Origin of the sequence: Flavobacterium frigidarium DSM 17623, assembly GCF_000425505.1 — a bacterium.
GTDB classification, from domain to species: domain Bacteria; phylum Bacteroidota; class Bacteroidia; order Flavobacteriales; family Flavobacteriaceae; genus Flavobacterium; species Flavobacterium frigidarium.
This window is the reverse complement of the sequence record NZ_KE384392.1, coordinates 1-40,563: the sequence shown is the minus strand read 5'-3', so window position 1 is coordinate 40,563 and position 40,563 is coordinate 1. Positions and strand designations below refer to the sequence as shown.

Genomic DNA, 40,563 nt, shown 5'->3' with positions numbered 1-40,563 from the left:
AATAAAGAACTCGCTTTTCAAAACGATGAAAAAGAAAACCGCGCAGCAGAACTAGTAGCGACAAACGACGAATTAATTAAGGCAAACGCTGAATTGGATCGCTTTGTCTACAGCGTGTCGCACGATTTGAGATCACCACTAACTTCTGTTCTGGGATTACTTTCCATCATTGAGGATGAAACCGAAGAAGCAGATACTTTAGAGCATGCGCTGATGATTAAAACAAGTATTAATCGACTTGATGATTTTATCAAAAATATCCTTAATTATTCTCGAAATAATAGAACCGAAATTTTCATTGAAGAAATTAAGATCCTGCAAATTATCACTTCAGTTGTTCGCTCCACTGAAAATAATAAACAAGCAAAAGGAATTCATTTTGAAGTTAAAAATGATATAGCCACCAATTTCCATTCTGACGCATTGCGTTTTACTACCATTCTTGAAAATATAATTTCGAATGCCGTAAAATATCATAATCCAGCAGTGCGTAAAAGATTTATCAAAATAAGTGTTTCCTGTAATGATGCCGAATTAGTCCTGACAATAGAAGACAATGGTGTTGGAATCGCTCCAGAATTTCACGAAAAAGTATTTGAAATGTTTTTTCGATTACCGGGAGAGGCAGAAGGATCAGGAATTGGGCTATACATAGTGAAAGAAACAGTAGAAAAACTGCATGGAAATATCCAAATTACATCAAATCTAGGACAAGGAACAACTTTACTGATCCGATTAAAAAACTTTAAATATGATTGAGGATGTAAGTGCTAAATTCAAAAAAGTGATGACGATTGATGACAATGCAATTGACTTATACATCACTTCGCGCTTGATAAAAAAGAATAACTTTGCTGCTGCAATTTTGCCTTTTTCAAATGCAACTGAAGCATTAAATTATTTAACTGAAAATCAAAATAGTCCGGACTTATTACCCGAAATTATCTTTGTAGATATATATATGCCTTTGATGTCGGGCTTTGAATTTTTAATTGCTTATCATTCTTTTCCTGAACAATTAAAATCAAGCTGCCAAGTATTTGTTATATCATCTACCATAGATCAAGCTGATCTGGATAAAGCAAATAGCGATCCTAATGTAACATCCTTTCAAGTAAAGCCAATAACTATCGATTTTTTAAATTCTATTAGGAGTTTCATAAAAGAGTAAAGCAGCAATTATCTTTTTTATGTACACACACTAACCTCTGTTTTTGAATAGATTAAAAATAGCTAGTAAATTAAACTGTTAATTGCATTATTGGCAAAATCTTCGTTGAGAAACATAATCATAAATAATTAATATTTTTTTGGCACACATATCTTGGCTCGCGTGCAATGATTCCTTAATTTAGGTAAATAATCATGTAGAACAAAAAAATACTTTTATGAATAACTTAAATTACGGAATAGTAGGTAATTGTCGTAGCGCAGCATTAATATCAGATATTGGTGCAATCGAGTGGCTTTGTTTACCTGAATTTGACTCCTCATCTGTATTTGGAAAAATATTAGATTCAAAAATTGGAGGAAGTTTTGAAATACATACTACAGAAGATTATAAAATCTCACAGCAATACCTTGAAAATACAAGTATCTTAGTTACCACTTTTGACAACGGTATTGATGCTTTTGAAATAAATGATTTTATGCCAAGATACCGCAAGGAAAATGGCGGTTATATGATTCCACCTGAAATTATCAGGTATTTTAGAAAGCTCAGCGGTACTCCTAAATTTAAAATAGCTTACAATCCTAAATTAGAATATGCTACCGGAGAAACTGTAACTTATGTGAAGGACGATCACATTATTAGTTTAAGCAACTCAGAGAAATTTGACTCTTTATTTTTATACAGCTGTTTTGATCTTAATGATCTCAAGGACGCAAAGGAAATTACTTTAAATGGAGATGGCTATATACTTCTAGCATACAATGAAAAAATTTTAAATCCAACGCTTCCGAAAATCAATTTAGAATTCGAACGTACAAAAACGTATTGGTTGGGCTGGTCAGATAAGACTACTAAGTATAGTAAATTCAATAAAGAAATTATTCGAAGTGCAATTACATTAAAATTATTAAGTTACGAAAAAACTGGAGCTGTTCTAGCAGCAGCAACAACTTCATTACCGGAAACAATTGGGGAAGTTCGTAACTGGGATTATAGATTTTGCTGGATTCGTGATGCTTCAATGGTCGTAAAAGTTGTCTCTGAGCTTGGTCATAAAAAAATGGCTAAGAATTACCTACAGTTCATTGTAGATTTGATTCCGGATAAGGATGAGAAACTGCAAATAATGTATGGTATAAATAAAGAAAAAAAGCTGACAGAGCAAACTCTTGATCACTTGAGTGGTTATATGGGCAGTAAACCTGTACGTATAGGAAATGCAGCCTATTCACAACGCCAAAATGATATTTACGGTATCTTGATGGATGTAATTCACCAGCAGTTAATCACTTTTAACAACGATACTGAAAATGGTGAGGAGCTCTGGAACATCACTAAAGGTATAGTTTGGGTTGTTGAAAAACACTGGCAAGAACCAGATAAAGGAATTTGGGAATTTAGAACTGAGGAGCGTCATTTTACTTTTTCGAAAGTACTATGCTGGACCGCCATTGATCGCGCTATAAAAGTAGCAAATATTCTAGGCAAAAAATCTAATGCTTTAAAATGGGAACCACTTGCCGAAGAAATTAAAAATGATATTTTACAAAATGCTTGGAATGAAGATGTTCAAGCCTTTACCCAATCTTATGGTTCGCCGGACTTAGACACCTCAGTGTTATTAATGGAAAATTATGGTTTTATTGATGCAATGAACCCTAAATATGTGGCTACAGTACATGCTATAGAAAGAGATCTTAGCAATGATGGTTTACTATATCGTTACAAAAATAAAGATGATTTTGGTTTACCATCATCATCATTTACGATCTGTACTTTTTGGTTCATTAATAGTTTATACAAAATTGGAGAGGCTAAAAAAGCTAAAAAATTATTCAAACAATTACTTACTTACAGCAATCATTTAGGATTATTTAGTGAAGACATCGATTTTGAAACAAAACGATTGTTAGGAAACTTTCCGCAAGCGTATTCTCATTTAGCACTAATTGAAACAGCAATCAACTTATCTAATGTGAGTGACGAAGATGGTGTTCTTGACGCCATAGGAAGAGAATAATTTTTTATCATAGAATAGAAAGCCGCATTGAGAAATGCGGCTTTTTTTATTTTCTGTTTCTAAACTATTTAATTTTATTCGATTATAAAACATGCAAGAAAAATTCTATAATATCTAATGATAATAGTATAAAATAAACCTGAGTCAAAATACTAATTTTGAATATACTGAAAACAAAAAACTTTTGAATGCATCCTATTAAGAATGCATTCGTAAATATTCAAAACAAACAAAACAGATATATTATGGACTTGATTACAAAAAGAGGAATTACATTTAGCGCATTTGATTTATTACATGCAGGACACGTAAGAATGTTAGAAGAAGCAAAAATGCACTGTGACTATTTAATTGTAGGTTTACAAACTGATCCCACAATTGACCGACCTGAAAAAAACAAACCTACTCAATCAGTAGTGGAAAGATACATCCAACTAAAAGCTTGTAAATTTGTTGATGAAATCATTCCTTATACTACTGAGCAGGATTTAGAAGATATTTTAAGAGCGCTACAAATCGATGTTAGAATTATTGGAGAAGAATATAGAGACGTTAACTTTACAGGAAGAGAATACTGCGAAAAAAGTAATATCGTCACGATCTACAATAAACGTGACCACAGATTTTCTAGTAGTGGATTGCGCCGAGAAGTATATAAATGTGAAGGTTTAAGAACGGCTTAAAGTCGGGATTACCATAAAAGTAAAAAGCTCTAAAGTTAACTATTTAACTTTAGAGCTTTTTTTTAAACTATACTGTTACCATTAATTAGGCTAAAACTTCTGCAATTTTTTCACTTGATAATAATTTTATTAAGGCTTTCTCCTCAGCGTTCAATTTACTGCTGTTTGTAGTGCGTTTAGGTTGGTACTTCCAGATAGAACCACTTTCAAAAGAAGCAATAACAGTAGGATGTACATAATACTTTTTACATACAGTTCGTGTATTTCCTAGTTTTGCCGATACGTCATCAAGAACACTAATTATTTTTTTCTTGCAATCATTTGCCGAAAGCGGTTTTTCTTGTTCTAAAAAACAGCTCAGAGCATTCAAACTACCGGACCAACACCTAAAATCTTTAGCAGTAAAATCCATCCCTGTACATTCTTTTATATAACCATTAATATCCGCTGAACCTACAGTGTGGTGTGCTCCATTATCATCATAGTACTGAAACAACTCCTGCCCCGGAATGTCTCTACACCTTTTTACGAGACGCATTAGTCGTTTATCTTTTAGTGTGATTTTATGTTTAACTCCCTTTTTACCTTTAAATTCAAATGAGATTAATCCCTTTCCAATTTTTGCATGCTTGTCTTGTAGTGTAGTCAAACCAAAAGAACCATATAATTTTTTATATGCTTCATTCCCAATCCTGATATTGGTAACTTCGATTAATTTAATAACTAAGGCTATAACCTTTTCATAAGGCATACCCTTTTTATTTAAATCTTTCTCTAACTGTGTTCTAATTTTTGGTAAAACCTTAGCAAATTGACGAAGACGATAAAACTTGGATTGGTTGCGTAGCTTGTTCCAGTTTGCATGGTAACGGTATTGTTTTCGACCTTTGGCATCAATTCCAGTTGCTTGTAAATGCGAATTTTCGTAAGGAGAGATCCATACTTTTTCCCAAGCTGGCGGGAGCACCATTTTTTTAAATCGATCTAATAGTTCAATATCAGATACATTCTCTCCATATTCATCTTTATATATAAAATTCTTTCCGTTTTTAAATCTGAAATAACCTTTTGTAGCATTACTAAAGTATCTCAAGCCTGCTAATTTTGCCGTTTGTTGCGGATTATTATCAATTTTTGCCAATTTATTTTCTAGCCTAGTCATAATTATTTTTTTAAACACCTAGAGTAAATATACGGCTGCAAACCCTGGATTAAATTACAAGATTATAGTTGCTAATTATATGATTTTCACAAAAAAAACGCATTTAGAAACAGCAATAATTGCGTTTTCAAATGCGTTAAATAATCTTACATATAAATTGTTATTTTGAAGTAATGCTTTTTAATAAGTCAAGTACATCATTGTTACTTTTAATATAATACTGAGCTGCTGTTTTGACGTTACCTACTTTAACTGTGTGAGCTGAGTCAGGTAGCTCTTCAAACATAAATTCGTCAGTCCAGTCATCCCCTATTGCAAAAATGAAATCGTATTTATCATTCGAAATAATTCTTGAAGCTGCTCTCCCTTTATTTATATTACTATTCTTAACTTCAAGTACTTTGTTACCTTCTAATAAAGACAAAGTATTATTAAATAATAAACTCTTCAACACATGTTTCAGTTCCATGGTACGTAAAGCCGCCATTTCAGGATCTGCCTTACGGTAATGCCATGCAAGTGAGTATTCTTTTTCTTCGATAAGCGTTCCCGGAGTACTATCTGTGAAAGATTCAATCACGGGACGAATGTTTTCTTTCCAACTCGTTTTTAGTTGATCGAGAGTAGTCCACTCTCCGCCATTTTTGCGTAACCAAGCGCCATGATCTGTAACTAAAGTCAATTCTTTATGACCGAACCAACCCTCTAATGTCTTGCGGTCGCGACCACTAATTATCGCAATTTCTGTATTGGGATCCTCAGCAATTTTATCTAATAAATCATAAATTTCTTGTGTAGGAATCGCATCACTAGGATTGTTTTTGAACCCAACTAGAGTTCCGTCGTAATCAAGGAGCAGCAATCTTTTAGCAGACGCTTTGTATTTTTCTGCAATTTCAGCTCTTGTTGCTTCATCCATTTCTTTGGCTACCGGTACAGGAACAATTTTGCCTGCAGCTTCTAGAGATTTCAAAAATTCTTTTGCCCAGCGCTCCACAGTGTAACGTGAAATTCTTTTCTGCAATGCTTGAATTCTTGTTTTTTGTTCCTCTTGAGGCATTTCTAGAGCATTCTTGATACTGTCTGCCGTTTGATCAAAATTGTTTGGATTCACTATCAGTGCTTCGTGCATTTCCTTTGCCACACCTGCCATTTCACTAAGAATTAAAACACCATTCTCCTTTGTACGAGTAGCGACATACTCTTTCGCTACAAGATTCATTCCATCTCTAATTGGGGTCACCATAGCGACATCAGATGAAACATACAAATCAATCAAATCATCAAATGGTAGTGATCTGTAGAAATACCATATAGGTGTCCAACTTATTGTTGACAAATCACCATTAATACGTCCTACAAGTTCGTCAGTTTCTCTTTTTAATTTTTGATATTGGGGCACATTTTCTCTCGAAGGTACCGCTAGCATCACTAATCTTACCTTCCCCTTGTACTCAGGATATTTGTTTAGGAAATATTCGAAAGATTTAATCCTATTAGGAATTCCTTTGGTATAATCCATCCTATCGATGGAAAGTATTAATTTACTTTCTTCATTAGATTTATTGTGAAAATCTAAATTTTTCATTAATTCAGATTTGCTTTCTTCAGGATATTTATCATGATCTAATGCAGCGTTATGATATTTGTCGTAATCTATCCCCATTGGAAATGAATCTACTTTGATAATTCGATTACCAAAAGAAATTTCATTGAAGTTAATTTCGACATCTTTTATGCGACTAACAGAACTAATAAAATGCCTTGCGTAATCGTAGGTATGAAAACCAACTAAATCAGCTCCCAACATACCTTGTAATAATTCATTTCGCCAAGGACATGTTCTAAAAAGTTCGTAAGATGGGTAAGGAATATGTAAAAAGAAACCGATGGTAATATTTGGATTCTTCTTTCTTAATAATTCTGGTAATAATAATAATTGGTAATCGTGAACCCACACAGTATCGCCATCGTTTACATGCTCTAAAACTACATCTGCAAATTTTTGGTTAACTTCTACATAAGATTCCCATTGTGTTAACTCAAACTCTGTATAGGCTTGAAAATAATGAAATAAAGGCCATAAAGCCATATTACTGAAACCGTAGTAATAAAGTTCGATATCCTTTTCACTTAAAGGAACTTGAATACATTTTTCTGCAGCTAGTGCCTCTATAACTTGCTCCTCTTGTTGTGTAGAAAGGTTTTCTTTGGCTAAGCCTGACCAACCAATCCATATGCCGTTGCCCTCTGAGTGAACTGACTTCATACCTGTCGCCAGCCCTCCCGTACTAGATTTTACAATTAATTCCTCTTTTTCAAATTTTAAATCTACTGGTAATCTGTTAGAAACTATTACTGTTTTACTCATCACAAAATTTTGGTTATTATATTTAGCTGTGCATACGCCAGCTTCTAGTTAGTTATTGTTTGTATCCACTACAGTTAAGCTCTCGTCTTCAACAACATTTAGTTGCGTGTCACTAAATTTCCCTGTAAGCACGTTCCCTATTTCATCTTCCCATTGCGTAATCACATTCTCAATTAGATCTTCTTCAAACCCTATTATTTCCATAGTTTGAACTCCAAATTCCTGTCTTACTTTTTGTCCTACCTTAAACATAGTTGTTAATTTATATAAATCTAGTTATTAAAGACTTGCAAGAAGTTTTAAAACATTGATTTAATGTTTTGATGTCCATTTATTAATCAATGTAAATTTAATTAGCTATACCATAATTCATTTTATAGTATTGAAACTACTTATTACAGTATTTTAATAATTGTTAAAAGGACTATTATTACAGCATAATAATGTACTAGCAAGATCCTTTCATTTTATAATTGATTAAATTGGAAAGAACTGAGTAGGTTTATTTAATCAAATAAGAAGCTCACAAAAATGCTTCCTATTAAATAGTAGTCGTTTTGTAGTATATAAAGCTAAAATTATGCTTATTTTTGGTAAACCAATTTGGAAAACCAGAAAAGTTTTAATTAAAATGAATACGACAACCTATTTTCAAGCTATCAATCCCACTACAAATGAGTCTTTAGAGAAGCAATTTAAAAATACTTCTATCGAAGAATTAAACGATGCTGTTGCAAAAGCGACTTTAGCATTTGCAAGTTACCGAAAAAAAGATAAAGAAACTATTGCTAATTTTTTAGAGCAAATTGCTGAAGAAATTATCAATCTTGGCGACGAATTAATTACGGTATGTAATCAAGAAACAGGATTGCCAGTAGGAAGACTTCAAGGTGAACGAGGACGAACAGTCAATCAATTGAAATTATTTGCCTCGGTGGTGCGTGAAGGATCGTGGGTAGATGCCCGCATAGACACTGCCATTACTGATAGAGTTCCCTTACCTAAATCTGACATTAGACATATTTTAATTCCGCTTGGACCTGTGGCTGTTTTTGGTGCTAGTAATTTTCCTTTAGCGTTTTCAACGGCTGGTGGCGATACTGCTTCGGCACTAGCTTCTGGATGTCCAGTGATTGTAAAAGGTCATGAAGCACATCCACATACATCAGCCTTAATTGCAGATGCAATCTTAAAAGCAGTCGCTACATGCAATATGCCAGAAGGAGTATTTACTTTATTACAAGGAAATACAAGAAGTTTAGGAGAAGCATTAGTTAAACATAAAGATATTAAAGCAGTAGGATTCACAGGATCTTTTAATGGAGGAAAAGCATTGTTTGATTACGCTAATCAACGACCAGAACCAATTCCGGTTTTTGCCGAAATGGGAAGTACCAATCCTGTTTTCATTTTGCCAGGGGCATTAAAAGAAAAAGCAGCCATAATAGCCGAAGGATTGGTCACATCTATAGCTATGGGTGTAGGACAATTTTGTACGAGTCCTGGCATTTCTTTTATCGAAAACGGATCTGGAATAGAACAATTTTATCAAACTTTAAAACAAAAAGTAACAAATACTGATTCAGGTACTATGTTAACCCCAAGCATTAAAATTGCTTATGAGCGCGGGTTAACAAAATTACAAACGGTACAAGAGGTAGAAGAAATTGCTGTAGGAATTGAAGAAGTGGCTGTAAATAATTCAACTGTAAGGTTGTTTAAAACTACGGTTGAAAATTATCAGCGAGAAGCTTTTTTAGCAGAAGAAAATTTTGGACCCTCAAGTATCATCATAGAATCTAATTCGAAAGAACAAATATTAGAGGCTGCTCGAAATTTACAAGGACACTTAACAGCAACAATTTTTGGTACTGATGAAGATTTCGAAAATTACAGTGAGTTATTTGATATTTTAGAATTGAAAGTGGGTAGAGTATTAGTTAACGGATATCCTACTGGGGTAGAAGTTTGTCACTCTATGGTTCATGGCGGTCCTTTTCCAGCAACAACAGCATCCAACTCTACATCTGTAGGTACGGGAGCAATAAAACGCTTTGTTAGACCAGTATGTTTTCAAGATTTCCCACACAGTAAACTACCCAAAGCACTGCAAAATGACAACCCATTATCTTTGTTTAGAATAGTTAATGGAACAATTACAAATGATAAAATAGAATGATTACATACCAGCGGCTTGATCAAATTGTGTAATTTTAAAGACTACATCTAATCCTCAAGATATAGAATTTTGAACAGATAATCGTTTAAACCATGCTGTTGGTATTTTTAAAGCATAAAAAAAGCATCAATTAATTGATGCTTTTTTTATTATATATTCAATTCTCCTTGATCCATCAAGTCTGGTTCATCGCCAGTAATTGCTCCCATTCCCATTTTAAGTAAAGTGACAAGAGTGTTATTTTTAGGATCCCAGTAGAATGCCTGATCAGGACGTACAGAAATCGCAGTAATGTTGGGGTCATTTACACCATCAAACCAAGCATCATCTGTGCTCTTATATAGTTCTTTTATAATTTCGAAGTTGGTTGTAATACTTGCTTGACCAAATACATTTAAAAATTTCATTTTGCTTGCATCAGAATACACTAAATGCATTGCACTATTTAAATTGATGTTTTGGTTATGCTGGCTATTTCTATTACTTAAAAACCAAATCAAACCTTCATCGTCTACTTTTTTAGTACTCATTGGTACCATATGTATTGGGTATTCCTTTAATCCACTTGCAAACATTGCAAAATCAATTTCGGTTGCTAGATCTTTTATCTTCTGTTTAGCCTCATCGCTAAATAAATTTTTAGTGCTCATAATAGTTTATTTATAGGTTTCAATTCTATTTTTTATTAAAGGTAAAGTACAAGTCCTAATAAACTATCGATTCATTATAATCTTGAAAATGTTTCATAAAATCTTACAAAATAGAATTTTAGATTCGTTTATGTTTTGGAATTTAAGTTATATGACTTACTGTGGTTTCCTTTTAAGAAATGCGCGGCAATCTGTAGAACAATCGTGAATTCATAAAGTCTTGTTAAATTATTTTAACTGAAAATACTTACCTTTGATCTATAATGTTTTAAAGTATGATATTTTTATTGTATTTTAAGGAAATATTAGCATTTTAAAATTTTCGTCAATAAAATTAAATCACTTATATGATAAAGAAATACTCTCTTTTAACATTACTATTATTTCTTTTTGTCCATACTGCATACTCACAATTAAGTGATTTGCATTATTTGCCACCATTAAAGCAGATAAACAATAATCAAGCAATAAGACAACAAGCATTTTATTTGTCATCTCCAGAGGCAATCGCTTTTCCTGTGCAAATTTTTCAAGGTACAGGAACTGTACCTATTGCAACTGTAATTGTTTCTAACGGATCTCCAGGAAGATACGATTTGGCAGATGGCGACAATAACATCACATTGGTTACAAATGCAAATACCGGAACAGTATTAAGCAATAGTGGTTTGCGCTTCTTTGCACCTGGTGGTCAAAAATTTTATGTGAATTACAGAGGGCGTTCATCAGCTCAAGCAACGTCGCTAACTTCTAAGGGACGACAAGCACTAGGACTAAAATTCAAATGGGGAGGTATACCTAATAGAGCTAATAATGGTAATCTAACCACTACTTTAGGAATAATGGCAACAGAAGACAATACTTCTGTCACCATAAGTGGTTACGACCCAGATTGTGAATTTAGATTAGGCAATGCTGCTGGAGGGATTACTAGTAACACAATAGAAATCACTTTAAATGCAGGGCAATCGTATGTTGTTGAAGCTTTAAAAAACCAAACTAACGCCAACATTGACGGTTGGTTAGGCGCGACGATAACAGCTGATAAAAAGATTGCTATTAGTAATGGTGGATTGAACGTAGGAATACGAACCGGAAGCGGTTCAAGAGATGCAGCCATAGATCAGCCCGTACCTCAAAACATTGTAGGTCGTGATTATGTCTTTGTGCGCGGAAACGGAACTAACGAGACTGAATTTCCTATAATAATAGGAACTCAAAACGGAACTGATATTTTTGTAAACGGTTCGACTACACCTATAGCTACAATAAATGATGGTGAATATTTTGAAATTCCAGGGAGTAACTATTCTTCAGGGAATATTGGAGCCAACATGACTGTAATCACCTCAAAGGAAGCTTATGCATATCAATGTTTAGCTGGTTCTAGCGGAATTCAAACTATTGGACTTAATTTTATTGCCCCAGTTAACTGTTTACTACCTGATAATTTGAGTAATATCCCAGATATTAGAGATGTAGACAATCTAAATTTTACTGGTGGAATTACAATTCTTGCTTCTACGGCAACTCCAAATGAAAATATCATTGTAACAGATGGTTCAGGAATAGTTGCTTTACCAGCACCTATAAACGCTTCAGGACTCCCTTGGAAATCATTTTTTGTCTCCAACTTAACGGGTAATGTATCTGTACAATCAACTGGTCCTATTGCAGTGGGTTTTATTGGTGTAAATAGTAACGCAGGTATTGCTGGCTATTTTTCAGGTTTTGATACTGTACCAGTCGTAGACTTAGCAATTACAGGTGGTGGTTGTTTACCTTGATCCGATATAAAAGAGACGTCAGATTCTTTTGATGCATATCAGTGGTACAAAGACGGAGCAATAATTCCTGGTGCAACTTCTAGCTCATATACTCCAGTATCTCCTGGTGATTTTTACGTCAAAGTAACCAAAGGGGGATGTACATACGATTCATCAATATTATCCGCTTACAATTGCGACCCCGAAATCGTTCTTACGAAAACAGTCGATAAAAGCGATGTTATTGAAGGCGACACTATCATTTTTAAAGTAAGTGTAAAAAGTTTAGGTGTAAATCCAGTCACAAATCTTGTGATTAATGACTTGTTACCAGCCGAACTTTCATTTGTATCTGCTACAGCTGTACGAGGAACTTGGAATGCTCCTAACTGGAATGTGGGAACGATGACATCTGGTCAAGTTTTCAATATTTTTATTACTGCCAAAGTTAATGAAGTTAGTGCTAGTTCCACAGTGATAAACACAGTCTCAAATACTCAAGATATAGCCGAAGCAGCTGTACAACTCGATGATCATACTGAACCAATAAATATTACCAATAGTTCAATGGAAGTTACCAAAACTTCTTTGCCAGCAACAGATGGAAACTATGATACACTGGGTGAACTCATCAAATATTCGATTATTGTTAAAAATACTGGCGATACCGTATTAAACAACATAACCATTACAGACCCGAAAGCTGATGCAGGAAGTATTAGTCCTATCTCTGTAGCTACGTTAGCTGTAGGAGCATCTGCAACATTTACAGCAACCCATAAAATAACGCAAGCGAATATTGATGCTGGAAAGGTGACTAATCAGGCTACTGCTAAGGCAACACTGTCAAATGGTTTTGAAATATCTGATATTTCAGATGATCCAGATGATTTAAGTAGTAATAGTGATGATCCAACAATTACCCCTATAGTTCAAACTGGAAAACTACTTTTAGAAAAAATAGCTGATCCAGCTGATGACGGACTTTATGATAGTCTAGGCGAAATTATAAACTATGAGCTATATGTCAAAAATACAGGTAATGTTACCCTAAACAATATAGTAATAACGGATTCAAATGCTAATACTGGAAGCATTACCCCTGCAACGCTTGCTAGTCTAGCACAAGGAGCCTCTTACATATTTACCGCAAAACACACGATAGTCCAAGGTGATTTTAACGCTGGTAGAGTAAGTAACATAGCTACTGTTACTGGTACAATTCCTGCTAATGGCACAGTAGTTTCTGACCAATCTGATGACCCTGCCACACTCGCTCCAAATGATGCAACTGTTGTATCCGTACCTGAAGTAGGAAGACTTGTAGCCACTAAAGAAGATGTTACTCCTGCAGGTACTGTGCTGAACACCGTTGGTCAAGTTATTATTTATAAAATTTTTGTACAAAGTACAGGTACAATCACCTTAACAGACTTGAACATTGTTGATCCAAATGCCGATACGATAATATTAGATTCAACTACTGGAGAAGATACAAATCAGGCTGATAACCGTGTGGACAGCATTGATCCTTCTGAGACAGCCACATTTATCGCTACGCACATCATAACGCAAATTGATTTAGATAATGGAAAAGTCACAAATAGAGCCACAGCCTCAGCTCTAGACACCACACCAGCAAGTGTAACAGATATCACTGACGATCCAAACAATCCGAATAATGATATGGATGACCCAACAGTAACTCCGCTAGTAGCTACACCTTCTTTATCTATTACAAAAACAGTAAACGACGATTCAAATGTAGCTAACGCTCAAGTTTTAACGTATATCTACGAGGTAACCAATGACGGAAACATAACTATCGATGCTATATCGATAAGCGACATACACAACGGTACTGGCACGTTATCAACGCCTGCTCTTCAAAGTACAACTGGTACAGATGACGATATTACTGATAATGAAATTGAAACTTTAGCACCTGGAGAAACAGGTATTTGGACTGCAACTTACACAGTTACTACTGCCGACATCACAAATCAAACTGACATAACTAATACAGTAACAGCAACTGGAAAGCCTAAAATAAACCCACTTACTAATACTACTGCTAATGCTACGAAAAGCGTAACCATACATCCAACAGATGCTATCTGTAGTAATATAACTCTAAGCCACAATTTAATAACTGATGGTCCGTATACAGGAGCGACATTCAGTTGGTTAGCAGTTCCAAATGATGAAATTACTGGTTTAAGCACAAGTTCACAATCAACTACTGAAATTGACGATCAATTAATAAATACAAGTGGTGTGGATCAAACTGTGCAATACAACATCACAGTTTCAAATCCCACAGGTACAATCATAGACAGCTACAAATATGTAGTGACTGTTTATTCTCAAATAGAAGTCCCAGAAGATGATGAAATTATCGTGGAATGCGCTGCGGAAATAATTGAACCTGAAGCTCCAATAGTTTTGGATTATCAAGGTATCTCCATACTACCTGTAAAAACATCAACTGCAACGGGAGACCAAAGTTGTGAAGGAACTAAAACATATACTTTCGAATACACAGATTGTGGCGGGAATGTTGCTACATATAATTATACCTATATTATTGATCGTACAACCCCTCCTGCAACTGTGCCAGCAAATGGAACAAGTACTGTAGAGTGTAGTGATGATGCTACTCCTCCTACTCCTCCAGCTGGAATTAAAGATATTTGTGGAACAGATATAACTGCTGTCTTAGTTTCAACAGTAGATGATCCTTCTACATTAACTTGCGAAGGAACAAGAACATACAACTACACGTTTACAGATTGTTCCGGTTTGGTTTCAAATTGGAAATATGTTTACACCATTGACAAAACAACTGTTCCTGTGGTACCTGCTGATGCTGGTTCGACTATTGAATGTCTTGCTGGTGCAGTGCAACCTGCTACGCCAACAGTGACTGATCAATGTGGAAACGACATAATTCCTGTAATCACAGAGTCGACTGATCCTACTTGTGAAGGAACTAAAGTATATACATTTACCTACACTGATTGTGCTTCGAATGTTTCGGTTTATACCTATACGTATACAATCGACTTGACAACTAAACCAGTTGTTCCGGCTAATGCGGGTTCGACTGTAGAATGTCTTGCTGATACAGTACAACCTGCTGCTCCAATAGTTACTGATCAATGTGGAAATACACTTACTCCAGTAATCACAGAATCAACTGATCCTGCTTGTGAAGGAACTAAAGTATACACTTTTACTTATACTGACTGTGCTTCGAATGTTTCGGTTTATACTTATACCTACACAATCGACTTGACCATTAAACCAGTTGTTCCTGCTGATACTGGTTCGTCGGTAGAATGTATTGTTGATGCCGTGCAACCTGCTACGCCAGCAGTGACTGATCAATGTGGAAATACCCTTACTCCTGTAATCACTGCTTCGGCTGATCCAACTTGTGAAGGAACTAAAGTCTACACTTATACCTATACGGATTGTGCGTCGAATGTTTCGGTATATACTTATACCTACACAATCGACTTGACTACTAAACCAATTGTTCCTGCTGATGCTGGTTCGACTGTAGAATGTCTTGCTGATGCAGTACAACCTGCTACGCCAACAGTTACTGATCAATGTGGAAACGACATAATTCCTGTAATCACAGAGTCGACTGATCCTACTTGTGAAGGAACTAAAGTATATACATTTACGTATACTAATTGTGCTTCTAATGTATCTGTTTACACTTATACCTACACAATCGACTTGACAACTAAACCAGTTGTTCCGGCTAATGCGGGTTCGACGGTAAATGATATTTCTAAGGCCGTACAACCTACCGCTCCTACCGTTATCGATAATTGCGGTAAAACAATCGTTCCAGTTGTTACTGAAAGTGCGAGTCCGGTATGTGATGGAACTAAAATATATACATTCACCTACACTGACTGTGCCGGAAATAGTGACGTTTACGTTTATACTTACCAAATTGACGTAACTTCAACATTGGTTATTTCCAATAAAACCAGAACTGTCTGTAGTAATTTACCTGTAAACTATGATTTAAAAACGGTAACACCATTGGTCAACCCTACTTTTCAATGGTCTGTCATTGACAACCCTAATGTAACTGGTGAAAACAATAGCAGCGGAACATTATTGAATGACATTTTAATAAATAAAACAGGAGTTGTTCAAACTGTAAAATACACTGTAACTCCTTTCAACAATAAAGGATGTGAAGGTCCTACATTTGACATCACAGTTACTGTAAACCCCGAACCTTTTGTAGCAATAATGCCTACAGCAACTATCTGTAGCAACATTCCGTTGAACCATGATTTAAATGCTGATGTTAACGTTGCAGGAGCAAACTTTAAGTGGGCGGCTGTAAATAATCCTAATATAAGTGGTGCAACAACTACTGTTAGTAGTAACGCTACAATTACAGACACATTAATAAATACTACGGGAGTTGTTCAAACGGTTATTTATAAAATTACACCCGAGTCTATAAAAGGATGTACAGGTGCCGAATACACATACACTGTTACTGTAAGTCCTGAAGCTAAATTAATAGTGACTAAAACTACTCTAGCTGCAACAGATGGTGCTTACGATAGTCTTGGAGAGGTTATTAATTACCAAATTACAGTTGAAAATCCAAATGAAGTAGCATTGAACAATTTGTCAGTGACGGATGTAAACGCAGATGCTAACAGCATTAGTCCACTTACAGTACCTGCGGTTGCAGCCTTTAGCAGTGTTGTATTTACAGCTTCGCACACCATTACTCAAGCTGATTTAGACGCTGGTTTTGTAGACAACTCTGCTATAGGAACGGCTTTCGACCCTTGTGATACTATCGTAACAGATAGCTCTGATGATCCTACTACCGCAGCTGCAAATGATGCTACAAGAACGATTATAGTCCAAAAACCAGTAATTGCTTTAGAGAAAACATTCCAATTTAATGATGAAAATGGTGATGGTATCACTCAGCTCAATGAGACAGTTACTTACCGTTTCAAAGTTGCAAATACAGGAAATGTAAACTTGACAGGAATCCAAATAACAGATCCACTAATTACAGTAAATGGAGGTCCTATTAATTTAGCTCCAGCTGTAACAGATGCAACTACTTTCTTTGGAACTTACACTTTAACCCAAGGGGTTATTGATGCAGGTAGTTTGACTAACTCAGCAATTGTAACTGCGGTAGATCCAAAAGGAAATGAAATTAGTGATATCTCCGATGATCCGAAAGACAACACGAATGCAGATACCAATGGAAATGGAAATCCAGATGATAGCACTATTTTTACAATAGTCTCTAAACCTGAATTAACATTGAAAAAATCTGGTGTATTTATTGACGCTAATAGTGATGGACTAGCACAAGCTGGCGAGAAAATCGAATACACTTTTGATGTGACCAACACTGGAAATGTAACGACGAGCGGTATTACAATTAGCGATCTATTAACAGCTGTGATTGGTGGACCAATTAAGCTAATCCCAGGTCAAACCAACAGTAGCACTTTTACTGCCATCTATACCCTATCGCAAGCCGACGTAAATAATGGTCCCGTGGTAAATACAGCTACAGCTTCGGGAAAAGCTCCTGATGGTAGCACTATTACAGATGCATCTGATGATCCTTCAACAATAGCTGATAACGATGCTACTGTGACAAAACTGACTCAAGATGCACAGTTGACCTTACTAAAAACATCGGTATTTAAAGATGAAAATGGCAACGGCTTCCCTGAGGTAGGTGAAACAATTGATTATATATTCAATGTAAAAAACAATGGAAATGTAACCTTAAATGATATTAAAATCACAGATCCGTTAATTACTATTTCTGGAGGACCTATCACTTTACTTCCTAATAAATCAGATCTTGCTACTTTCAAAGGTTCGTACACACTAACCTTAAATGATATCAATCTGGGTACTGTTGTAAATAGTGCAACAGCTACAGCAAAAGATCCTAGCGGAGATGCGGTTACAGCTTTATCTGATGACCCTACTAATCCTAGTAATGTTGATACTAATGGTGATGGACACCCTGATGATAAAACGGTCACGAAGTTAAAAGCGAACCCAAAATTATCTGTTAGCAAAACAGGAATTTTCAATGATCGAAATGCAGATGGAATTGCACAAGTAGGCGAACAAATAACATATACGTTTGATGTAAAAAACATTGGAAACGTAACGGTTAGCAACATCACTATAACCGATGCATTAGTAATTGTAAGTGGTGGTCCAATTACATTGAACCCTACTCAAAATGATACAACTACTTTTACTGCATCATACACAATCAAACAAAGTGATATAGATGCCGGTAAGGTAACTAATACTGCAATCGCATCTGGTGTGAGTCCGAATGGGGCTATTGTTAAAGACACCTCTGATGATCCTAACAATGGCACCAATCAAGACATTAATGGTAATGGTGAGCCTGATGACGCTACGGTAACTCCTCTCCCTGGAAAAGGAATTATTAGCTTAATTAAAGTAGCTTTAGCACCAGCTGATGGAGCTTATGACACTGTAGGGGAAGCTATCAATTACAAATTGACAGTGACAAACACAGGAAACTTGACTCTTACAAACGTAATTGTTACTGATACTAATGCAGATAATGGAAGCATACTTCCTGCTGTAATTGCTACAATTGCACCTGGAGCTAGCGCAGTTGTAAATGCTAACCACACTTTGACACTTGCAGATATCAATTCTGGAGGAGTAACAAATAGTGCATCGGTAACGTCAAAAGATCCTTTTGGAAATACCATTACTGATATCTCTGATGATCCAAATAATACTAATGATGATGATGCAAATGCAGATGGTGATCCAGATGATGCAACTGTCACTCTTGTTACACAAAAACCATCGTTGTCATTAGAAAAAACAGCTACTTTTAACGATGAAAATAATGATGGATTACCACAATTAAATGAGACCATCACATACAATTTCAAAGTAAGTAATACTGGAAATGTGTCTCTTTCTAATGTGATAGTAACTGATCCATTAGTAACTGTTAGCGGTGGTCCTATCTCACTGTTACCCGGACAGAATAACAGCACAACTTTCTTTGCAAACTATACAATTACTCAAGCGAACATTGATGCGGGTAGTATTGTAAATGCTGCAACTGTGAATGCTAAAGATCCTAAAGGAAATACGGTATCAGATACTTCAGATGATCCTACTAACGCCACAAATAATGATATTAATGGAGATGGAGAACCAGATGATACGACCGTAACGCCATTAGCAACTAAACCACAATTGACCATTACTAAAACTGGTATTTTTATTGATGCCAATAGTGATGGACTTGCACAAGCAGGGGAAACAATTAGATACCAATTTGATGTGTCTAATAGCGGAAATGTAACAGTATCTGGTATAACGGTAACTGATGCACGTGTAACAGTGACTGGAGGACCTATTACTTTATTACCTCAGGCAAGAAATACAACCACTTTTAAAGCTGCTTATGTTTTAACGCAAGAGGATGTAGATTTAGGATATGTAATTAATACTGCCACTGCTTCTGGTAAAGATCCAATGGGCAATACCGTTTCTGACAAATCAGATGATCCAACAACGTCTGCTAAAAACGATGATACTACCACTACTCTAGCTAGAGAATCGCAGTTGTCATTGTTTAAAACAGCGACATTCAATGACGAGAATGGTAATGGACTACCGCAAGCAAACGAAACAATCAACTACAAGTTTGATATTCGTAATAACGGTAATGTAACTGTATTTAACGTGACGATTACTGACCCAATAGTTCCAGTTGTAGGAGGTCCTATTGACTTAAGTCCGGCACAAATTGATGACACTACTTTTACTGCTATTTATACTATCAAACAATCAGATATCGATTCAGGTTCAATTTCGAACTCAGCTATTGCAGCAGGTCAAGATCGTGATGGAACAGTTGTAACTGATGTGAGTGATTTCTCTGACGATCCCGACAATCCTAATGATATTGATTTAAATGGTGATGGTGATCCAGATGATCCTACTGTGAGTTCGCTAACAGGAAAAGCTTCTTTATCATTAACTAAAACAGCAACATTTAATGACTTAAATGCAAACGGTTTTGCTGATTTAAATGAAACCATTAGCTATGTATTTGAAGTGACCAACACTGGAAATCTTTCGATTAATAACATTTTAATCACTGATCCTCTAGTTACGGTAACTGGAAACGCAATTGATTTGGCTCCAAGCCAAAAAGATGCGACTACTTTTACTGCTCTTTACATCATTAAACAAGCAGATTTAGACGCTGGACAAATAACAAACTCAGCCAATGTTAGCGGTCAAGACCCTAACGGAAACACGGTAAGAGATACTTCTGACGATCCTGAAAATGCTGCAAACCTAGATAATAATAACGACGGAAATCCTGATGATGCAACAGTGACTACCTTCCCTGTGCAAGGCAAAATCAACATTACAAAAACAGCACTAGTAGCTGCAGATGGTCCTTATGACACAGTGGGTGAAAAAATCACTTATAATATGGTAGTTACTAACACAGGTAGTACCACATTAACAGCTGTAAGAGTAACTGATGCTAATGCAGATAGCGGTAGTATTGTGCCACAAATAACAACTGCACTTGCTCCAGGGCAATCTACAACTGTATTGGCTACACATACTATTACACAAACTGACTTAAATGCTGGATTAGTAAACAACTCAGCGACAGTAAGTAGTAGAGACAAGTTAGGTAACACGGTTTTAGATATTTCTGATGACCCAACTAATCCTACCAATATTGATGCAAATGCTGATGGCGATCCTGACGATGTAACTGTAACTGCAATGGTCCAAAAACCAAAATTAGCGCTTACAAAAACAGTAACCACAGCTCCTGACGGTTTATGGGATGAAGTAGGCGAAGTAATTCTGTACAACTTAACGCTAACAAATACAGGTAATGTTACGCTTACTAATGTAGCTGTTGTAGATCCAAATGCTGATAATGCAAGTGTACTACCGGCCAACTTTGCAAAATTAGAACCTGGACAAAAAGTATTCCTAACTGCCTTGCATACGATCACTCAAAATGATTTAGATGCTGCTAGTGTTACAAATTCTGCCACTGCAAATGCTACAGACCCTAAAGGAAATGCCGTAAGTGATTTATCTGATGATCCTAATAATCCAGCAAATGTAGATACCAATGGAAACGGAAATCCTGATGATGCAACTGTAACTGCTATTCCGCAAACAGCCACAATGGACCTTACTAAGGTAACGACTACGCCTCGATTTACTAATCTTGGAGATATTTTAACGTACACTATCACAGTAAAAAATACAGGAACAGTGACTTTGTTAAATGTGGTTATTCAAGATGCTAATGCAACCTTTACAAGCTCAGCGACAAAAAGCACTTTGAGTCCTGGTGCATCATTTGCAACAACAGCACAACATATTGTAACTGCAGAAGATTTAATAATGGGCTTTGTGGATAATAGTGCTATTGCCACCGCAATGATTCCGTCTTCAAATGTTGCGGTTTCAGAAGATTCTGATGATACTAATGACAGTACCAATATAGACATTGATGGTGATGGCGACTTTGAAGATCCTACTAGTAGTTATCTAGATACAGATGCTGATGGTGTGGCTGATATCATCGATATTGACGACGACAACGATGGTATATTAGATACTGTTGAAGGCATTAACGATAGTGATGGGGACGGGTTTGTCGATAGCCTTGACATTGATGCGGATAATGATGGAATTCCTGACAACGTCGAAGGACAATCAACAGAAGCTTACATCGCTCCTACTGGAATCGATGCTAATCTAAACGGTCTTGACGATGCCTACGAAAAAGGAACTACAATTGGAATCACACCAGAAAACACTGATGGAACCGATTTACCAGATTATCTTGATGATGACTCAGATAATGATGGTATTACAGACACCATAGAAGCATTTGATAAAAACCACGATGGTATACCTGATTTATTCCTTTCAGGAAATGATGCTGATCATGACGGACTTAATGATAGTTTTGAAGGAAGCAATACCACAGACGGTTTTGTAGTGAATAACGGACTTAGAAATGGTAGTTTAGATACTAACAATACTGATCTAACGGACCAACCTGATTACCGCGATACTGACGATGATAATGATGGCGTATTTACCATCTATGAATTAGATCCTAATAGAGACGGAAACGGACCAGACGATACTGATAATGATGGAATTCCTGATTATCTAGATACAGATGACGATGGTGATGGTATAACAACTCGAAGAGAAGGTGCAGATCCTAACGGTGATGGAAACCCGAGCGATGCTATCGATGCTAACGCAAATGGCATCCCTGATTATCTTGAAGTAGGGAATTTTAACCCTAACATCCCTGATGATGAGATTGAGGTATTTAATTTTGTTTCTTCAAATTCTGATGGTAAAAATGACGTACTTGTTTTAGGTAGGATTTTTGAATTCCCTGAAAACACAGTCGAAATCTACAACCGTTGGGGTGTCCTAGTTTACGAGACTAAAGGCTACGGAACAAGGAACAACTACTTTAGAGGATACTCTGAAGGTAGGGTGACTATTTCTAAAGATGATAAGCTCCCATCAGGAACTTATTTCTATGTGATCAAGTACAGATCGGGTATCAATCTTAAACGAAAAGCAGGTTATTTGTTTTTACAACAACAATAAAATAATCACTTAATTTAAGGCTATCCACAATTTTGGATAGCCTTTTTTTTCTTTAATTTGGAGCTATTCCTAGCCTCCACTACATTCTTTTCTTTAAAAATGTTTTATTCTAAGCCTTAAAAGGAGCTTCTTACAGTCGTTCTTTTAAGTCAAGATAAAATACATTTGTATAGAAAAGGAATTCCACTTCAGTTAGGGCTAAAAACCTGCATATATACACAATTAGTTATTTTAATAAAAATTGATTTTAAAGTATATAATGCCCAATATGAACTATAAGAATACTATTTTTGCAACCATAAATTATCGTTAAACATTTACTCTAGTACCTTAAAAATGAAGACATATTATATCAATAACGGAGGTGAAAATGCAGGCCCTTTCACAATTGAGCAATTACAATTTCAGCTTGTTTTGAAAGAAACTTTAGTTTGGTCTAATGGAATGGTCGCATGGAAACCAGCGGCAACTTTTCCGGAACTGCAGCAGCTGTTTTATAAAACAGCTGACGAAAGCACTGAAAAAAAATCAGCTTATACCGAAGATGTTGCTACGACAAAATCGGCTACAATTCTAGGTTTAAAAAAGAGCTATTTTTATCTTGGTGTATTATTGACTTTTGTATTTATTGGTATAGGAATTTTAAAATACATCCAACAATCAAAACAAGCGATTTTAGACGAACGAAATAAAGAAACACAGTTTGGTAACGCTCAAGTGGAAATCCAACAAAAAGAGGCAAACCAAGATCGTATTCAGCAAGAAATCGAAAAGAGAATTCAATCGCAGAATAATGCCAAATATAGAAAAGATACCATCACCGCTAGAATTGAAGAGGTAAAAAATTTGTTAGTACAAAACAAGCAAGATTTAGTATACTTAAAAGAAGAAAAGCAAAATGCAGAGAACTTTAAACTCCTCCGCAGTGAAGAAGGTAAACAAGAACAAATCGATGCTGCTCAAGTCGAGATCGAAAATAAAATAAGAACAGTAGATGCCCTAGACAATGAATTAAATCGTCTTTACTTAGAACTTGAAACAATTCATTAAATTGACTGTATTGATAAGCATCTTTTTTACAAGATGCTGTCACACTTTAACCAACCTGTAATACTCATTCTAGTCTTATTTGTTAATAAAACTTCGTGCAGTAGTTCGTCACTTTTAAAGAATACAGTCTTACCAGCATTAGGACTAATCTTTTGATCAACTCCATTTTGGTGGATTTGTAATTCTCCGCCATCACTTATTTGCCAATCTGGATTTAGATAACTGATAATCGAATATTTTCTAGAAGGATTAGACTTAAACTGATCTAAATGCTGCAGGTAGAAATCGCCTTCTTCATAAAGAGCATAATGAAATTCATAGTCTGTAATTCCAGTATAACAGCTTTCATTTAAGTATAAGATAAAAGCTTCCATTTGCTCAAAGAATTGGTTTTCGAAAGGATCATTGTGTTTTTTATCCAACCAATAAATTGAATCACTGCGTATCTCGCTATCGTAAGAAATCATATCAGCATTGCCTATTCCGGCTGCTTTTAACAAACTCTTGCTTTGTAAATTTAAAATGTTTTGTCTTAAGTTGTTTGAAAGTTCTGTAGTCAAGAAATTTTCAGATATACCTACTTTACCATCAATATAAGTGGTAATCAAAGCCTCAAAGCTGTTTTCCATTGGAGTGTAAGCGACCGCAAAGACGGCCAACCTTTGTAAGGTAGTATATATTGCCTCACTTATTACTTGTGCTAAAAAATATAAGTGCACTATAAAAAAAAGCACTTAGAATAAATCCTAAGTGCTTTTACTACTGTGGTTAGCAATTATAACTTGCTAATATAACTTCCGTAAATATCTTTAAACTGATATCCCTTGGTGATTCGGTCTTTACTCAACTTATTATTTTCGACCAAAGCCCATAAAATAAACTCTTTCATAAATAATTTATCTTCCTCAACTAACTCTGGTTGGTATTTTTTAATCAAAATCTCAAGGGGAACAATCGCACTTAATATTCTGCTATATTCCTCATCTGTTGCATCGTCTAGTAATTCAAATCCGCTTTCGGCAAAAAACCATTCGATCAAATCAGTGTAAGCAGTTTTAGCGTCTGGTTTTTCTAACTTTTCGATTTTAGGAAAATACGCTGGGAAAAAAGTATGAATTGCTGAACCTAGAAGATTTTGTGCAACTGCAGCTGCTCCCTCCTGCTCTCCTTCATAAACTAATTCTACTTTTCCGGTAATTGCTGGAATGATTCCCATAAAATCAGACAAACGCAAACTTGTTTTATCTGCTCCTGAAAGCAACGCTCTACGCTCTGCAGTACTTAATAAGTTTTCATAAGCCGTAATACTCATTCTAGCACTTACCCCACTTTTATTATCAATGTATTCGCTCTCACGAGCTTCAAAACTAATTTGTTCTAATAAATCTTTAGCTAATGAAGGCACATAAACCATTTCTGTTTGTGATTGATCTAACTTAGCTTCTTGCTCTGTAATTGTTCTTGCAATTTTTACACTTTCAGGATAATGCGTTAAAATTTGCGAACCTATTCTATCTTTTAAAGGAGTTACAATACTTCCACGGTTGGTATAATCTTCCGGGTTTGCAGTAAACACAAATTGCATGTCTAATGGCATTCTTAATTTAAATCCTCTAATTTGGATATCTCCTTCTTGCAAAATGTTGAATAATGCTACTTGAATACGAGCTTGTAAATCAGGTAATTCATTGATTACAAAAATACAACGATTGGCACGAGGAATCATACCAAAGTGAATTACGCGGTCATCTGCATAAGACAACTTTAAATTTGCTGCCTTGATAGGATCAATATCTCCAATTAAATCGGCTACGGTAACATCTGGCGTCGCTAGTTTTTCATAAAAACGCTCACTTCTATGCAACCATGAGATTGGTGTATTGTCTCCTTCTGCTGCAATTAAATCTTTAGAAAAACGAGAAATCGGGCTTAAGGGATCGTCATTAATTTCTGAGCCTGCTACAAACGGAATGTACTCATCAAGTAATTCGGTCATTTTACGTGCTAATCTTGTTTTGGCTTGACCACGAAGACCTAGTAAATTGATATTGTGACGCGATAAAATAGCACGCTCTAATTCTGGAATAACGGTATCTTCAAACCCGTGAACACCTTCAAATGCAGGTTGTCCTGATTTTATTTTCTCTCTTAAATTATTACGAAGCTCTTCTTTAATCGAAATACTTTTGTATCCCGCAGCTTTTAATTCTCCTAATGTATGTATGTTTTCTATTTTCATTTCTTTAATTTAGAAATTGAATCATTAAAATTCAACTTATTTATTTCTCTTTTTTTTCAAAGATTTAAACTGTACTATTCTACTATTATAAAATACTAATTGCTATTTAATTCTCTTTTTACGGTTGGTTTCATAATCTTCAAATATCATTTCGCCCAAACCTTTTAATCCAGTATAAAACGCTTTTCCCTGATTGGCTTCGGTAAACTTATTTACAAATTTCTGCAAGTAAGGATCGTTTGCAATCATAAAGGTGGTAATTGGTATGTGTAATTTTCTTGCTTGCTGTGCTTGATTGTAACATTTATCAACGATATATTCATCAAGACCATTACTATTCATGTAATACGATCCATCACGTTCTCTCACACAACTTGGTTTACCATCAGTAATCATGAAGATTTGCTTGTTGGTATTTCGTTTTCTACGCAACATGTCCATTGCTAACTGCAGACCTGCGACTGTATTGGTATGAAAAGGTCCTACTTTTAAATAGGGTAAATCTTTGATCGCAATAGGCCAAGCATCGTTACCAAAAACCAAAATATCTAATGTATCTTTTGGGTATCGTGTAGTAATTAATTCGGCAAGCGCCATCGCCACTTTCTTTGCTGGAGTAATACGATCTTCACCATATAAAATCATACTGTGACTTATATCGATCATTAATACCGTACTCATTTGAGATTTGTGCTGTGTGTCCTCGACAACTAAGTCGTTTTCAGTCAACATAAAATCGGAAACGCCATTGTTGATTTGGGCGTTTCTCAAACTCTCAGTCAATGAAATCCGTTCTAAGCCATCACCAAAATGGAATTCTCTAAACTCACCGGTGTGCTCATCACCATTTCCAGACTGTTTGGTTTTATGATTTCCACTGCTTGTGCGTTTTAAATTCCCGAAAATTTGATCTAAAGCTTGCTGACGAATAGCTCGTTCTGTCTTGGCAGTAATTCCTAAGCCTGAAGAACCATCATCTTTCACTTCGTCTCTAATGTATCCTTTCTTCTTTAAATCCTCTATAAAATCATCAATAGTATACTGTTCATCTGTGAGGCTATACTCGACATCTAATTCCCGCAACCACTCAATAGCTTCATCAAAATCTCCTGAAGTATGCGTGATTAATTCTTTGAAAATACCAAAGAGTTTATCAAACGGAGACTGACTTGGCGCTGCGTATTGCTTGAAATAAAATCCTTTTTTATTATCATTTTTCATAACTTTAAAATTACACCATTTAAAATAGTCTTCAAGCAAACGATTATTAATTTTTAGTTAAAAAGATTTTGTTTTTTTTGTGCGTATTTTAGCTAACTATTTAAACTATTTATGCCTAAATTTATATTTCCAAAATATTAAGAAATGCAAGATTTAGAACATTGGGGAATCGTACTTTCCAATCAGGTAGATAAAAAGACTTTTATCCAAACTATATTAACTGACAATACAACTCCTGAACTACAAAATTATAAAGGCAAAAAAGGCGTCTTGTTCTCTGATATTGCAATAGATGCCTATATAAATAAAGAGTATTATGAAGACGACTTAAAAAGTTCCCTTTTACAGCAAGACCGAAAATTAAGAACGTTCTCCTCTGGGGAGCGTAAAAAAGTATATCTAGAATATTGTATTAATCAATCCCCTGATTTTATAATTGTAGACAATCCTCTTGATCATTTAGATATAAAATCTAGAGAATTAATTGCAATTCAATTAGAGGAAATTTCGAAAAAAACAGCGCTAATTATTATTGTCAATAGACAAGTAGACCTTTTTTCATTTGTATCTAACAAGGCGGTTATAAAGGACAATTCATTTGCTTTTCATCCTTTTAAAATTGAAATAGAAAATCTAAAAGCACATGCCGCTCCCACTATTCCACCTCCCTTAGACTCTGTGGAACTAGCTACAGACACCTTGATAAAAATGACTGATTTAAATGTTAGTTATTTTGAAAAAGGAATTTTAAAGAATATTAATTGGACTATCAAAAAAGGCGATTTTTGGCATCTTCATGGACCAAATGGCTCTGGAAAAAGCACTTTATTATCTTTAATAACCGGAGAAAACACCAAAGGCTACGGCCAAGATTTACAATTGTTTGGAATCCAGAAAGGAAGCGGAGAAACAATATGGGATATTAAGAAAAATATTGGTTATTTTTCAACTGCCATGACCGATTTATTTCAAAAAAACGACAGCCTTGAAAATATGGTTTTATCTGGCTTTTTTGATTCAATTGGATTGTATGTGCAACCAACGCAATTACAAAAAAAACGTGTTGCCGAGTGGTTATCACTTGTAGCAATGACTGAATATAAAAATAAATTATTTCGCAATTTATCTGTGGGCCAACAGCGCATTGCACTTATAGTAAGAGCTGTTTTAAAGCATCCGCCATTACTGATACTTGATGAAGCATTAGAAGGTCTAGATGATCAAAATGTTGCATTAGTTAGCGAACTTATTTCTCTTTTATCTTCTCAAACAGATATTGCTATTTTATATGTTTCGCACCGAAAAGAATCTTCCATTCAACCTAAATATTTTATCGAATTAATTCCTAGCCCTGAAGGATCGACAGCAATGATAAATTAAAATTAGGGCGTGACCACAAGGGTCGTGCTTTACACTCTCAATCTCCCGATAAAAATCGGGAGGATTTCCGTTGCAATCACTCACGCAGTTCAAGTCTTCGTGAGATAATTTATTTAATAAAAGTCACCATCAACATAATACCACTTGCCATCTTCAAGCTTAAAGATGGAGTGCTCGTGATGAACTTGAGACTGACCTTCACTATTAATGTAAAAAGCTTTAAAAGTAACTGTGTTTACTGTAGTAGCAACAACTAACAGTTTTATCCACTGATTGCTTAAGGCCCAATCTTGAATATCTTCAATCTTATGATGTTTTCTAGTAGAGAAGTGTGTCGTATCTACTAAGTATTGTGCATAATTTGTAGCAAATGCAGTGTATCGAGAACGCATTAAAGTTTCTGCTGTAGCTGGCTTTGCAATGCCAGTCAAATAAGGTGAACAACATTTTTCAAATGGTGAAAGGGAACCACAATAGCAGTTTGTCATTTTTATATCAATTATGTTGCGCTCCTTAATACAATAATTTTTTGTTGCAATTGATTTAGCAAGACTTGGTATTTGCTAATCTCAATCAAATCGTCGTCATCATCTGAAAAATCTAGTAAATCATCTAATTGCTCACTTACTTCGATTAATTTATCATTTGCCTCTTCAATATCTTTAGCAACAATCAAATCTATAATTTCTTGAACATTCTGTTTTAAAAGGTCGTATTTACTTTCTTCCATGGTAATTCTTTTTAATTCTCCTCAGAAGCTTTAGTTTCATTAAACTTCTTCGTGATTTGTTTCAGTTTTTCAGCCCTAGTAATTTTAGCTAATTTAGCTTTATCTTGGGCTTTATGTAATTTATCATTATGTTTTTTAATATTTCTATCATTATTTCTACTCATATTATCTTGTATTAATTTGGCCCAAATAGCATTTTTAAAAGTCGATGCCATTTGATGGATTATTTTTTTTGCTACAAAGTTCGGGTTTTTTCTTTAACAATTGTAACAAAGTGCATTTAGTATATACAAATAAGCAATGTATATTGTTTTTGTAATTACACACAATATAATCAGTTACAATTATTAAATATTTTTCCGTTTCGTCTATTTCTTAAGATTTAACTGTAATTTATTTTAAATATTGATCAAAGTTTCAAAACATTTGACTATTTTTAAGTATGACAAGTTAATAGTCTAACCTTTAAATTTTAAGGAATGAAATTAAAAACAAATTGGCCAAAATTTATAAACTGGTACATCATCAATCCTAAACTCACAGGTTTGATTGTTTTTATTTTTCTAGGAATCATTTTCTCCTTATTAGCTTCAAAACAATATGTATCAAACATAGAATTTAAAAGATTAGAAAAAATAAATACGCTTGAAACGATCCACCAAAATATAGAACAATCTTTAAAAAATTCTTATATCACCGCGCTAACCCTTGCACTAACTATAAATGATGAAGGGACTCCAGAGAATTTTGAAGAAATAGGGCAAAAATTACTTAAATCTAATTCAGCAATAAGCGCTGTTCAGCTAGTTCCTCAAGGCATTATAAAATACACCTATCCACTTAAAGGTAATGAGGCCGCGATGAATTTAAACATTTTTAAAGCAAATCATACTAAAATTGATGCTTTAAAATCTATGAAATACGACAGAATGTATTTTTCAGGACCCTTGAATTTGAAGCAAGGTGGAAAAGCAATTATAGGAAGGTTGCCGGTTTATATTAAACAAAAATTTTGGGGATTTTCAGCGGTAATTATAAAATTTGATAAATTTCTTGACGCCTCTGGTGTTAATTCAATTGGCAAAAATAAATATGAGTTTCAGTTGGCAAAAAGAAATACTACTACTGGTAAAACAGAATTTTTTTTAAAACAAACAACGCAACTGACTAACTTGAATTTTGTTAAAAAAAGCGTTACAGACGGCAATTGGGACATATATATTATTGATAAAAATGCCAATAGTCTATTGATAAGTTATATCACTAATACGATGCTCGGTTTAATATTAGCCTTAGTGTTTGGTATTTTAACAGTTTTGCTATTAAAGAAATCTACCCAATTACAGGTTCTTGTAAACAAGCAAGCATTGAGTTTAAAAGACAACGAAATAAAATTTAAAACTATATTTGATCAAGCCTCTGTGGGTATTGCCAATGTTGAACTTAAGAGCGGGAAACTTATTGAGGTTAACAACTATTTTTGCAAAATGCTTGGCTACACTGAAAAAGAAATGAAATTAAAGACATTTCAGTCAATTACACATCCTGATGATTTAATTGAAGATGTCAGAAATGCAAAAAACCTTAACGAAGGAAAAATTGATGAGTATTCAATGGAGAAAAGATATTTTTCCAAGCAAGGAAGAATTGTTTGGGGAAATTTGAGTGTCACGCCACTGCTGAATCAAAATAAAAAACAAATTAGCGTAATAGGAATAGTTGAAAACATTACCATTAAAAAAGAAAATGAAGAACTGATCGTTAAAAATGAAAATCATTTTAAAAGCTTATTCTATGATTCACCAATACCTTTGAGAGAGGAAGATTTTTCGGAGGTAAAAAAAGCGCTAATCAAACTAAAGTTGATTAATAGAGACCCTGAGGAAGTCAAGCAGTTTTTACATTCGAACCCTAAAATAACCAACGAATTACATTTATTAATCAAATCAATTAATGTCAACAAAGCTTGTTTAGAATTATATAAAGTTAAAAATGAAGATGAATTAAGTAATGTTAAAAAACACCTATTCAATTCTAAATCTTTTGATGATTTTGTTGATCAAATTGTTGCGATATGTCAAGAGGAAACTTCCCTAATACTGGATACGGTAATCCAAGATTCAAATAATCACAATCGTAATATAAATTTGCGTTGGAATGTTATAAGAGGCTACGAAAAAACATTAGAACGCGTTATTGTTTATAATGAAGACATAACAGAACGAAAAGACGCTGATAAGATCATACGCAATTCACAAGAAAAAATTCAATCTTTAATTGATACCGTTGACGGTATAGTATGGGAATGTAATCCTGAAACATTTGCATTTACATTTGTGAGTAAAAAAGTGGAAGAAATCTTAGGCTATTCTGCTCAAGAGTGGCTATCTTCTCCCACATTCTGGAGTGACCATATCTATGCTGAAGACAAAGAATCTATTATCGATTTTTGTCAATTTAAAACTGCAAAAAGAGAGGATCATGACTTTGAGTATCGCATGATAGCCAAAGACAATACAGTTGTATGGTTGCGCGACATTGTTACGGTGGTATCAGAGAATGATAAAATCATTAAATTGAGAGGGATTATGATTGATATTACTAAAACTAAAGAAGTAGAAAAACACTTAAAAAGCTCATTTGACTTAGTAAGTGAACAAAACAAGCGCTTGCTTAACTTTTCATATATTGTATCACACAACCTGCGTTCACACACCAGCAATATTTCCTCACTAACTGATTTAATTCAATGTTCAGAAACAACAGAGGAAAAGGACGAACTAATTGACTTACTAAAATTAGTCAGTAACGCATTAAATGACACACTGTATAACTTGAACGAAGTAGTCAACATACAAACCAATTTAAATCTTGTAGTAGAAAAATTAAAGCTCAAACCTTACTTAGACAACACCTTAACCATTTTACGTAACGAGATACGAACAAATAACATAATAATTAATTCGAATATTACTGAAAAAACCGAAATTCATTATAATCCAGCTTACTTAGAAAGTATATTATACAATATGATTTCTAATGCTGTGCGCTACTGTGATAAAAACCGTCAATGTGAGGTAGACATACTCTACTCCTGTGAAGATGGAAAAAGATACCTGAGCATTAGTGATAATGGGATTGGGATTGATTTAAAACGTAATGGCGATAAAATCTTCGGTATGTACAAAACATTTACCGATAATGTTGATTCAAAAGGCATTGGATTATTTATAACCAAAAATCAAATCGAGGCTATGGGCGGTACGATTACAATCGAAAGTACATTAGGAAAAGGAACTACTTTCAAAATACAATTAACATGAGTCAAAAGAAAATTTGGGTCGTAGATGACGATCAAATATATAAGACAATCATAAAAAAGATAATCGATAAATCGGCTATTTTTGATGCTACTACAACTTTTTCAAATGGGAAAGAAGCTATTAATGCATTAAAAGTTGCCATATCAAATAAAGAAATTCTTCCAGATATTGTCTTGTTAGATATCGAAATGCCTGTGATGGATGGTTGGGGATTCATGGAAGAAATCGCTCTAATAAAAGACAGCATACCACAACGCCTCATTATATACATTTCCAGCTCATCAATAGCAATTGAAGACAAATTGAAGGCTAAAAACAACCCTAATATCGTAGGGTATATGTCTAAGCCAATCACAATTGATGATCTCAAGTTAATCGCTGATTTTGATTAAATATTAAAGGCTATTTTTAATATCCTCCAAACTTTTCTCAGTAAAGATTAGTTGTTCGATAATTGTTTTTCGAAGGACATCTATATCTTCGTAATCATAATACTTCGCCCAAGAGGTGAGTTCAAATAGATTACGAATTTGCTTAATTTTCTTAGTCGTTTCAAAACTAGTTCTCAATATAGCTTTATTGTCATATTGCGGACTATTCTTATGTTCGTAGTTAACCAGACCTTTTTCATAATCAGCGGCTATGTAATATAATTTTTCTGTAGCATTGTCAGGATAGAATGTTTCCCAAGTAGCAAATCCTAATTTAGTTTTGGAAGCTGATGGCACTAATGCTGCTACCAATCTCCATTTACTATTAGCTAGCCGGCCCCAATGATGTGACAAACGATACATCCCTTTATCAGTATAAAAATAGGTACTTCCAGCTTTGCTACTAAATTGTGCTTTTAGACCTTCAATTCTCGAAATAGACACTTCCTCAAAGACACAAAAAGTATTTTTAAAGGCATTAGGAGCTGGCTTAATATTTTTTTCCATGCGCAAATATAATCAGAAAGTACAAAATAGAAAACAACGAATAAATGATTAACTTTGCACTTTAAATCTAAAAATAGAAATCATGACTAAGACTTCAGACGAAAAAATGTTACAGAAAGGGGTTTATACCGGAGTAATTGAAAAAGATGAAAATAACAATTTCTTTTGCGGAGCTTATCTTTTAGATTACAAGATGGTTGTTGCAAAACATGCTTTAGGCGATTTAGTCACAATCAAATCAGTAATTGAAAACCCGAGTGATATTAGCCACAGTAAATATCCTAAAAAGTCTAAGAACTTCGATAAAGCAAACCATAAACCGCAACAGTAGTTATACATCATTAGCAAATAGTTCACTCTAAATATCGAATTTTTTATTTTTTTTTTAGGACGAAGTAAAAGATTAAAAAAAAGTGTACCTTTGCAAAAAATTGTTGTTTTTTAAAATCAATTGAATAAAATTCTAATTAAAAGACAAGTAGTTACCATATTTATGAAAAAAATAGTTGAATACCGCAAGTTACTTAATGTAGATAAAACTGCAGAATTAAAAGATTTAAAAACCATTTATCGTAATGCGATGAAGGAATCTCACCCTGATAAATTTCAAGGAGATGAAGCTGGTTTAAAAGCTGCAGAAGAAAATAGTAAAAAAATTATTGAGGCTTACCACTTTTTAGTAAGTATCAATCCTGAAACTATCAAAGTTAACTTACCAGAATATACTGAGACAATTACTACTACTACTATTACAGATTACAAATTTGTAGAAGGTAGATTAATTATCAATTTTTCTAACGGAAGTGTTTATGAGTACATCAGTGTTCCTAAAGCTACTTACGTGAAAATGGTAAATGCTGAATCACCAGGTAGATTCGCAAAAAGACATATCTTAAATTCATTTACATGGAGAAAAACAACTAATCAAGACTAATTGATTTGATTGTTCAACTCTACTGAGTTAAATATAAAAAGCCCAATTTTTTTAAAATTGGGCTTTTCTCATTTTGATAATTAATTATTCTATAATAATAAACTCTGACCTTCTATTTTTTTGAAGAGCTTCATCAGTACAGTATAATTCTTCACAAGCAATCACAGGTTCGCTTTCACCGTATCCTTTTGCTGTAAGTCTGTCTGCTGAAATTCCTTTAGACATCATGAATGCCATTGTTGACTGCGCTCTTTTCTCAGACAAGATCATATTAGATTGTGCAGTACCACGATTGTCTGTATGTGACCTAATGGCAATTTTTAATTTTGGATGCACAGTCATCGCTGCTACCACCTTTGCGATTTCAAAACCAGCATCTCCCCTAATATTCCATTTATTGGTATCAAATAAAATGGGGCTTAGTTTTAATATCTTACCCAAGTCATCTCCTAAACTGGCTTCATAAACTTCTTTTTCTAAATATATTATTTGCTCTTTTGCAAAAGCATTAACAATTTTCTCATTAGTAGCGTAACCTTCTTTTTTAACTTTTGCTAAATATTGTTGTAAAGGTATTTTATCAAAAGCTACACTACCTTTAGCATTAGTATTAGAGTTTTTAACCTCGATGTTTTCAAGATCTTTTAATGAAACGACTGCATTAGCAAGTACTTCTTTAGTATCTAAATCTTTTACGATAATAACGATATTAGTTGTATTTATACTGTTTAAAGGACTCAATTCTTCTAAGGTATAAATATCATCTCCTCCCTTGCCTCCTAGCCTATTCGAAGAAAAATAACCAAGTCTATTATTTATATTGATTATGTAATTAAAGTCGTCCATACTACTATTGATGGGTCTTCCAACATTTTCGACAAAAGAAAAAGTACTGTCATTTTCAATTTTTGCAGCAAATATATCTAAGCCACCAAGGCCAGGTAATCCATCAGAAGAAAAATACAATACACCATCCTCGCTTATATAAGGAAATGTTTCTCTACCTTCTGTATTGATTTCTCTACCTAAATTTTCAGGAGTACCTACAGTACCATCTAAGAATAAGTCAACTTCAAAAATATCAGATGCCCCTATAGTTCCTGGCATATCTGAAGCAAAATACATTTTATCACCGGTCCTATTTAATGAAGGATGTGCACACGAGTACGCATCAGAATTGAAAGGCATCTCGATGATGTCAACCCATTCGTTTGCATTATTTAATGTAGCTCGATAGATTTTGAGACGAGTCAAACCGTCATTATCCTTCTTCCTTTTTTTATCAATGTAATTATTTCTGGTAAAGTATAACGTTTTACCATCAGGACTCAATGCTGGTGTGGCCTCATGAAATTTACTATTTATTGTTTTCGAAAATTTTGTAGGATTAGAAAGCTGTCCATCTTTTTCGATAGAAGCCACATATAACTCTGTGAATGGTTCATTATCCCATTTGTGAATGTTTCTAGAAATAATACCCGTATCTCTAGCACTTGCGAATACTATCTTATCTTTGTAAAATGCAGCGCCATAATCTGACGTTACGGTGTTTTGCTTTAAAAGGGAGATATTGTATCGATTTGAATTTTTCTCTATCTTATTTAAGTAATTTTGATCAGATATAAGGATCAAGGAACGGTTATCAGTAGGTTTACTACGAACAAATTCATCCATTATCTTCCTAGCCTCTGCGATGTTACCTGCAGCCTTTAACGCGTGTGCATATCTAAAATAGTACTCTGGAGCCAAATTATTATTCGAATTATGTAATTTTTCATACCAAGTCGCTGATTTACCTATATCACCTTTAAAATAATAAGAATCTGCTATACGTTGATATAGTTCTGGAGACTGATATCCTTGTTCTGCTACTTTCTTGTAAATGTCAATTGCTGGAGAAAACGAATAATTTTCAAAATTTTCGTGTCCCTTCTCTACCTTGCTATCTTGCGCTAAAAGTACATTAGCACTGATAAATAACACCATGGTCGTTATTTTTTTTATTAATATCATAGCTGTAGTATTTTAAAAGTGTCGCGGTGTTAATAATTTATTGAATCTATTAAATAATTCAAATCGAGCAATAAATTCAAAAGAGCCATCATTGAATTTTGTATTACCTAGCTCACTGGATTCTCTATCATAAGCAAAACCTAACAATATAGAGTCGGTTGCGTTGAATCCTGCCATTGCACTCCATGCAGCGTCTAATCGATGTGCTACTCCTATCGTTAATTTATCATTGTAAATAAAATTTGCCGAAAGGTCTAGCTGTAAAGGGGCGCCAACAACCGCTTTTACTAATACGGTAGGCTTGAATTTAAAACTTGGATTTAAATCAAAGACATAACCACTTATGAAATACAAGTTAATTTTTTCTTTGGCTACGGAGAACGAAGAATCGTCAAAATATTTTGTCTCTAGAATATTAGGAACAGAAAGACCTGCGTAGAATTTGTCATCATGAAAATAAAGTCCTGCTCCTACATTAGGTGCAATATTGCTTCTCATATCATTATTAAGCATCGTAGGTTCGTTTTGATACCTGCTTAATCTGTCGTAATCAATATTTAATATATTAATCCCTCCTTTAACACCAAAAGAAAGTTTGCCTTGCAGGGAAGTTTCGATAGTATAAGAAAACATTCCATCGATAACATTTTCTGTTGTTGGACCTATTTTATCAGCCACTACTGATAACCCCAATCCAATTCTGTCTGATATTGGCGAATTAATATTAAAAGTTTCCGTCGATGGAGCTCCCTCTAGTCCAACCCATTGTGATCTGTGCAAAGCGGTGATACTAAGAACACCTCTCGAGCCTGCGTATGCAGGATTAACGCTCATCGTATTGTACATGTATTGGGTATATTGTGCGTCTTGTTGTGCATAGCTACTAAGACCAACAAATACTATGAATAGTAGATATATTTTTTTCATCTTCTAATTTTTATAATGGTGTATTAAGGCCAACTATTACGCTGGCCTGTTATGAGCTTTATTTTAATTGATGTAGATATATCCAGATGTATCGATGCTAACTGAATCTTTATTTACATAATTTATCACGTAGAAATAAGTTCCTGTCGGTAGCATCTCGTTGCCTCCTATCGTTAATCTACCAGTCGATTTTCCATAGAAATAATTATTTTTAGAATTATACCCTGTGGTATCCCAAACTAAAACTCCCCACCTATTGTAAATTCTAACTGAATTTTCAGGATACAAATCAAGATTTTCAATCACTAAAATATCATTGAACCCATCACCATTAGGGGTGATTAACTGATTTATATTAATCTCCTTTTCAGATTTATTATTTGGTTCTAAATAATCAGGAATTCCATCTCCGTCAGTATCTCTTGGGTTTGTAGGATCTAGTCCTATTTCTTCTCCGTTCGCTAAACCGTCACCATCACAATCTGCAGTCGAGAAATTAATGGATTGCGTGACAGTAACGTGCTCTTCAATTGGATCACAACCATCTAATGGGTTTGTATTATCATCTACTTCAGTACCATCTATAACACCATCGCCATCAGTATCTGGATTTAATGGATCTGTTCCTAAAGTCACCTCTTCACCATCTGTCAATCCGTCGTTATCTGTATCTGGTTTTAAAGGGTCAGTACCTAAAATATCTTCTTCTCTATTAGTAAGCCCATCACTGTCACAATCTGAAGTCAGAATAGTAACACACTCGATAATACTGACAGTAATAGAAGCACTACTACACAATCCCGTACTTGTACAAACTTGGTAAGTAAAGGTTTCTTGTCCAGTTGTAAAATTAGGATTCGGACTGTAATTTATAGAGCCATCGTTATTTACAGTAACAGTTCCATTAATTGGAGTTACCGGAATTGAAACTGTCAAAATACTGCCAAGAGCAAAGACATCATTTTGTAGGACGTCTAATACTGTAGTCTCAGCAATATTGATATAAATTAAATCATTATTTGCAATAGGTACAGTGTCATTAGGATTTGCTGCATTTACTGTAAACGTCACCGTTCCTATAGTTGTTGCTTGTCCATCTCCAACAGTATATACATAAGAATCTGTTCCAACATAATTTAGTGCCGATTGATAGGTGTAACTTCCGTCAGAAGTAATAATGATTGTACCTCCTTGCGCTGTCGCGAAAGTTCCCGCTGTCACAGTCAACGTATCTCCATCTGCATCGGTATCATTAGCAGTTAAGTTGTTTTCAGAAACATAGACTGTCCCTGAAACTACTGTTGCTGAATCATCAAAAGTTACTGGAGCTGAATTTACTGGAGCATTTACTGTAAACGTTACTGTTCCTGTACTCGTTGCTTGTCCGTCTCCAACAGTGTATACATAAGAATCTGTCCCTACAAAACCAGTTGCTGATTGATAGGTATAACTTCCATCTGCAGCAATTATAATCTCTCCGCCTTCTGCTGTGGTAAATGTTCCCGCTGTTACTGTTAAAGTATCTCCATCAGCATCAGTGTCATTCGATTGTAAAGTAGCAGTTGAATTGTAAAGAACTTCTGAAGTTGCTGTTGCTGAATCGTCAACTGAAACTGGAGCTGAATTTGCTGGAGCATTTACTGTAAACGTTACTGTTCCTGTACTCGTTGCCTGTCCGTCTCCAACAGTGTATACATAAGAATCTGTACCCACAAAACCAGTTACCGATTGATAGGTATAATTACCATCTGCAGTGATAATGATCTCCCCGCCTTGTGCCGTTGTAAATGTTCCCGCTGTCACAGTTAACGTATCACCATCTGCATCGGTGTCATTCGATTGTAATGCAGCTGTTGAATTGTAAAGCACTTCTGTGGTCGCTGTTGCTGAATCGTCAACTGCAACTGGAGCTGAATTTACTGGAGCATTTACTGTAATAGTTAAAGTCCCCGTAGCAGTTGCCTGTCCATCTCCAACAGTGTATACGTAAGAATCTGTTCCAATAAAACCAGTTGCTGATTGATAGGTATAATTACCATCTGCAGCGATAATGATCTCTCCACCTTCTGCTGTGGTAAATGTTCCCGCTGTAACAGTCAAACTATCTCCATCTGCATCAGTATCATTCGATTGTAAACTAGCTGTTGAACTGTACAACACTTCTGAAGTTGCTGTTGCAGAGTCATCCACTGCAACTGGAGCAGAATTATTAGGAGTTGGAACACTAACTGTAAACGTCACCGTTCCTGTAGCAGTTGCTTGTCCGTCGCTGACAGTATATACATAAGAATCTGTTCCAATAAAACCAGTTGCTGATTGATAAGTGTAATTACCATCTGCAGCAATTATGATTTCTCCGCCTTCTACTGTGGTAAATGTTCCCGCTGTAACAGTCAAAATATCGCCATCTGCATCGGTGTCATTTGATTGTAATGTAGCAGATGAATTGTAAAGAACTTCTGTGGTAACTGTTGCTGTGTCATCCACTGCAACTGGAGCTGAATTATTAGGAGTTGGAGCATTTACTGTAAACGTCACCGTTCCTGTAGCAGTTGCTTGTCCATCTCCGACCGTATACACATAAGAATCTGTCCCCACAAAACCAGTTGCCGATTGGTAAGTATAATTCCCATCTGCAGCAATAATGATCTCCCCGCCTTGTGCCGTTGTAAATGTTCCCGCTGTCACATTTAAAGTATCTCCATCTGCATCGGTATCATTTGATTGTAAAGTAGCAACTGAATTGTAAAGAACTTCAGTAGTCGTTGTCGCAGAATCATCCACTGTAATTGGAGCTGAATTTGCTGGAGCATTTACCGTGAACGTCACCGTTCCTGTAGCAGTTGCTTGTCCATCTCCAACAGTATATACATAAGAATCAGTTCCAACATAATTTGGTGCCGATTGATAGGTGTAACTTCCATCGGTATTAATTACAATTGTGCCTCCTTGAGCTGTCGCAAAAGTTCCACTTGTTACAGCCAAAGAATCACCTTCAGCATCAGTATCATTTGCAGTTAAGTTGGTGACAGAAGTATAGACTGTCCCTGAAACTACCGTTGCAGAATC

Annotated in this window: 27 protein-coding genes; 13 read left to right on the top strand and 14 right to left on the bottom strand. The window is 34.9% G+C overall.

The features are described from left to right. From H603_RS17565 to H603_RS0112905, 4 genes are all read left to right on the top strand, one after another. Positions 1–759 (top strand): sensor histidine kinase (locus tag H603_RS17565; protein WP_169628298.1); only part of this gene is annotated, 759 nt, incomplete at its 5' end. Beyond that, positions 752–1,171, top strand: a complete 420-nt coding sequence (locus H603_RS16855; RefSeq protein ID WP_051219323.1) for a response regulator — start codon at positions 752–754, stop codon at positions 1,169–1,171. The genes H603_RS17565 and H603_RS16855, both read left to right, overlap by 8 nt. Positions 1,172–1,388: 217 nt before the next feature. Next, entirely contained in the window at positions 1,389–3,194 is a 1,806-nt protein-coding gene (locus H603_RS0112910; RefSeq protein ID WP_026708999.1) for a glycoside hydrolase family 15 protein, read from the top strand. Positions 3,195–3,439: 245 nt separating this feature from the next. Continuing rightward, positions 3,440–3,877, top strand: a complete 438-nt coding sequence (locus H603_RS0112905; protein WP_026708998.1) for an adenylyltransferase/cytidyltransferase family protein — start codon at positions 3,440–3,442, stop codon at positions 3,875–3,877. Between the two features lie 85 nt (positions 3,878–3,962). Here the strand turns inward: H603_RS0112905 and H603_RS0112900 are convergent, their stop codons facing one another. The 3 genes from H603_RS0112900 to H603_RS0112890 all read right to left on the bottom strand — a co-directional run bounded on the left by H603_RS0112900 (position 3,963) and on the right by H603_RS0112890 (position 7,662). After that, on the bottom strand, positions 3,963–5,039 hold the full coding sequence (locus H603_RS0112900; RefSeq protein ID WP_026708997.1) for a DNA topoisomerase IB: 1,077 nt from the start codon (positions 5,037–5,039) through the stop codon (positions 3,963–3,965). A 160-nt stretch (positions 5,040–5,199) separates the two neighbouring features. Continuing rightward, a complete protein-coding gene (locus H603_RS0112895) occupies positions 5,200–7,410 on the bottom strand; it encodes a bifunctional alpha,alpha-trehalose-phosphate synthase (UDP-forming)/trehalose-phosphatase (protein WP_026708996.1) in 2,211 nt (736 codons plus the stop codon). Positions 7,411–7,458: 48 nt separating this feature from the next. After that, positions 7,459–7,662, bottom strand: coding sequence for a hypothetical protein (locus tag H603_RS0112890; RefSeq protein WP_026708995.1), 204 nt, complete (start codon positions 7,660–7,662; stop codon positions 7,459–7,461). A 379-nt stretch (positions 7,663–8,041) separates the two neighbouring features. Here H603_RS0112890 and H603_RS0112885 point away from each other — a divergent pair, with 379 nt between their 5' ends. After that, entirely contained in the window at positions 8,042–9,589 is a 1,548-nt protein-coding gene (locus tag H603_RS0112885) for an aldehyde dehydrogenase (NADP(+)) (RefSeq protein ID WP_035676111.1), read from the top strand. Between the two features lie 149 nt (positions 9,590–9,738). On the opposite strand, the gene H603_RS0112880 is transcribed toward H603_RS0112885, so the two are convergent. Then, the gene (locus tag H603_RS0112880) at positions 9,739–10,239 is read right to left on the bottom strand and encodes a pyridoxamine 5'-phosphate oxidase family protein (RefSeq protein ID WP_026708993.1); all 501 of its coding nucleotides are present in this window, start codon (positions 10,237–10,239) and stop codon (positions 9,739–9,741) included. Positions 10,240–10,586: 347 nt separating this feature from the next. On the opposite strand from H603_RS0112880, the gene H603_RS17160 reads away from it, so the two are divergent. From H603_RS17160 to H603_RS0112870, 3 genes are all read left to right on the top strand, one after another. Continuing rightward, positions 10,587–12,026: an IgGFc-binding protein gene (locus tag H603_RS17160; RefSeq protein ID WP_157510448.1), complete on the top strand. Its 1,440-nt coding sequence runs from the start codon at positions 10,587–10,589 to the stop codon at positions 12,024–12,026. 6 nt (positions 12,027–12,032) lie between these two features. Then, a complete protein-coding gene (locus H603_RS16850; RefSeq protein ID WP_316930300.1) occupies positions 12,033–22,739 on the top strand; it encodes a DUF7507 domain-containing protein in 10,707 nt (3,568 codons plus the stop codon). A gap of 336 nt (positions 22,740–23,075) precedes the next feature. Continuing rightward, positions 23,076–23,789 (top strand): GYF domain-containing protein, encoded by a 714-nt coding sequence (locus H603_RS0112870; RefSeq protein WP_026708992.1) that lies wholly within the window; start codon positions 23,076–23,078, stop codon positions 23,787–23,789. 26 nt (positions 23,790–23,815) lie between these two features. Here H603_RS0112870 and H603_RS0112865 read toward each other — a convergent pair whose 3' ends face one another. From H603_RS0112865 to H603_RS0112855, 3 genes are all read right to left on the bottom strand, one after another. Further along, positions 23,816–24,418 carry a 2OG-Fe(II) oxygenase gene (locus H603_RS0112865; RefSeq protein ID WP_026708991.1) on the bottom strand — a complete coding sequence of 201 codons (603 nt, stop codon included), beginning with the start codon at positions 24,416–24,418 and terminating at the stop codon, positions 23,816–23,818. 146 nt (positions 24,419–24,564) lie between these two features. Then, positions 24,565–26,028, bottom strand: a complete 1,464-nt coding sequence (locus H603_RS0112860; protein WP_026708990.1) for a MoxR family ATPase — start codon at positions 26,026–26,028, stop codon at positions 24,565–24,567. A 102-nt stretch (positions 26,029–26,130) separates the two neighbouring features. Further along, entirely contained in the window at positions 26,131–27,249 is a 1,119-nt protein-coding gene (locus H603_RS0112855; protein WP_026708989.1) for a vWA domain-containing protein, read from the bottom strand. A 144-nt stretch (positions 27,250–27,393) separates the two neighbouring features. On the opposite strand from H603_RS0112855, the gene H603_RS0112850 reads away from it, so the two are divergent. Then, positions 27,394–28,629, top strand: a complete 1,236-nt coding sequence (locus H603_RS0112850; protein WP_026708988.1) for an ATP-binding cassette domain-containing protein — start codon at positions 27,394–27,396, stop codon at positions 28,627–28,629. Between the two features lie 113 nt (positions 28,630–28,742). Here H603_RS0112850 and H603_RS0112845 read toward each other — a convergent pair whose 3' ends face one another. The 3 genes from H603_RS0112845 to H603_RS16845 are packed head-to-tail and all read right to left on the bottom strand — an operon-like array spanning position 28,743 to position 29,574. Beyond that, entirely contained in the window at positions 28,743–29,117 is a 375-nt protein-coding gene (locus tag H603_RS0112845) for a YchJ family protein (RefSeq protein WP_026708987.1), read from the bottom strand. A gap of 11 nt (positions 29,118–29,128) precedes the next feature. Then, positions 29,129–29,359, bottom strand: a complete 231-nt coding sequence (locus tag H603_RS0112840; RefSeq protein ID WP_026708986.1) for a hypothetical protein — start codon at positions 29,357–29,359, stop codon at positions 29,129–29,131. 11 nt (positions 29,360–29,370) lie between these two features. Continuing rightward, positions 29,371–29,574, bottom strand: a complete 204-nt coding sequence (locus H603_RS16845) for a hypothetical protein (protein ID WP_035676068.1) — start codon at positions 29,572–29,574, stop codon at positions 29,371–29,373. 264 nt (positions 29,575–29,838) lie between these two features. Between H603_RS16845 and H603_RS0112830 the strand changes: the two genes are divergently transcribed. Then, complete coding sequence (locus H603_RS0112830; RefSeq protein WP_026708985.1) at positions 29,839–32,682, top strand: PAS domain S-box protein; 2,844 nt, start codon at positions 29,839–29,841, stop codon at positions 32,680–32,682. After that, entirely contained in the window at positions 32,679–33,074 is a 396-nt protein-coding gene (locus tag H603_RS0112825; RefSeq protein WP_026708984.1) for a response regulator, read from the top strand. The genes H603_RS0112830 and H603_RS0112825 overlap by 4 nt, the downstream gene beginning before the upstream one ends. A gap of 3 nt (positions 33,075–33,077) precedes the next feature. Here the strand turns inward: H603_RS0112825 and H603_RS0112820 are convergent, their stop codons facing one another. After that, complete coding sequence (locus H603_RS0112820; RefSeq protein ID WP_026708983.1) at positions 33,078–33,620, bottom strand: hypothetical protein; 543 nt, start codon at positions 33,618–33,620, stop codon at positions 33,078–33,080. Positions 33,621–33,702: 82 nt separating this feature from the next. Between H603_RS0112820 and H603_RS0112815 the strand changes: the two genes are divergently transcribed. Together H603_RS0112815 and H603_RS0112810 are read left to right on the top strand one after the other, a co-directional pair. Continuing rightward, positions 33,703–33,951 carry a hypothetical protein gene (locus tag H603_RS0112815; protein WP_026708982.1) on the top strand — a complete coding sequence of 83 codons (249 nt, stop codon included), beginning with the start codon at positions 33,703–33,705 and terminating at the stop codon, positions 33,949–33,951. Between the two features lie 162 nt (positions 33,952–34,113). Beyond that, positions 34,114–34,554 carry a KTSC domain-containing protein gene (locus H603_RS0112810; protein WP_026708981.1) on the top strand — a complete coding sequence of 147 codons (441 nt, stop codon included), beginning with the start codon at positions 34,114–34,116 and terminating at the stop codon, positions 34,552–34,554. 84 nt (positions 34,555–34,638) lie between these two features. On the opposite strand, the gene H603_RS0112805 is transcribed toward H603_RS0112810, so the two are convergent. From H603_RS0112805 to H603_RS0112795, 3 genes are all read right to left on the bottom strand, one after another. Next, complete coding sequence (locus H603_RS0112805; protein WP_026708980.1) at positions 34,639–36,567, bottom strand: OmpA family protein; 1,929 nt, start codon at positions 36,565–36,567, stop codon at positions 34,639–34,641. Positions 36,568–36,579: 12 nt separating this feature from the next. Next, positions 36,580–37,494, bottom strand: coding sequence for a PorP/SprF family type IX secretion system membrane protein (locus H603_RS0112800; RefSeq protein WP_026708979.1), 915 nt, complete (start codon positions 37,492–37,494; stop codon positions 36,580–36,582). A 63-nt stretch (positions 37,495–37,557) separates the two neighbouring features. Continuing rightward, positions 37,558–40,563, bottom strand: a 3,006-nt coding sequence (locus tag H603_RS0112795) for an Ig-like domain-containing protein (protein ID WP_026708978.1), incomplete at its 5' end; no start/stop codon positions are given.

Bases quoted from the DNA above. Each gene is read 5' to 3' on its own strand.
- H603_RS16845 (WP_035676068.1), bottom strand. From the start codon at position 29,574: ATGGCATCGACTTTTAAAAATGCTATTTGGGCCAAATTAATACAAGAT.
- H603_RS0112820 (WP_026708983.1), bottom strand. From the start codon at position 33,620: ATGGAAAAAAATATTAAGCCAGCTCCTAATGCCTTTAAAAATACTTTT.
- H603_RS0112860 (WP_026708990.1), bottom strand. From the start codon at position 26,028: ATGAAAATAGAAAACATACATACATTAGGAGAATTAAAAGCTGCGGGA.
- H603_RS0112865 (WP_026708991.1), bottom strand. From the start codon at position 24,418: ATGGAAAACAGCTTTGAGGCTTTGATTACCACTTATATTGATGGTAAA.
- H603_RS0112895 (WP_026708996.1), bottom strand. From the start codon at position 7,410: ATGAGTAAAACAGTAATAGTTTCTAACAGATTACCAGTAGATTTAAAA.
- H603_RS0112800 (WP_026708979.1), bottom strand. From the start codon at position 37,494: ATGAAAAAAATATATCTACTATTCATAGTATTTGTTGGTCTTAGTAGC.
- H603_RS0112845 (WP_026708987.1), bottom strand. From the start codon at position 29,117: ATGACAAACTGCTATTGTGGTTCCCTTTCACCATTTGAAAAATGTTGT.
- H603_RS0112910 (WP_026708999.1), top strand. From the start codon at position 1,389: ATGAATAACTTAAATTACGGAATAGTAGGTAATTGTCGTAGCGCAGCA.
- H603_RS0112840 (WP_026708986.1), bottom strand. From the start codon at position 29,359: ATGGAAGAAAGTAAATACGACCTTTTAAAACAGAATGTTCAAGAAATT.
- H603_RS0112830 (WP_026708985.1), top strand. From the start codon at position 29,839: ATGAAATTAAAAACAAATTGGCCAAAATTTATAAACTGGTACATCATC.
- H603_RS0112885 (WP_035676111.1), top strand. From the start codon at position 8,042: ATGAATACGACAACCTATTTTCAAGCTATCAATCCCACTACAAATGAG.
- H603_RS0112805 (WP_026708980.1), bottom strand. From the start codon at position 36,567: ATGATATTAATAAAAAAAATAACGACCATGGTGTTATTTATCAGTGCT.
- H603_RS0112890 (WP_026708995.1), bottom strand. From the start codon at position 7,662: ATGTTTAAGGTAGGACAAAAAGTAAGACAGGAATTTGGAGTTCAAACT.
- H603_RS0112850 (WP_026708988.1), top strand. From the start codon at position 27,394: ATGCAAGATTTAGAACATTGGGGAATCGTACTTTCCAATCAGGTAGAT.
- H603_RS0112855 (WP_026708989.1), bottom strand. From the start codon at position 27,249: ATGAAAAATGATAATAAAAAAGGATTTTATTTCAAGCAATACGCAGCG.
- H603_RS0112900 (WP_026708997.1), bottom strand. From the start codon at position 5,039: ATGACTAGGCTAGAAAATAAATTGGCAAAAATTGATAATAATCCGCAA.
- H603_RS16855 (WP_051219323.1), top strand. From the start codon at position 752: ATGATTGAGGATGTAAGTGCTAAATTCAAAAAAGTGATGACGATTGAT.
- H603_RS0112810 (WP_026708981.1), top strand. From the start codon at position 34,114: ATGAAAAAAATAGTTGAATACCGCAAGTTACTTAATGTAGATAAAACT.
- H603_RS17160 (WP_157510448.1), top strand. From the start codon at position 10,587: ATGATAAAGAAATACTCTCTTTTAACATTACTATTATTTCTTTTTGTC.
- H603_RS0112815 (WP_026708982.1), top strand. From the start codon at position 33,703: ATGACTAAGACTTCAGACGAAAAAATGTTACAGAAAGGGGTTTATACC.
- H603_RS0112905 (WP_026708998.1), top strand. From the start codon at position 3,440: ATGGACTTGATTACAAAAAGAGGAATTACATTTAGCGCATTTGATTTA.
- H603_RS0112825 (WP_026708984.1), top strand. From the start codon at position 32,679: ATGAGTCAAAAGAAAATTTGGGTCGTAGATGACGATCAAATATATAAG.
- H603_RS0112880 (WP_026708993.1), bottom strand. From the start codon at position 10,239: ATGAGCACTAAAAATTTATTTAGCGATGAGGCTAAACAGAAGATAAAA.
- H603_RS0112870 (WP_026708992.1), top strand. From the start codon at position 23,076: ATGAAGACATATTATATCAATAACGGAGGTGAAAATGCAGGCCCTTTC.